Raw genomic sequence first — 54594 nt, 5'->3', positions numbered from 1 at the left:
CATTGCGGTTCCATTTGTCGGCCACTAGGCTGGCGACGCGCAGATAAAGGGGTTCGGAAGACTCCAGTTCCAGCGCCTGCAAGTCGGAGCCGCCCTTGTTCGAAGTGCGACACAGGATGATGACGCCTTTTTCTTCCCAGGACAGATAGGGCTCGATCGAATCGAAGCCCAGATAGGGGCTGACGGTGACGGCATCGGCGCCGAAGCGCTCGAAGGCCTCGCGCGCATACTGCTCGGCGGTCGAGCCGATGTCTCCGCGCTTGGCATCGAGCACCAGGGGCAGCTGCGGATAGCGTTCGCCCACATAGCGGCACAGTGCTTCCAGCTGTTCTTCGGCGCCCTGGGCCGCGAAGTAGGCGATCTGCGGCTTGATGCCGCATACATAGGGTGCGGTGGCGTCGATCACGCCGCGGCAGAATTCATAGATGGCGTCGGGGCGCCCATGCAGTTCGGCCGGAAAGCGCACGGGGTCCGGGTCCAGCCCCACCATCAGGAGGGAGTTGGCGTGCTTCCAGGCGGCATCGAGTTTTTGGGTGAAAGTGGTCATCGGAATAATATCGGTGGCAAGAGTATGCGTGAATAAGGTCAGGGCGCCGGCGATCCGAAGCCCGTCAATACGGCGATCCAGACGATGGCGGCGCCGATGATGGCCAGCATCACGGCGGCGCTGCCCAGGTCCTTGGCGCGTCCTATGAGGGGATGCCGCTCCAGCGTGACGCTGTCGGCGATGGCCTCCAGCGCCGAGTTCAGCAGTTCGACGATCAGCACGAAGAACAAGGTGGCGATCAGCAGAAGCTGCTCGGCCAATGTGTTGCCCACCCAGATGGCAACGGGTATCAGCACGACGCACAGCAGCAGCTCCTGGCGAAAGGCGGCTTCGTGCTTGAGCGCGGCTCCAAGTCCCTGCATGGAATAACGCAGCGCGTTGATGAGGCGGGCTGGCCCGCCGCGGCTTTTATACGGTGATTTGTGTTGCGTCATGACGCCCTTCGGGTTGAGGCGAACTGCCGGGACAGGAGCATTGTAATAAGAAAGAGGAAACGCACCGTTGCGCCGGGGAGCGGGCGCAAAAAATGCCCCCACGCTGCGCAGGCTCATGCCTGCTTGCTATCCACCTCGCGGCCTGCATGCCGCTCGGATTCGCCAGGCGCATAACAGTCCGCAGGGACTGTTATGCGTCCGGGCTCATCCCCCAAGGGGGCGTTTTTGCCGGGGGCGCCCAGCCTTGGGGCGGCCCGGCGGCAAAAAAAGCCCTCGATGAAGCGGGGGCTCCGGCACGCCGATATCCGCAGCCGGGCTTGTCAAGAAGGAGAGGGCAAGGGGGACGGCCAGCCAAGCGGACGGACCCAGGATGCGGGCGGCGGGCGCGAATCAGGCGGGCATGCGGATGACGGGCTTGATGCTCCGTCCCGCCTGCATGTCGCTCAGCGCCGCGTTGATGTCCGCCAGATCATAGAAGCTCAGCAGCCGGTCGAAGGGGAAGCGCCCTTGTCGATACAGATCGATCAAGAGCGGAATGAACAGGTCGGGCCGGCTGTCGCCCTGATGAATGCCGCGCACCGAGCGCCCGCCCAGAACGAGTTCGAGAATATTCGCGCTGAGGTCCGCCCCGCGGGCCGTGTTGATCAGCCCGCAAACGCCCAGCGGCGCCAGATTCGACGTGGCCTGCCGGATGACATCGAGGTTGCCGGTCGTATCCAGAGCGAAGTTCACGCCCTGGGGAACGATGGAGCGCAAGCTGGAAAAGACCTCTTCCCGGGCGGCATCGATCACATGGGTGGCGCCCAGTTCGGCGGCCAGCTTCAGGCGGGCGGCATTGGTGTCGACGGCCACCACTGTGGCGGCGCCGGCTACATTCGCCGCCATGACCGCCGCCAGCCCGACGGCCCCGGTTCCAAAGACGGCCAGCGTGTGGCCCGGAGCCACGCGCAGCGAATTGATCACCGCGCCGGCGCCCGTCTGGAAGCCGCAACCCAGCGGGCCCAATATTTCCAGCGGCAGGTCCTTGTCCACGAGGACCGCATTGCGTTCATGGCAGACGGCATGGGTGGCAAAGGACGATTGGCCAAAGAAATGGCTGTGTATGGCCTCCTGGCCCTTGCCGAGCGCGGTGCTGCCGTCCAGGCGCTTGCCCGCGAAATTGTATTGGCCCAGATGCCGGCAGTAGGCCACCTCGCCGCGAACGCAGCTATGGCAGGCTCCGCAGGTATCGAAGCTCATGACGACATGATCGCCGGGCTTGACCTTGCCGACGTCCTTGCCGGCATCGAGGACGACGCCGGCCCCTTCGTGACCCAGGACGATGGGGCGCGGAACGCGGGAGGCGGAGTCGCGCATTCCGATGTCCGTGTGGCAGATTCCGGAGGCTACCACGCGCACCAGGACTTCGTCGTCGCGCAACGAGCCCAGTTCCAGGGTTTCAAGCGACAGGGGCTGGCCTGCGGTCCGGGACAGGGCGGCTTTTATCTTCATGGCGTGGCGGCTGGGTCAGCGGGTTTCGAAGTAGAAATGCTTGGTCTGCATGAAGTCGTTCAGGCCTTCGATGCCGTGCAGCTTGCCATAGCCGCTGTCTCCGTAGCCGCCGGTTTCGGCTTCGGCAAAGAGGCGGTTGTGGGCGTTGTGCCAGACGGTGCCGAACTTCAGTTGCGATGCCATCCGCCTGGCCGTCAGGCCGTCCCGGGTCCAGACGCTGGCGGCCAGGCTGTAGCGGGTTGCATTGCTGCGGCGGACGGCCTCTTGTTCGTCGGTGAAGCGCTCGATGATGAGCAGGGGGCCGAACAGTTCTTGCTGGATGAAGGGCGAATCCAGATCCTGCACTTCGATCAGGCTGGGTGAAATGAACGCCCCGTTCTTCAATTCGCCGCCGGGAATATCGCCCTTCAGCAGCACCCGCTCGGATTGCTCGGCTTGCTCCACCAGTGCGGCGATGCGGTCGCGGTTGGCGATATCGATGAGGCAGCCCATGCCGGCCTGCGGGTCGTTGCCGAACCCGGGCCGCAGGTTCTTGAGCGCCTGGACGAGGCGCCGGCTGAACTCGTCATAGACGGACGCTTCGACCAGCACTCTGGCAATAGCCGTGCATTGTTGTCCGGCCATGACCATGCCGCCGGCGACGACGCCCGCCACCGTGGCGTCCATGTCGCAGTCCGCAAATACCACCGCCGGCGCCTTGCCGCCCAGCTCGAGCGACAGGCGCTTGAGAGTCGACGCGGTATTTTGCGCAATCAGTTTCCCGACTCGGGTGGACCCGGTAAAGCTGATCACATCGACATCGGGCGACTCGCACAGATGGCTCGAGACTTCCGTTCCGGACTCGATGACCGAATTGAGGATGCCGGGAGGAACCCGGCTATCGCCGGCGATGCACTCCAACACCATGTTGTTGACGACCGCCGTCTGATGGGCGGGCTTCACGACCACTGAGCAGCCCGCCGCCAGGGCGGGCGCCAAAGAGCGCACCAGCAGCGTAACCGGCGCGTTCCAGGGAAGGATGATGGCCGCAACGCCCGAGGGTTCGCGGTCGAGCGAGGCATAGCAGCCGGGCTCCACCTGCAGGATACGGCCGAACAGGTTGCGGGCCAGGCCGGCGTAATACTTGAGCTCGGAGACGCCCGCCATGATTTCGCCCAGGGCTTCGCGCCGCAGCTTGCCGTTTACCGCGACGATGACGTCGGCGATTTCTTCTTTACGGCGCTCCAGGGCCGAGGCGAAGTCGAGCAGCACTTCGGCGCGTACGCGCGGCGAGCGAGCCCAGGAAGAGTGTTCGAAAGCCTCTCTGGCCGCCGCGATGGCGGCACGTGCTTCGTTTGCCGTTGCATCGCAAAAGCGCGCCGCGAGTTCGGACGTGGCGGGGTTCAATACGTCGCCGATGACGGCCTGTCCGCCGACCGACTCGAGCCAGCGGCCGTTGATATAGTGTTTAGCGGTATTCATTCGATGGGCTTTATTCAAAGTTTCTGCAGATCTTCGACCTTGACTCCGGCGACCTGCTTGTACCGATTCGAGATGTCCATGAGCTCGGACTGCGAAATGACGTCGTCCAGCCGATCGAAGGGCTTGCCGCGAGTCCGGTCATGAACTTCTTTCAGGATGGTGTCCGGGGGCGCGATCCGGTTCATCAGCACGACGTCTCCCGTCGCCTTCACGCGTATGCGATCGTACTCGAGCAGGGCTTTTTCGGTGAGCCCATGCTGCCGCAGTTGGTCCGCAAGGCAACGGCAGTCCAGTATGGCCTGGCCGGCGCCGTTGGAGCCCCTGGGCACCATGGGATGGGCCGCATCGCCCAGCAGGCTGATCCGTCCGAAGCTCCACCTGGGAAGCGGGTCCTGATCCACCATCGGATACTCGAGTATAGTTTGTGTCTGCTCGATCATGCCCGCCACGTCCAGCCATTCGAAGCGCCAGTCCGCGAATGCGGGAAAGAAGTCCTCGAGTCGGCCGCGCCCGTTCCAGTCGCGGTCGGCGGGCTGGGGGGACTCGATTTCGGCTACCCAGTTCACGAGCTGATTGCCTTCGGCGTCGATGTTGTTGCGAACGGGGTAGATCACCATCTTGCCCACCGACAGCCATCCGGCCCGCACCATGCTGGCGCCGGACAGAAACGGCTTCAGCGCAGTCGTTCCGCGCCACATGTTCACGCCGGAGTAGCGGGGCTTGCCTTCGTCGGGATAAAACTGCTTGCGCACGGCCGAGTGGATGCCGTCGCAGCCGATCACGATCGACGAGCGCACGCTCAGTTCAGCGCCATCGGCGGTTTCGAAGTATGCGGTCGTTCCCTCTTCGTCCTGCTCCACCCGGATGCAGCGCCTGTCGAGCTGGACGGCGTCTGCGCCGAGCCGCTGCGCCACGGCGTCAAGCAGGCAGTTCTGCAGATCGCCGCGATGGATCGAGAACTGCGGCCACCCGTATCCCGCTTCCAGGCCCGCCGGTTCCCGGAATACGAACTGCCCGAAGCGGTTGAAGAAGATCGATTCGCGCGTGGTCACCGCGACTTCGGCCAGGGCTTCCTGCATGCCGAGTTCGTCGAGTACGCGCACCGCATGCGGCAGCAGGTTCACGCCGGCCCCAAGAGGCTTTATCTCGGGCACGGCTTCATGGATGCGGCAGGATATGCCCGCCTGATGGAGCGAAAGGGCGAGCGTCAGGCCGCCGATTCCGGCGCCGATGATGAGGACTTCACATTCTTTGGACATAGGCTTCTCGTCGGATTCATGTCGATGGATGTATTAGACCGCCGGTGAATGTATTATTGAAATTTGAATATCCAATGTATTGATAAGCAATGAATATCAATCTGACTTTTCGGCAGCTAAAAGCCTTTCTTCTGGTGGCGCGGCTTGGCAACTTTACCCGCGCCGCCGAGCAGATGCATGTGACGCAAGCCGGCCTGAGCATCATGATGCGAGAGCTGGAAACCCAGCTGGATGTCCGTCTTTTCGATCGCACGACCCGTTTCGTGACCCTGACGCCCGCCGGAGAGCAATTCCTCCCCGTCGCCAAGAGGGTCGTGGACGAACTGGAGGACAGCGCCAACCAGTTGGGCGCCCTCAGCGCCCATACGCGGCGAACTCTGCGCATCGGCGTGACGCCTCTGGTTTCCACGAGCATCCTGCCCCAGGCATGCCAGACGTTCCGGCAATTGCGTCCCGACGTCACGCTCAAGTTCGTCGACACGGATCCCATGCACGTGCAGCAGCTCGTCGAGGCGGGCGAGCTGGATTTCGGCCTGGGCGCTTTCTTCAAGAACGTGACGGGCGTGGAATTGACGCCCTTGTTCGAGTACGAGCTGATGTGGGTCAGCGCGCCGCCCCAGGATTCAACGAAGATACTCTCGCAGCCGCAGCATGGCGGGCGCGCGCCCGTGGCCGCCGGCATGAAAAAAAGCCGGGGCAAGAAGGTCTCATGGGCGGCCATTGCGGACGCGCCGCTGATCAGCTTGCCGCCGGAAAACAAGATCCAGCAGGCCATCGAAGCGCGGCTGGACGAAATAGGGCGGGCGCACGAAGAAAGGCAGACCTTCCGAAATTTTGAAACATTGATCGCCATGGTGGCCGCCGGGATGGGAACGGCCGTGGTGCCGTCGTATGCGCGCACCGCCTGCCTTCGCTACGGGGTGGAAATGGCCCGCTTGACGGAACCCGCCACACCGTTGAGCTTCTACCGCATTACCAAGCGTGGACGAGCCGACCCCGATGCCATGGCCGATTTCACCAAGGTATTCGTGGCCAGCGTCCCGGCGTAAGGCCTTCGATTGATATTCAAAAGTTTTTAGTTGATAAGATATTTAAATTTCCTTTATGGTAGATGAAGTCTTCTAATGGAACGAACGGGGCGCTCGTCCCCTACATTCGATTCCACATTACACGGAGACTTCTTCATGCACATGCGTAAAATTCTCGCGGCCGCTTCGGCGGCTTCTTTGCTCGGGTTCGCGGCGACGGCGGGCGCCGCGGAAACGATCAAGGTCGGCCTGGTCGCGCCGTTCTCGGGGCCTTTCGCGCAGTATGGGGCGCAGATGTACGCCGGCATACAGGCTTATTTCCATCTGAACGGCGACGAAGTCGCGGGCAAGAAAGTCGAGATCATCCGGCGCGATACTGGGGGAGCCGGGCCCGAGATCGCGCGCCGGCTCTCGCAGGAACTGGTCAATCGCGATCAAGTCGACTTCCTGACGGGCTATGGCCTGACGCCCGAGGCATTGGCCTCGGCGCCCATCGCCGAACGTTCCAAGACGCCGCTGATCATCATGAACGCCGCGACGCTGTCGATCGTCGAGAAGTCGCAGTACATTGCCCGCGTGTCGCTCGCCACCGCGCAAGGTTCCGGCGTGATAGGCCACTGGGCCGCCAACGAAGGCATCAAGACGGCCGTCACCCTGGTGGCGGACTACGGCCCGGGGCTGGACGCCGAGGCTGCGTTCAAGAAGACCTACACCCGAGGCGGCGGCGAGATCGTGGAAACCATACGCACTCCCTTGAACAACCCCGACTTCGGCCCCTTCATGCAGAGAATCAGGGACATCAAGCCGGACGCCGTCTTTGTATTCGTCCCCGCGGGCGAGCAAAGCATAGGCTTCATGAAGAACTACCAATCGCGCGGCCTGGCCGAACTGGGAATCAAGGTAATCGGCCCCGGCGACGTGACGGACGACCACGTGCTGCCTTCCATGGGCGACGAAGCCCTTGGCGTGATCACGGCGTTTCATTACTCGGTTGCCCACAAGTCTCCCGAGAACGAAAAGTTCCTCAAGGCTTACGCCGAAGTCAATCCCAATGCGGGCCAGGCGAACTTCATGACGGTGGGCGGCTATGACGGCATGGACGCCATCTTCCAGGTAAGCAAAGCCCTGAACGGAGACATCGACGGCGACAAGGCGATGGAGATACTGAAGGGCATGAAGATAGACAGCCCGCGCGGCCCCTTGCTCATCGATCCCGAGACGCGGGACGTGGTTCATACAGAATACATCCGCCGTGTCGAGCGCGTCGACGGTCAGCTCAAGAACGTCGAGTTCGCCCGTTTTCCAGAGGTCAAGGGCGATGGCGACGTAAGCGGGCAGCCCGAATCGATGTAAGCACGGGTGCAAGACCGCCCCGCACGCCGGGGCCGGGCGGGTGTCCAGGGCCGACGCGCAGCGGAACCCCGGCCTTGGACGGCGCTTGCTACGATGCAAAAAGAAAAAGCCTGGATCCGGCGTAATACCGGATCCAGGCTTTTTGTTGGCTGGCGGCCCCTTGCGGGGCCTTGCCAATCGGATAACGAGGGCTTAGAAGCCGCCCATGCCACCCATGCCGCCCATGCCACCCATGTCGGGCATGGCGGGAGCGGGCTTGTCTTCGACGACTTCGGCCACGGCGGCTTCGGTGGTCAGCAGCAGGGCTGCAACCGAGGCGGCGTTCTGCAGGGCGGTGCGGGTCACCTTGGTGGGATCCAGCACGCCTTGCTCGACCAGGTCGCCGTACTCGCCGGTGGAAGCGTTGTAGCCGTAGTTGTCCTTGCCGCTGGCAACGTTGTTGACCACGACGCTGGGCTCGTCGCCGGCGTTGGCCACGATGGTGCGCAGGGGAGCTTCGACAGCGCGCAGGATCAGCTTGACGCCGGCTTCCTGGTCGATGTTGTCGCCCTTGACCTGGGCAATGGCGGCCTTGGCGCGGATCAGCGCGACGCCGCCGCCGGGAACGATGCCTTCTTCGACGGCAGCGCGGGTGGCGTGCAGGGCGTCTTCAACGCGGGCCTTCTTTTCCTTCATTTCGACTTCGGTCGCCGCGCCGACGCGGATCACGGCAACACCGCCGGCCAGCTTGGCCACGCGCTCTTGCAGTTTTTCGCGGTCGTAGTCGGACGTGGCTTCTTCGATCTGGACGCGGATCTGCTTGACGCGCGCTTCGATCGACTTGCCGTCGCCGGCGCCGTCGATGATGATGGTGTTTTCCTTGCCCACTTCGATGCGCTTGGCCTGGCCCAGCTGCTCGAGGGTGGTGCTTTCGAGCGAGCCGCCGGTTTCTTCCGAGATGACGGTGCCGCCGGTCAGGATGGCGATGTCCTCGAGCATGGCCTTGCGGCGGTCGCCGAAGCCGGGAGCCTTGACGGCCGTGGTCTTGAGGATGCCGCGGATGTTGTTGACGACCAGGGTGGCCAGGGCTTCGCCTTCGACGTCTTCAGCCACGATCAGCAGCGGACGGCTGGACTTGGCCACTTGCTCGAGCACGGGCAGCAGGTCGCGGATGTTGCTGATCTTCTTGTCGTAGATCAGGACGTACGGATCGTCCAGGACGGAAACCTGCTTGTCCTGGTTGTTGATGAAGTAGGGCGAGAGATAGCCGCGGTCGAACTGCATGCCTTCGACGACGTCCAGCTCGTTGTCGAGCGACTTGCCGTCTTCGACGGTGATGACGCCTTCCTTGCCGACCTTGTCCATGGCGTCGGCGATGATCTTGCCGATGGACTCATCGCTGTTGGCCGAGATGGAGCCGACCTGGGCGATTTCCTTGCTGGTGGTGCAGGGACGCGAGATTTTCTTGAGTTCTTCGACGGCGACCGTGACGGCCTTGTCGATGCCGCGCTTGAGGTCCATGGGGTTGATGCCGGCGGCCACGTACTTGAGGCCTTCTTCGACGATGGACTGGGCCAGCACGGTGGCGGTGGTGGTGCCGTCGCCGGCGTTGTCGGAGGTCTTGGAGGCGACTTCCTTGACCAGCTGCGCGCCGATGTTCTCGAACTTGTCCTTCAGTTCGATTTCTTTAGCGACCGACACGCCGTCCTTGGTGACGGTGGGGGCGCCGAAGGAGCGCTCGAGCACGACATTGCGGCCCTTGGGGCCCAGGGTGGTCTTGACGGCATTGGCCAGGGTGTTGACGCCGCGAACGATGCGCGAGCGCGCATCGTCGCCGAATTGTACTTGCTTAGCAGCCATTGTTGATTCCTTGCTAGATTCGTATTCGTTTGCGGATTACTGGATGACGGCGAGGATTTCGTCCTCGCGGATGACGAGAAGTTCTTCGCCATCGACCTTGACGGCCTGGCCGGCATACTTGCCGAACAGGACCTTGTCACCCGCCTTGACGTCGACCGGGGTCACCTTGCCGTCTTCGGCCTTCTTGCCGGGACCCACAGCAATGACTTCGCCCTGATCGGGTTTCTCAGCGGCGCTCTCGGGGATCACGATGCCCGAAGCGGTGGTACGCTCGTTGTCCAGACGTTTGACGATCACGCGATCGTGCAAAGGACGCAGTGCCATGAAGGAACTCCTGTTCAAAAATTGTTAGTGGTAGCGACGGGGGCGGGCTGTTAGCACTCTGTCCCCTCGAGTGCTAATTATAAGGATGGTCTGGAATACTTCAAGAGCAGGGGTGATTTTTGTTACAAATGCGGGATGACGAGGGTCTCATGTCGAACGCCACTGAGGTTTGAACTTCCGCCGCTCAGTTCTGAACTGTTCATTTCTGGGGCAAACCCAGCTATGCTGGCCGCTTTTGGCCAGGGGGAGGCCTTCACACGTCAATATATTTCAGGTGAATGATTGGGTAAGGCCGCCCTTGGCCGTCAAGCGGAGAACGACCTATGCACTTGAAGCCCATTTTTTTGTAGAAGCCTAAGGCTTGAGGGTTCTGCTCATTTACATCGGTCGTCATGTCAGGGTGCAGCGAAAGACCGTGTTGAACTAGTGCAGCGCCAATGCCCTTTCCTCGGCATGCGGGGTCAACGAACAAAGCCTCCATGTGTCCGTTGTCGATGAACATGAATGCCATTGGATAATCATTGCTATCCACCGCGAACCAAAGCGGAACCTTTGGTAGAAAGTCGCAAACCATCTTGTCGATGGCTTGGCGATCATCGGAAGCAAGAAAGAAATGAGTGGCAGCTACCGCGCAACGCCAAATTTCAACAGCACGTTCGCCCTCACCGGGACGAGAGCTTCGAATAGTAGTCATTTCTTGATTGTAATCACTGTGCAGCATAGGTCTGGGCGGTGCGGGCGTTGACCAAGGCTCCGACCATTCTGCTGACCCACACACGCATAGGCGAACAGCTTTTCCAATTCGAGCCGCGAGAGGTGCGAAGAATTCTTGTTGGAGAGTACGAGGTCTGCTATGAAATTCAGGATTCGAACGTCTATGTGCTACGACTGTGGCATACCTGAGAGGATTGCTGAAATTCCTCAGGTCAGCTTGACCTTGCGATAGCTGCCGCGATCCATGTCGACGACTTCGACGCTCAGATGCGCGGTCATTCCTGTCGCAAACGCCGGCATGTGCTCCAGCATGCCGTCGGCAACGCGCTGGCTGAAGTCCTGCTTCGCCTGCTCGCTGCGGCCCGCCAGAATTCGCACCGTAACGTGGATGAACCCGCGCCGGCTGTCCGCCAGTCCGACGCGAAACCAGTCGGCGCGTACGACGCGGGCTTTCAGGTCGGCCTCGTCTTCGACTTCGGGGCTTTCCGCCAACCGGCGCGTGACCGCAGCCAGCATGGCGTCGAAGGGCAGAGCGGGCAGATTGGGGGTGTATTCAACGATGATATGAGGCATTTTGGTGAGGAGGTGTGTTGGATGGTGGCGCCGGCCATGGCGCTGCACAATAATATATAGGGAGATTGCTTTCCGATGCGACAAATACTGCTGATCATCGACGTCCAGAACACCTTTTCACCGCCTGAATGGCTGGTGGAGGGCATACAGAACCTTGCCGGTCGCATGCCGTCGGTCGCCACGCTCGAGGTGCACGACGAAAGCCGGACGCCTTTCATGAGCCAACTGGGCTGGTGCCCGGCGGCGGCCGACCACAGCCTGGTGCAGGCCGATCGGGTGTTCGTGAAGCACGGCTACATTCCTTCCGGCGAGACGATGGCCTATCTGAAGGATTTGAATCCGGACCGCGTCCTGGTGTGCGGCATCCAGACCGACACCTGTGTGCTGGCCGCGGGCTTCGCTCTCTTTGACGCCGGCCTGCGGCCCACGCTGATCACGGATCTGACGGTGGGCTCATCGCTGGACCGGTCGGGCGAACTGGGGGCGAGATTGTGGAAGCATCATTTCGGCCAGCTGGTGTCGAGCAAGGAGGTGCTGACTGCAGGGTAGAACCTTGCCGTTTCAGGCCGGCGGGGTGGTGGTTTGAGCAATCAAGCAAGCATTGCGCTTACGCTGGAAAACAGCATTCCAAGACCAGAGCCCACGAGCAGCAGGCTGACGATGTGTTTCATTGATGCGCCGGACACCGGGGGAGGGCGCGAGGCGCTCAGCGAGGTGACGATCAGCGTTACCGGAATCGCCTCGACGGCAAGGATGAGAGCCAAGCGGCTGAAGTCGCCATATGCAATGACGAGCAACAGTCTCAGAACGGCCCCCACGGCAAAGCAGAAGATGAGCGACTCCTGTATGCGTTCAATCGGCCATGGCTGGCGATAGACTGCATACACCAATGGCGGGCCCGCGGCGGCGAACAGCCCTCCAAGCACGCCTGAAACCAGCCCGATTGCGGCAAAGTAGCCCGAACCCGAAGTGGTCTTGAACGGGCTTGACGTTCGCCATAACAAGACCGCACAGGCCACTATGCTGAAGCCCAGGACGAGCTTGAGCACTTGATACGCGTTGGCAGCGAGAAAAGCGAGCAGCAGCATCCCCAGGAAAGTGCCGACGAGGGTCGTTCCTACCGCCGACATGATTCCGCGTTCGACGCGCGCGGTTCTGCGCCTATAAAAAAACATCAGGGCGTTGACGATGATGAGTACCGTTACTGCATTTGCCGCGTCGGGCAATGGCACCAGGTCGACGAGCCCGACCAGCCCCAGAAGAATCAGCACCAAGGCAAAGCCCGTCACGCTCTGTGCATAAACCGCTATGGCGACGAACACCATGAAAGTTATATGTGTCAGCATTGATTTCTATCTCAGGCGTTCTGTCTCGGTTCCGTCCTGCGGCATGGCGTCCGAAACGAAGATTCGGTGGCGGTGCGCTCCAAAAATAGTCGCCGGTCCGGCATCGACCCAGGCAAAGCGCTTTCAATCGATATCGGCGCAAACCGTCTGAAGCTTCTGCAGAATCCCATACAACCGCACGCGGTCTTCGACGTCCAGCGCCAACAGCAGCCGGGCGTGGCGCTCGCGCGCCAGGGGGATGACCTTGTCGACCACCTTCGCTCCTTTGGCGGTGATGTTGCAGACCAGTGATCGATCGCCGCTTTTCATGGACGCGGTGGACACCAGCCCCTTGGCGGCCAGCTCCTTGACGGTGCGGCTGACCAGGGCCTTGTCGCTGGCCGAGACTTCGGCCAGCTGCTTCAGGGGAATGGACCGGTGGTGCGCCACGGTGGACAGCAGCCGCCATTGCGGCAGCGTCAGGCCGGCGCTGCTGGCGTAGATGCTCGGAAAGCGCTTCAGGTGCGCGGCGATCCGCACGATGGGCACGGAAAGAAAATCTTCGACGGTGAGGTTGGAGCCATCGGGTTCAATGTGCTCCCAGGGGCAGCGGGCGGAAGGTTCGTTCGTCACGGCCAGGATGAAGGTGTGCGGGCCGCGATGGAGCCGGACCCGCATGTTGAAAAAAGACGTAGATCAAGACCAGGGCTGTCTTTCTGGTGCCGACGCGCCCCGGACGCCACACAGGAGTGCGGGGGGCGGCCGGCCGGCGTCGAAGCGCGGGATCTGCGTGCCTTCAATTCTAGCCTCCTCCGTTCCTGTCCTGATGCGTTTTTAGTTGATGCAACGACCGCTATATATCAACGTACTATTTACACCTGTCAAATTGATAAGTCAATAAGGAGTGATGATAATTGATTTGTCAATTTGATCGGCGGACAATGCTACCTAACGTACGAGCATTTTAGGTAGAGGCGTCATGAGTAATTCAGCTGAAGCAAGTGCCGCGGAAAGCATCGCGCAGGACGCGACCTCCACGCATTTCACTTTGGGTACCGAGCTTCCTCAGGTCAATCATCGGGCCAAGGTGCAGGGCCGGGCGATGTATGCGGGCGACATCAAGCTGCCGGGCATGCTGCACGGCGCGATTCTGCGCAGTCCGTACGCGCATGCCCGCATCGTCAGCATCGATACGTCGGCGGCGCGCGCCTTGCCCGGGGTGAAGGCAGTGCTGACCGGCGACGATGCGCCGGCCACGCCCTGGGGCGGCGGTCCCATCAAAGAACGCTACATTCTGGCCAAGGGCGTGGTGCGCTTTGCCGGCGAAGAAGTGGCGGCGGTAGCGGCCGTCACCGAGGACATCGCCCGCGACGCCCTGGATCTGATCCGGGTGGAATATGAAGAACTGCCGGCGCTGCTCACGCCGGACGAGGCGCTGGCGCCGGATGCACCCACCGTGCACCCGGGACGCAAGGACAACATCGGCCACGACATCCAGTTCAACCGGGGCGACGTGGACGCGGCCTTCGCCTCCGCCGACCTGGTGTACGAGGCCACGTACAACACATCGCGCCAGTATCCGGGCTATCTGGAGCCCATGGTATCGGTCGCCTCGCTCGAATCCGACGACCGCCTGCATGTGTGGACGTCCACGCAGACCGTCTTTCTGGCGCGCGCACGCATCGCCAAGGCGCTGGAGCTGCCCATTTCGTCGGTGCGGGTCATCCAGCAGACCACCGGCGGCGGGTTCGGCGGCAAGATCGTGGAAGACGACAACCAGCTCGTGGCCGGCCTGCTGGCGCTGCGCACGCGCCGCCCGGTGCGCCTGCTCAACAACCGCCTGGAAGACTTTCTGTCCTGTTGCACCAGCGTGCCCGAGCGCATCACGCTCAAGCTGGGCATGACCCGCGAGGGCATCATCGTGGCCAAGGACGTGCGCATCGTGGCCGACTGCGGCGCCTACTCCGGCCTGGCCGGCGAGGTCATGCACGTGTCCGCCATGCGCAGCGACAATATGTTCCGCAACATGAACGTGCGCTGCCACGCTGTGCTGGCCTATACCCATACGCCTCCGCACGGGGCATTCCGCGGCTTTGGCGGATCGCAGATGCTGTTCGCGCTGAACAGCCATATCGACACCATGGCCCGTGAATTGGGGCTGGACCCCGCCGCCATCCACGAGCGCAACGCCATCGGCGCGGGCGAGACTTCGGTGCATGGCTGGAAGATCCAGAGCACGGGCTTCAAGCAGTGCCTGGCCGGAGCCACCGAGGCGATCGGCTGGGCCGGCAAGCGGGCGGCGCCGCGCGGCACCGGCGTGCGGCGCAAGGGCGTCGGCATGGCGGCCGCCATGCACGTCTGCGGCAACCGCACCATGGGCAACTGGGACGGCTCCACGGTGGTGCTGCGTCTCAATGAAGACGGCGGCATCACGGCCTACAACGGCGAATGCGACATGGGGCAGGGCGCAATGACCATGATCACCCAGATCATCGCCAATGAATTCAAGCTGCCTTTGTCGCAGGTGCGCCTGCTGCCGCCGGACACCGACAGCGCACCCTATGCGCTGGGCTCGTTCGCCTCGCGGGTGACGATGTCCGCCGGCAATGCGGCCATCTGCGCCAGCCGGGCCGCCCACGCCAAGCTGTTCGCCCTGGCGGCCGACCTGCTCGGCGCCTCGGCCGACGATATGGAAATAATCGACGGCGGCGCGGTGCGCGTCCGGGGCGGCGGGAAAAGCCTGACCCTGGCCGAACTGGCCCGCCAGCACGTCTGGCGCCATGGCGGCGAAGTCCTGCAGGTCAGCGAAACCTGGGACCCCCAAACCGAAGAGCCCGATCACGACCTATACGGCAATTGCGCGCCCACTCATTCGTTTTCCGCCCAGGCCATCGAAGTGGAGGTGGACACCGAGACCGGTCAGGTCACCGTGCTGGACAGCTATCTTGCCGACGACCTGGGCCGGGCCCTGAACCTGAATGCCGTGCATGGGCAGGCCAATGGCGGCTGCGTCCAGGCGATAGGCTGGGCCCTGTACGAAGACCTGCAGGTCGAGGACGGACGCATCGTCAATGGCAATTTCGCCGACTACACGATGGCCACGGCCGAGTCGGTGCCCATGCTGCGCGGCGGCTTCATCGAATCCATGGACCCCGTCGGTCCTTATGGCGCGAAGGCGTCCAGCGAAACTCCCATCCTCATGGCGGCGCCGGCCATTGCCAACGCGGTGTTTGATGCCGTGGGCGTGCGCATCCGCGACCTGCCGATCACGCCCGAGAAGATATTGGCGGGCCTGAGGGCGGCCAAGCAACAAGATTCAGTCGAGAAAGAACAGGAGGCGACCGTCCATGCGTGACTTCCATTACCTGGAGCCGACGTCCGTCGAAGAGGCCAGCCGCATGCTGGCCGAACTCGAGGACGAAGAGCCGCGGGTCAGCGCCGGCGGCACGGCGCTGATTCTCACCATGCGCCAACGGATGCTGCGCCCCACCCATCTGGTGTCGCTGGCAAAGGTCGATCGCTTGCGAGGCATCGAATTCGACGAGCAGTCGGGCCTGCGCATCGGCGCGCTGTCGCGCCATGCCGATATCGCCCGCTCGCCGCTGGTGCGCCGGCACTTTCCGGTGCTGGCCAGCATGGCCGAGCGGGTGGCCAATCCGCAGGTGCGCAACCAGGGCACCATCGGCGGCAATCTTTGCTACGGCGACCCATCCACCGACCCTCCGGCCTGCCTGCTGGCGCTGGATGCCACCGTGGTCCTGGGCAGCACGCGCGGCGAGCGCGCCATGTCTCTCGAGGAGTTCATCGTGGACTATTTTGAAACCGCGCTCGAGCCCGACGAGATCCTGGTAGAAATACGCGTGCCGCCCCTGGCCGCGGGTACGGACGGGGTCTACAGCCGCTTTCTGCGCACGGCGGCAGAGCATCGCCCGCTGGTCAGCGTCGCCCTGGTGGCGCGCCGAGACGGGGCGTCGTGCCATGAAGCGCGCCTAGCCGTGGGCGCATCGACGCCCATGCCCATGCGGCTGCGGCGCGCCGAGGCATTTCTTCAGGGCAAGCAGGTGTCCGCCGCCGTCGCCGCCCAGGTGGCGGATATCGTGGCCCAGGACATCGAACCGATATCCGACTCGCGCGGCAGCGCTGAATTCCGGCGCGACATGGTGCGCGCCGTGGCCCGCCGCACGGTTTGCGAGTTGTTTGAGCTTTCCATCGATCAAGGAGTGCCTGCATGAGCACGCATCGTATCCATTGCACGGTGAACGGCGAGGCGCACAGCCTCGACGTACCCACTGGCCGCATGCTTTCAGATTTCCTGCGCGACGACCTGCATCTGACCGGAACCAAGCGCGGGTGCGAAACGGGAGTGTGCGGCGCCTGTTCGATATTGATCGACGGCGAGGTGATCAAGTCCTGCCTGATGCTGGCCGCGCAGGTGGACGGCCGCGAGATCACGACGATCGAAGGCCTGTCGAGCGGCGACGCGCTTCATCCCCTGCAGGAAAGCTTCATGGAGTGCGGCGGGCTGCAATGCGGCTATTGCACGCCCGGCATGATCATGGCCTCGTGCGACCTGCTCAAGAACAATCCGAACCCCAGCATCGAAGAAGTGCAGCGCGGCCTGTCGGGCAATCTGTGCCGCTGCACCGGCTATACACAAATCGTTGAATCCGTTCTGCATGCCGCAGAAGAAATGAATCATGGAAATTGAAAAGACGCTGGCAGTTTCAGCCCCGCGCGAACGCGTATGGGCCTTGTTGATGGACCCCCGCGTCATGACCGGCGCCGTGCCGGGCATGCAGTCCATCGACGTCATCAGCCCCACGGAATACGTGGCCCTGATGAAGGTGAAGATCTCCTTTCTCAGCGCCAAGTTCAAGCTGCACACCCACATCGTCGAGCAGCGCGAACCCGAGTATCTGCGCGTCGAGGGCACGGGAGAAGACGCTTCGGTGGCCAGCTCGCTCAAGCAGACGAGCGAAATATTCCTGTCCGAGACGCCCCAGGGGGGCACCGAACTGAAGATCAAGGTCAATGTCGACCTGCTGGGTCGACTGGGCACTTTCGGCCTGTCGGTCATGAAGACCAAGGCCGACCGCATGTGGGACGAGTTCGGCAAGAACCTGGCGGCACGCCTCGAGGGCAAACCCGAGGAGGCCGCAACGAGCCAGGCGCAGGCCGGCGGGCAAACGGCCGAGCCGCAGACGGCCGGCGCGGCGCGGCGCAAGGTCTCGGGCGAAGCGGCCCGCAGCTTGCAAAGCCCTGCCATGCCGCCCGTCGACGGTGTGACGGCCGGCGCATCGGCAGTCCAGGGCGGCGAAAGGCTGGCGGAAGAAGAACCCAGAGGGTGGTTCTCGCGCCTGCTCGGAAACAGCCGGCCGACGGTTGGCCGCACGTCCGCAAGCGCGGCCGCGGTCATTCGCGTCGAAGTGCGGCAGATCGATAGAACGGTGGCCGTCGAGTGGCCCGTCGAAGCGGCGGGACAGTGCCAGGAGTGGCTGCGCGATCTGCTGGCGGGCCGGGGCGGGAGCGTTTGACGTAGGAGGGTGGACGCACATTGCTGGCCATCGGGCCGCGCGTCGCATCCGCATGTAAAGAAGAAGGTCCATGCATCTCACATTTCGGAGAAGAGGAGATAACAATGTTTCAACACATCAATAGAACAAAAGCCGCGCGATTCGTCGCCCATGCACTCGCCGCCAGTGTCCTGGGCATCGGCGCCGCGGCGCACGCGGCCGACATCAAGGTCGGCGTCATACTGCCCCTGTCGGGCCCCGTGGCCGCCCAGGGCTTGAGCACGGTCGAGGGCATCAAGGCGGGCGCCCAGTATCAGAACTCGGTCAACGGGCATCAGCTCAAGATCATTCAACTGGACGACGCCTCGAACCCCTCCATGACCACCCGCAATGCGCGCAAGCTGGTCAGCCAGGACAATGTCGATGTCCTGATCGGCACCAGCAGCGTTCCGGGCGCGATGGCGCTTGCAACGGTGTCCCGCGAAGAAAAGACCCCGCTGGTCTCCTTCACCCCGATCGAGCTGAAGGATGACGCGGCGGCGTGGGCGGTCACGACCACGCAGTCCGGCGACACCATGGTCTCGGCCGTGGTCGACGAAATGAAGCGCAACGGCGTCAAGACGGTCGGCTACATCGGCTTTGCGGACGCCTGGGGCGACGTCGCCTATGCGGCGCTGCAGAAGCACGCCAAGGAGGCCGGCATCGAGGTCGTCGCCAACGAGCGTTATGCGCGCGCCGACAATTCGGTGGCCGCCCAGGTGCTCAAGGTGATGGCCGCCAAGCCCGACGCCGTTCTGGGCGGAGGCGCGGGCACCCCCGGCGCCTTGCCTTATATCGGGCTGCACGAGCGTGGCTACAAGGGCGCCATCTACGGCACCCATGCCATTCTCAGCCCTGAGTTCGTCAAGCTGGTCGGCGAGGCGGGCGAAGGCCTGCTCGTGCCGACGGGCCCGGCCCTGGTCGGCAGCCAGCTTCCCGCCGACAACCCCAGCAAGGCGATCATCGACGAATACAGCAAAGCCTACAAGGCCGCTCACGGCGAAGATCCTTACGACGTGTTCTCGGCCTATGCTTTCGACGCATGGCTGGTGGTCGTGGAAGCGGCCAAGCGCGTGCCCGCCGACATCCAGCCCGGCACGCCCGAATACCGCACGGCTTTGCGCGATGCCATCAAGTCGACCGCCAAGCTGGCCGGAACCGAAGGGGTGTTCAGCTACGCGCCCGACACTGCCTACGGAGTCGACAAGAGCTCCGTGGTCATCGTCAAGCTCGAAAAAGGCCATTGGACGCTGCAGCCCTGATGCGGGTCAGGCGCGCAGCGCCCGGCTTTACAAGCAAAGGATTGTCCATGCCCGGCATCGGGCAATCCGACCCACCTTAACCCTCTGATCGCTCCCGGATGGATTCAACAATTGCAATGATATTGCTGGCCGATGGCTTGGCCTGGTCGGCAATCTATCTGATCATCGGGCTCGGGCTCGTGCTGATCTTCTCGGTCACGCGGGTCATCTTCGTGCCGTTCGGCAGCATCGCCGTGTTTTCGGCCCTGAGCCTGGGCGCCATGGAAACGGGGCAGTTGCCCGCCATGATCAACCTCATCGGAGTGTTCGTCGCGGTCGCGCTGATCATGGAGCTCATGAGCATCGCGCGCCAGCGGGCATGGAGCCGCGCGCCGCGCGCCTTGCTCTGCTGGCTGGTCATGCCGCTACTGCCCTGCCTTCTGGCCGCCTGGGCCACCGGCCAGGACTCCGAAGCCTTGAAGGTCGTGGCCGCCATACTGCTGGCCGTGCCGCTGGGACCGCTCATCGAGCGCGTCGCCCTGCGGCCGGTGGCCCACGCTTCGGTCCTTGCGCTGCTCATCGTCTCCCTGGTCCTGGACCTGATACTGGCGGGCCTGGGTCTGCTCTGGTTCGGCCCCGAAGGCCTGCGCACCAAGGCCGCCCTGAACGGCTCCATCGCCGTGTCGTCGAACCTGGTCATCAATTACCAGACCCTGCTTACCATCGCGGTCGCGCTGGCGCTGGCCTTGCTGTTCTATGTCGGCCTGCAGCGCACGCGCATGGGCAAGGTGCTGCATGCCACGGCGTCCAATCCCACCGGGGCGCGGCTGGTCGGCATCCGGCCGGCCTTCACGGCCACCATCGCGCACAGTATCGCCGCGCTCCTGGCGGGCATCGTGGGCGTGCTGGTCTCGCCCGTGGCGACCATCTACTACGACAGTGGGCTCATCCTCACGCTCAAGGCTTTTGTCGCGGCCATCATCGGCGGCCTGGTCAGCTATCCCTTGACGGCGCTGGGCGCGCTGCTGGTCGGCGTAGCCGAAAGCTACGCATCGTTCTGGAACAGCGGCTTGAAGGATGCCATCGTGTTCGGCCTGCTGATCCCGATTCTGGTGATCCGTTCGGGCCTCGTCGTTCACCATGAAGAAGAGAGTGAAGAATGAAGCAACGCGTCTGGACATTCGCGATGCCGCTGCTGCTGTTGCTGCTGATTTTCATCGTGCCGCAGATTCTGGGCAGTTTTCACATCGCCCTGCTCAACGACATCGGCATCGCCGCACTGGTGGTCATAGGCTTGATTCTCGTATCGGGCATAGGCGGCGCCCTGTCTTTCGGACAGGCGGCCTTTGTGGGCATCGCCGCCTACACCACCGCCTGGCTCAGCACGGCCCAGGCGCTGTCTCCGTGGGCGGGCCTGCTGCTGGGACTGGTGCTGACCTGTGGCAGCGCCTGGCTGATCGGCGGCATCACCATGCGGCTCGGCGGGCATTATCTTGCGCTGAGCACGATCGCCTGGGGCCTGGCGGTGCCGCTCGTATTCGCCAATACCCACGCGCTGGGCAGCCACTCCGGCATCGACGGCATACCGCCCATCCAGCTGGGGCCCTGGACGCTCGATCATTCGCGCACGGTCTTCATCCTGATCTGGCTGGTGGTACTGGGCGGCGCATGGTTCGCCTACAACCTGCTCGGGTCGCGCGTAGGACGCACCATCAGGGCCCTGCGCGGCGGCAAGGTCTTGATGGCCAGCTTTGGCAGCGATGCGTTTCGCCTGCGCTTGACGCTGTTCGTCCTCGCCTCCGCATACGCCACGCTTGCCGGCTGGCTGTATGCGCACACCAATCGCTTCGTCAGCCACACGCCGTTCTCCCTGCATGCCAGCATCGATTATGTGTTCATGATGGTGGTCGGCGGCATGGCGCAGCTGGGCAGTGCGCTGCTGGGCTCCGCGCTGTACATCGGCCTGAACAATCTCCTGCAGGACCTGCTGCCGCTCTTTACGAACCGCGGCGCGCAAGTCAATTCGCTGGTCTTCGCGCTGCTGTTCCTGCTGATACTCGAACGCATGCCCGGCGGCATAGGCAGGCCGCTTTCGCGCCTGTGGGCGCGGCTGCGTCCGCGCGCCAAGGCGCCGGTCCTGCCGGTTCCTTCTTCCCAGCTCGCGCATCGCAGCATGCCCGAGCGCGGCAGGCAGATACTAAGCGTGCAGAACGCCACCAAGCGCTTTGGCGGCCTGGTGGCGGTCAACGGCGTGAGCTTCGATCTGCGCGCCGGCGAAATCGTCGGCCTGATCGGTCCGAACGGGGCGGGCAAGTCCACGATGTTCAATCTGTTGACGGGCACCCTGCCTCTTACGGAGGGCACGGTGCGCTTCATGGACGAACCGACGTCCGGGCTGACGCAGCGCGAGATCGCCTTGCGGGGCGTGGCGCGCACCTTCCAGCACGTCAAGCTGCGGCCCGCGATGACGGTTCTTGAAAACGTTGCGCTCGGCGCCCATGCCCGGGGCCATTGCGGCCTGTGGCGAGGCGGGCTGAGCATGGACCGCGAAGAAGAAGCGCGCATCATGGCCGAAGCAATGCGCCAGTTGAGGCGCGTGGGCCTGGCCGACCAGGCCTACGAGCAGGCGGGAAGCCTGGCGCTGGGCACCCAGCGCCTCGTCGAAATCGCGCGAGCGCTGGCCTCGGACCCCGTCCTCATCATGCTGGACGAACCGGCCGCCGGCCTGCGCCTGCTCGAGAAACAGGCCTTGGCGGGCCTGCTCGATACCTTGAGATCCGAAGGAGTGACTGTGCTGATCGTGGAGCACGACATGGAGTTCGTCATGAACCTGGTCGACCGTCTGGTGGTGATGAATTTCGGCAGCAGGATTTCCGAGGGGCGGCCGGAAGAGGTCCGGGCCGATCCCCAGGTCCAGGCCGCTTATCTCGGGAGCGATGCATGAGCGCCTTGCTGGAAGTCAACGATCTGCATGTGGCCTACGGCCAGGTCGAAGCGGTGCGGGGCGTGTCGTTTTCATTGCAGACCGGCCATATCAGTTCGGTCATAGGCCCCAACGGCGCCGGCAAGACGACCTTGCTGGCCACCCTGATGGGCCTGCTGCCGGCCGCGCGGGGCGAGGTTCGCTTCGATGGTGTCGATGTCAGCAGCCTGGACGTCGAAACACGGCTGGACATGGGGCTTTGCCTCGTGCCCGAACAGCGCGAGCTGTTCGGCGACATGTCCGTGCTGGACAACCTGGTGCTTGGCGGCTATGTCAGGCGGCTTTCCAGCGCCGAACTGCGCCGGCGCCTGGACGAGGCCTATGCGCGCTTTCCGCGCCTGGCCGAAAGGCGCAATCAGCGCGCCGACACGCTCTCCGGAGGCGAGCGGCAGATGCTGGCCCTGAGCCGCGCGATGATGAGCCGTCCCCGTCTGCTGATGCTGGACGAGCCCAGCCTGGGCCTGGCGCCCTTGATCGTGCAGGAGATCCTGACCGAGATCGGGCAGTTGCGCCACGATGGCCTGTCGGTCCTGCTGGTCGAGCAGAATGCCCGGGCGGCCTTGAAGGTTTCCTCCGAAGGTCACGTGCTGGAAGGCGGACGCATCACGCTGGGCGGCCCCGCGGAACAGCTGATCAACGACGCGCGGGTGCGCCAGGCCTATCTCGGCGGCGCCTGACGGCATCCTGTTGATGCTACACTCGGTGGCACTTGGCCGGTCGGGCCGGCAACGCTGCAAGCGTTGCGTCGGCCGGCTCAAGGCCGGCAAGCCGCCGGCATAGCGCGGGCTTTCACGCAAAACAATCAAAAAGGGGGGCATTCATGCTTTATATCTACAATGTTCTCGCCGCCATACTCATCGGCACCGCCATCGGCGCGGTGCTTGGGCAGCGCAACAGTCTGGCTCGTATCACCTGCCTTGTCGCCGTGGTTCTGGGCGCCGTCACGTTTTTCATCGATTCCTGGATACCTCTGGCGATCGGCACTGCGGTCTTCCTGGTCGGCCAGGGCGTGCAGCGCAACGCCTCTTCGGCGCGGGCCTGACGTCCAGGCGTGGCTTGACTGCTGAAACCGCATAACGAAACCGGCGCCTGAACCGCAAGGGTCAGGCGCCGGTTTTACCATGCCGTTCCGGTTCAGGACTGTATAGCCGACCGTTTCACCGTGATGCAGCCGGCGACGCGCCGCGCGCGGTCGCGGGCCGCGTCGATGTTTTCATCGTAGGCCACGGCCACGCCCATGCGCCGCTTGACGAAGCTTTCGGGCTTGCCGAACAGGCGGACCTCGGACTGGGGAATGCGCAGCGCCTCGTCCACGCCTTCGAAGACCACGCCGCGGGCGTCGACACCGCCGTAGATCACGGCGCTGGCGCCGGGGCTGCGCAGCTGGGTATCCACGGGCAAGCCCAGAATGGCCCGCGCGTGCAGTTCGAATTCACTTTGCCACTGGCTGATCATGGTGACCAGGCCGGTGTCATGGGGACGCGGGCTGACCTCGCTGAACCATACCTGGTCGCCCTTGACGAACAGCTCGACGCCGAACACGCCCAGGCCGCCCAGGTCGTCGGTGACCTTGCGGGCGACTTCCTCGGCGCGGCGCAGGGCGAGCTCCGCCATGGGCTGGGGCTGCCAGCTTTCGACGTAGTCGCCGGCTTCCTGCCTGTGGCCGATGGGCTCGCAAAAATGCGTCCTGACGGCGCCGTCCTCGTCCAGGGCCCGCACCGTCAACAGGGTGATCTCGTAGTCGAAATCGACGAAGCCCTCGACGATGATTCGGCCATGGCTGACCCGGCCGCCCGACATGGCGTAGTTCCATGCGCCTTCGATGTCTTCCTCGCTGTCGATGCGGCTTTGTCCCTTGCCCGAACTGCTCATGACCGGTTTGACGATGCAGGGGTAGCCTATTCCCTCGTCGATCGCGCGGCGCAATTCGTCGAGCGAATCGCAGAAGCGGTAGGGGCTGGTCGGCAGCCCCAGCGACTCGGCCGCCAGGCGGCGGATGCCCTCGCGGTCCATGGTCAGGCGGGCGGCTCGCGCCGTGGGAATGACGCGAACCTGGCCGGCGGCCTCGAGCTCTTCCAGCGCCGGTGTGGCGATGGCCTCGATCTCCGGAACCACGAGGTGGGGCTTGCACGATTGGATCAGCGCCTTGAGCTGCTCGGGGTCGCTCATGTCTATCGTATGGGCATGGTGCGCAAGCTGCTGGCCGGGCGAGTCCGGATAGCGGTCGACGGCGATGGTCTCGACGCCCAAGCGCTGCAGCGCGATCAACACTTCTTTGCCCAGTTCGCCGGAGCCGAGCAGCATGACGCGGGTGGCGGAGGGAGAGAGAGGAGTGCCCAGAGTCGTCATAAGGCTTCTTTGCAGTCGATGGAAAACGGGAATTGTACGACGAAGGACAAGGAGGGCAGGCCGCTTCGGGCGTGATCGGAAGCTTGAAGCACGGTACAAAACTCTATATAATGAGAATTATTCTCATTATTGTGTAGGGGTGATCTATGTCGTTGCAATGGTCATTGATCCCGTTATTCTTTTTAGCCGCCGCGATGGCGGCATGGGCGCGCTGGCCCAATACCCAATCCCCGCTGGCCTGCTGGCTGTTCGCGGGCGTGTTCTTCGGTTTGGGGGTGTCGGGACTGAGCGTCGGCATGGAGCCCGCCGCTGCGCTGGGAACCGGGATTCTATATATGCTGATCGGGCTGCCGCTGGCTTCGGTGGCGCTGGCGTTATGGGGCTTGCGCAGCAGCGCCGCGCCCGGCGAACAGGCGCCGTTTATGGCTTCGGGGCAGGCATGCGCCCGATAAAAGCTTAACGCAAGCTTAAAGAATAGCTAATTAATAATTATAATCGTTTAGAATTTAGCCTTTCACAAAACGGCGCCTGTCCGCCAACCAGGAGAGTAGTCTGATGCGTAGCATGTTGTTCGGGGCATTTCTGGCCCTGTCCTTGGGTTCCGCCCACGCGGCCGTCGACAAGGCCGAAGTCGTCAAAACCTATGCGGACTTGGCGCAGGCCGAATACGAAGACGCTCTGCAGGCGGCCAAGCGCCTCCAAGGCGCGGTCCAGGCATTGGTCGCTACGCCCAGCGCGGAAACCCTGCAGGCAGCGCGGCACGCCTGGCTGGACGCCCGGGTGCCCTATCAGCAGACCGAAGCCTTTCGCTTCGGCAATCCCATCGTCGATGCATGGGAAGGCCGGGTCAACGCTTGGCCCCTCGACGAAGGCATGATCGACTACGTCGACGCTTCTTACGGTACAGAGTCCGACGCCAACGCGTATTACGTTGTCAACGTCATCGCCAACGATTCCATCAGCGTGGGCGGCAAGGCGGTGGATACCAGCGTCATCAGCGCCGAATTGCTCGGCGAGGTGCTGCACGAGGCCGACGGCAACGAGGCCAATGTGGCCACCGGCTACCACGCCATCGAATTCCTGCTGTGGGGACAGGACCTCAACGGCACGGGCCCCGCGCCCGCCGACCGCCAGGGCACTCCGCAAGAGCGCCATGCAGGCGATCGCCCGCATACCGATTTCGATCCTGCCCATTGCACGGGCGGACATTGCGAGCGGCGCGCCACCTATCTCACTGTCGTGACCCAGATGCTGGTGGACGACCTGCAGGAAATGGCCGACAGCTGGAAGGCCGACGGCGCCGCGCGCTCCGACGTGCAAGCCGACCCGCAACAAGGCCTGGCCGCCATGCTGACCGGCCTGGGCAGCCTCTCGTATGGCGAATTGGCCGGCGAACGCATGAAGCTGGGCCTGATGCTGCACGACCCCGAAGAAGAACACGACTGCTTTTCGGACAACACCCACAATTCGCACTATTACAACCAGGTCGGCATGATGAATGTCTACCAGGGACGTTACAAGCGTACGGACGGCTCCACCGTCGAAGGCGTCAGCCTGTCGCAGCTCGTGGCCGAGAAGGACGCCGCGCTGGACAAGGAAGTGCTGGCGCGCATGCAGGACACCTACGATGCCATGCTGGCCATGAAGCAGCGCGCCGAAAAAGTCGAAACCTACGACCAGATGATCGCCCAGGGCAATGCCGAGGGCAACGCGGTGGTGCAGGCCGCCATCGATGCGCTCATCGCCCAGACGCGCAGTTTCGAACGGGTCATTGCGGTGCTCGAACTGGGCGAAATCGACATCGAAGGATCCGACAGCCTCGACAGCCCCGAAGCGGTTTTCCAGTAGGGCCGCGATGATTGCTTCGTTCCAAAGGGGCCGCCTAGCCGGCCCCTTGCCCTTGGCCATCGGCGTCTTGATGCTGGCCGCCGCGATGCCGGCGCAAGCATCCGGCCCGCTTTCGCATCGTGGCGACCTGACGCCCGAGGACCGCGCGCGCGTGGCGGCGATCACGCAGCCGGCCGCCGACTTCAGCGCGCCCGAGCCGTTCGAGGTGATGCAGGGCGGGGCGGGCACGGTCAACAAGCACATCAACGCCGACATCTATTCGCATCCGGCGGCCAACCTCAGCTTCGAAGGAAGGCAGGAATTCCTGGTCGGCAACGGCTTGTTCCGCAAGGATTGGGTGTCGTCGCCTTCCTCCACCCAGGCCTCCGATGGGCTGGGGCCTTTGTTCAATGCGCGGTCCTGCCAGGCCTGTCATGTCAAGGACGGGCGCGGCACGGTGCCCGGCTTCGAGCAATTGGGCCAGCGCGATGCGGTGGCCCTGCTGGCGCGCCTGTCGCGCCCCGCCAGCGTGGACGAAGTGCGCGAACGCATCGAGCACGGCGAGATACCGTGGATGCCCGACCCGGTCTATGGCAATCAGCTTCAGCCCTTTGCCGTGGCGGGCGTGCCCGCCGAAGGCCAGCTGCTGATCGAGTACCGCGAGATACCGGTCGAGCTCAACGGCGGAGAGACGGCGGTGTTGATGGAGCCGACCTATCGCGTGCAGAACCTGAACTACGGTCCTTTGCATCCCGAGACGACGCTTTCGCCGCGTCTGGCGCCCCCCATGCTGGGTCTGGGCCTGCTCGAAGCCATACACGAAGAAGACATCCTGGCCAACGCGGCCAGAGCGAAGCCCGACGGCATCGCCGGCAAGCCCAACTGGGTCTGGACAGAAGACGGAAAGCGGGTATTGGGCCGCTTCAGCTGGAAGGCGGGCCAGCCCGACGTGCGCCACCAGGCGTCCACGGCGTTCTCGAACGACATGGGCCTGTCCACGCCTTTGTTTCCCGATCACCATGGCGATTGCACCGAAGCGCAGCAGGACTGCCTGGCCATGCCCCACGGCGCGCAAGAGCACCTGGGCGAGCATGAGGTGCCGGAGCGGCTGGCCGATTTCGTCACCTTCTATTCCGAGAACCTGGCCTTGCCGCAGCGGCGCGACGTGGACGACCAGCGCGTACTGGCGGGCAAGAAGCTGTTCTACGACTCGCAATGCGTGGCCTGCCACGTGCCCAAGTACGTTACGCGGCGCGACGCCGCCCGGCCCGAGCACCGCTTCCAGCTGATCTGGCCGTATACCGATCTGCTGCTGCACGATATGGGACCCGGCCTGGCCGATGGGCAGGTCGAAGGCGAGGCCGGCGGCAGCGAATGGCGCACGCCGCCGCTGTGGGGCATCGGGCTCACCAAAACGGTCAATCCCGATGCCACCTGGCTGCACGACGGGCGGGCGCGCAGCCTGCTCGAGGCGGTCCTGTGGCATGGCGGCGAGGCGCAGGCCGCTCGCGACCGCGTGGTGGCGATGACTCCCGAAGAGCGGGAGAATCTGCTGCGCTTCCTGGAATCTTTGTAGGAATACACATGATGAAACAATGGATGGCGACGGCGTTGCTGGCCCTGGCCTCGGCCGTTCCCGGTGCGGCCGGCGCCCAGGCGCAATCCGAGCCGGCTTCAGGGCTTGGGGCCCGACTGGCTCAAGGCTATATCGCGCCGGCGATGCGCGAGTTCCACCACGCCGCCAGCCATATGCGCGAGGCGCTGCAAAAAGCCTGCGGCGAACCGCAGGCCAATTTCGACGACGCGGCGGCCGCTTTCCGGCACCTGGTGGCGGCCTGGTCGGGCATCGAGTTCCTGCGTTTCGGCCCGCTGGTCGAGGCCAACCGTTTCGAGCGCATTTATTTCTGGCCCGATCCGCGCGGCATCACCACGAGACAAGTGCAGGGATTGCTGGCCAAGCCGACAAGCGAGATGCCGGATGCACAGGCTTTGTCCAAGCATAGTGTGGCGCTGCAGGGTTTGCCCGCCTTGGAGTACGTGCTTTATCGCGATAAGGGCCTGCTGGCCGAGAAGGGCAGCGATCGGGATGTGGCCTGCGCCTACGCCGCGGCGGTGGCGGGAAACCTCGAGCATGTCGGCGGCGAGCTGCACCAGCTTTGGAGCGCCGATGGGGAATTCGCGCGATGGTTTTCCACCCCCGGTCCCGACAACCCCCTGTATCGCAATCCGCAAGAGGTCGCAGCCGAAGTCGTCAAGGCCTTGTCCACGGGCCTGCAGTTCCAGGTCGACGTCAAGCTCGCTCCTTCGCTCGGCTCCGACGCCGAGAAGGCCAGCCCGCGCAAAGCGCCTTTCTGGCGCAGCGACCTTGCCACCCCTTCACTCGAGGCGGCCGCACGGAGCATGCTCGCTTTCTACCGGGCGGGCGGCTATCGCTATCCCGGCGCCGACTGGATAGATCAGAACGTGCAGGGCGAACTGCAACGCGCCGCCGATCATCTGGCCGGCCTGAAAGGCGACACCGAAAAGCTGTGGACGGATGAAGATGGCCATCGCGGATTGACGCTCGTGAAGCTGTTGCTGAACAACGCCAAAGATCTCATCGACCAACACGTGGCGCCCGCCTTGGGCGTAAGGATAGGCTTCAATGCGCTCGATGGGGATTGACCGGCGCCGTTTCCTGGCGCTGCTCGCGGCAGGGGCCTTGCCCCTGGGCGGGCCGGCCATGGCGCGCGACGCCGGCCCGCCGCTGTATCTGGCGGCGCGCAAGCGCAACAGGCGATACGAGGCCGTCGTCTTCGATGCCGCGGGAAACGACCGCCATATCGTGGCGCTGCCCGATCGCGGCCATAGCTTTGCCATCGACGCCCGGCGCGGCCGCGCCGTCGCCTTCGGGCGCCAGCCGGGCTTTTTTGCGGTGGCCTTCGACTTGCAGGGGCGAAGCCCGCCGCGCGAGCTCGATCTCGCCGAAGGGCGGCATTTCTTCGGCCATGGGGTCTATACGCCGGACGGCGGCCTGATGTTCGCGACCGAGAACGATTACGAGGCGGGACGCGGCGTGCTGGGCATCTACGATGCTTCGGATGCTGGAGGCTACAAGCGGTTGGGCGAATTCTCCACCGGCGGCGTCGGCCCGCACGAAGCCGTGCTCATGCGCGACGGACGCACGCTTTGCGTGGCCAATGGCGGCATTCTCACCCATCCGGACTACGGCAAGCTCGAACTCAATCTCGACACCATGAAGCCCTCGCTTGCCTATGTGGACGCACGCAGCGGCCAATTGCTCGAGCAGGCCTTTCTGCCCCGGGAACTGCATCGGCTCTCCTTGCGGCATATGGCGCTGGACGCTGGGGGCGCGGTGTGGGTGGGCTGCCAGTACATGGGGGCGGCGGGAGATCGGCCGGCGCTGGTGGCCCGCCACCGGCGCGGCGAAGCGATACAGCTGTTTTCGGGGCCGCAAGAGGTCTTGCGCGATATGCGCAACTACGTGGGCTCGGTGGCGGCCGATGCATCGGGCCGCATCATCGCGACGTCCAGCCCGGTGGGCAATTGCGTCGTGTTCTGGGATGCGGCTTCGGGCCGCTTCCTTGGACGCACCGCGCTGGACGATGGCTGCGGGGTTGCGCCGGCGGCATCCGACGGCTTTTTGCTGAGCAGCGGGCTGGGGGCCCTGGCCGGTGTCGATCCAGCCGCGTCGGCAAGCGGGGCATCGCCCTCTGTCGCCAACACTGTCGACCTGCGCTTCGTTCTGCCTGAAGAGGCGGACAGGGCCTGGGACAACCACATGCGCAGGGTCTGAAGGCGCGGGCATTCGGCTGCCTTGTGGCGGGTCGCCAAAGGCATTACCATGGTTCAACCCCCAACGACTTCAAGGAGCGAACCATGAGCAATCACGTCTACAAGCAGATCGAACTCACCGGCTCGTCGCCCACCAGCATCGAAGACGCGGTCTCCACGGCCATCGCCAAGGCAAGCGAAACCGTGCGCCACATCCAGTGGTTCAATGTGGTCGAAACCAGGGGCCACGTGGTCGATGGCAAAGTCGCGCACTGGCAGGTCACGATCAAAGTCGGTTTCACCATGGAGTAGGCTTTCCCGGCATGACGCAGGCATTCCGTCCGGCCAACGAGGTTACGGCCACGACGCTGGACGATTACAACCGCAACGCCGCGGCTTTTCGCGCGGGCACGCAAGACCACGACGTTCGCCAGAACATCGACGCCTTGTTGCGCCACATCCATGCCGAACCCCCTTTTCGCATTCTCGATTTCGGCTGCGGGCCGGGCCGCGATCTGGCCGCCTTCGCGCGGCTCGGGCATCGGCCGGTGGGGCTGGACGGCTCGCAAGAGTTCGTTGCGATGGCGCGCGAGGCCACCGGGTGCGAAGTCTGGCACCAGGACTTCCTGACGCTTGAACTGCCCGACGCCCATTTCGACGGCGTGTTCGCCAACGCCTCGCTGTTCCACGTGCCCAGCGCCGAACTACCGCGCGTCCTGGCTCAATTGAACGCCTGCCTGAAACCGGCGGGCGTGCTGTTCAGCTCCAATCCGCGGGGCGCCAACCAAGAGGGCTGGAACGGCGCCCGCTACGGCGTCTACCACGACCTGGAGTCCTGGCGCGGCCTGCTCGGGCAGGCCGGTTTCATCGAACTCGAGCATTACTATCGGCCGGCGGGCCTGCCCCGCGAACGGCAGCCCTGGCTGGCCAGTGTGTGGCGCAAGGACGCCGAAGCGCGCCTGCCCTAGACGCTGTTTTGGGGCGTTTTTCACGCATTGCACCAACGCAAGGCATGACGCACTGTCCCAGGGCTTGTCGGGCTGCCCGCGGCGGACATGGCGCGAACGGGCGTCTTGCCGCGGGGTTCGGCGGCACGCAATGGGAACGGCCCCGTGTCCGTGCATTGCGCTTTCCCCACAGCTGCGCTGCCGCGGCCGCTTCGCAAAATAAAATTGGCATGCATGTTGCGTAAGGAGTGATGGGTACAACCCTTTCACTCTACAAGGAGCATGCAAGATGAAAGCCACTTCCATCAAGGCGGCCGTTGCGCTGGGCCTGGCTGCCTGCGTCGCGTCGTCCGGCCAGGCCGCCGAGGCCGAGATGTCGGACTTCACGTTCGAGGCCAATGTATCGCTGGCCAGCCAGTATCGCTACCGCGGCCTGATGCAGACCAACAACAAGCCCGCCGTTCAGGGTGGCTTCGGTCTGACGCATTCCAGCGGCTTCTACGTCGGCAACTGGAATTCCACCATCAGCTGGCTGGGCGACTCCGACCCCGACGTCTCGGCGCCGGTGGAGATGGATTTCTTCGCCGGGTATGCGGGTCCTTTGTGGGGCGATGTCACGATCGACACGGGCGTGCTCCAGTACTATTATCCGGGCGACTATCCGGGCGGCTATACCCGTCCGCACACGACAGAGCTGTTTCTTGGACTGGGCTATGGACCGCTCACGTTCAAGTATTCGCACGCCCTCACCAATCTGTTCGGCGTTCCCGACAGCAAGAACAGCCAATACTATGAGTTGAACGCCAGCATTCCCACGGGCGTGTGGGACCTGAACCTCGATGGCCATGTGGGCTACCAGCGCGTGCGCAATCTCGATGACGGCTCGTATACGGACTGGTCGCTGGGCCTCAGCAAATCGTGGGGAGGCTTCAGCGCGGCCCTGGTCTACGTCGACACCAATGCCGACCGGGACGTCTATACCAACAGCAGCGGTCGCTATACCGGCAGGGCTGCAGCCATGCTGACGCTGACGCAGTCGTTCTAGGTCAGAGGCGGGCGGCGGCGTCCTGGCGGCTGGGCGTGCAATCGGCCTGGGTGACGTAGCTGCCGGCCGGCACGTCCTGCGTCAGCCAGACGTTGCCGCCGATGACGCAGCCTTTGCCCAGGGTGACGCGTCCCAGTATGGTGGCGCCGGCATAGATGACCACGTCGTCTTCGACGATGGGATGGCGCGGCAGCCCCTTTTGCAGCGAGCCGTTCTCGTCGGTGGGAAAACGCTTGGCGCCCAGGGTGACCGCCTGGTAGATGCGCACGCGCTCGCCGATGATGGTGGTTTCGCCGATGACCACGCCCGTGCCGTGGTCGATGAAGAAGCTGGCGCCGATCTGCGCGCCGGGGTGGATGTCGATGCCCGTCTGGCCGTGGGCCAGTTCGGACGCCACCCTGGCCAACAGGGGCAGGCCCTGCCTGTACAGCTGATGCGCGATGCGGTGGTAGATCATGGCTTCCATGCCGGGATAGCACAGCAGCACCTCGTCGACCGTGCGCGCGGCGGGGTCGCCGTGGTAGGCGGCCAGGGCGTCGCTGTCCAGCAGGCTGCGTATGCGGGGCAGCGATGTGGCCAGGTTGCGTATGGCCTCGCTGGCGCGCGTCTGGATGGCGAAGTCGCCGATGTCCTCGTCGTGCCGCGCCAGATAGCGCAGTTCCAGGCGCGCCTGGTTCAGCAGCGAGTGCAGGGCCGATTCGAGCGTATAGCCGACGTAGTAGTCTTCGCTTTCGTGGCGCAGGTCGGTAGGCCCCAGGCGCATCGGAAACAGAGCGCCCTTCAGGTCGTTCATGGCCTGGGCCACCGCTTCGCGCGATGGAAACTCGCGCCCGTCGGGTTCGCGCGGACGCCTTTGCGAATCGCGCCAGTCCTGGCGAATGGCATGAAGAGACTTGACGATGGGATCGATGTCGAAGACGGCCATGGAAACGCTGCTCGATGAAGATGACGGAACAACTTTAAATGTTACCACCCAATCGTCCGTTCTCTACGTGGAATAGAGGGTCAGGACCGCCCATGCCCAAGGCACGGCGCCTCAGAACTCGTCCCACTCCTCGGCGGCGGCGCTCGTAGCCGCCGACAGGCGGCGGGCGGGCGCCGGCGCCGGGTCCGGATCCAGTTCGGGGACGGCAATATCATCGGCTTGCTGGCCCAGATTGAATACGCTGACGACGTCCACCAACTGGCGCGCCTGATCGCGCAAGCTGTCGGCCGCCGCGGCGGACTGCTCGACCAATGCGGCGTTCTGCTGCGTGACGTCGCTCAACTGGGCGACTGCGTCGTTGATCTGGTTCAGGCCGGAAGTCTGCTCGACCGTTGCGGCGCTGATCTCGTTGATCAGATCGGTGACGCGCTTGACCTGGGCGACGATGTCGGACATGGCCGCCCCGGCCGCATCGACCATTCGGCTGCCGGCATCCACCTTCTGCGCGCTGTCGTCGATGAGCAGCTTGACGTCCTTGGCGGCCGAGGCGCATTTCTGCGCCAGGCTGCGCACTTCGCTGGCGACGACGGCGAATCCGCGCCCCTGTTCGCCGGCGCGGGCGGCTTCGACCGCGGCGTTCAAGGCCAGGATATTGGTCTGGAAGGCAATGGTGTCGATGACCCCGATAATGTCCACTACCTTCTGCGACGAGGCGTTGATTTCGCTCATGGTCGACACCACGCCGTTCACCACTTCGCCCCCCTTGGTGGCCGAGACGCTGGCCGCGGCGGCCATGCCGGCCGCCTGCTGGGCGACGTCGGCATTGTTCTTCACGGTGCTGGAAAGCTCCTCCATGGCGGCGGCGGTTTCGGTGAGGTTGGCGGCCTGTTCCTCGGTGCGCTGCGACAGATCGGCGTTCCCGACGGCGATCTGGCCGGAGCCGGTTGCGATATGGTCGCTGCTGCCGCGCACGGCGGCCACCACTTTGCGCAGCGATTCCTGCATGCGGCTCATCGCCGACACGATGCTGCCGTCCTTGGCCCGGCGGGTATCGATATGGCTGGTGAGGTCGCCTTGAGCGATGGCGCTGGCTATGCGCGCGACGTCGCGCGGCTCGCCTCCCAGCTGGCGGGTCAGCCAGCGGGTGATGAGCCAGCCCAGCAGAATGGCGAGCAGGGCGCCGCCCAGCGTCAGGGCGAGCATGCTGTAGAGGGTGCTGCGGTAGATGTCCGCTATTTCCTTGGCATATTCCTGGGCGATGTTCTGTTTCTCCAGGGTAAGCAGGCTGACCAGGATTTCGGCGGTGTCGCCCAGCGAGCGGATCTCATTGAAGAGCCGTTCGGTGACGATCTCCTGGCTGGGCAGATCGGCGCGGTTCTGCGTGATCAATGATTTGACGGCCTTTTCATATGCCGCGACCGCGTCGAGGGCGTCCTTGATCGATTTCTGAGCCCGTTCCGAATCGAACATGCTTTCGAGCTTCTTCAGTTCGAAGGTCAGCGAGTCGAAACGCGATTCCATGGCGTAGTATTCGGCCACGTGCACGTCGGCGTCGGGCGCCAGCAGCGTGCTGCGCAGGGCGCGGCCGGCTGCGACGATGTGCAGGTTGGCCTCGGCGGCCGACACCACGCCCAGCAGCTCGCGTTCGTACATGCGATGGGCCATCTCGTTCATGCGTTGGGTCGAAAGAATGCCCAAGGCCCCGATGACGGCCGCGATCGCCGCCACGATGAGGAATCCGCCGACCAGTCGAAACCTGACTGTCGTGCTGCTGATCCAACGCATAGTCGCTCCGTTTCATATTTGTACTTGGAAACGTAGTTAACGGCGCGCAAGGGAACGAATTTAGTTCGAGGTAAACTCAAGGCCAAATCGTTCAACCACCTGGAGTCAACATGAAACATGCATTTGCCGTCGGATTGGCTTTGTTCGGCGCGGTGGCCGCGGGCCCGTCCTTCGCTCATGCGCACGGCGACCATCAAGGCCATGCGCAAGGCGACCATGCCGCACATGCCCATGCAGGCCACGGCGCGCAGGCCATGCCTTCGCCCGACGCCATGGCCGCCATGCCGGTTTCGGCCTCGGTCGCCGTCAGCGATTGCTGGATCCGCCTTTTGCCCTCGCCGGCTCCTTCGGCCGGATACTTCATCGCGGCGAACAAGGGCGCCGAAACAGCCACCCTCGCCGGGGCCGCCTCGGCAAGCTACGGGCACGTCATGCTGCACCAGACCACCCATACCGACGGCATGAGCCGCATGTCGCACGTGCAGGGCGTCGAGATACCCGCTGGGCAAAAGCTGGAGTTCAAGCCGGGTGGCTATCACATCATGCTCGAGAAGCCTTCCGGGGAGATCAAGGTGGGCGATACGGTGCCCATGCAGTTCCTTCTCGCGTCCGGCGAAAAGGCCCAGGCCGACTGCGAAGTCAAGCCCGCCAATACGCTCGCAAAATAGTCAGGGCTGCGCGTGGGCGCGAAGCACGAAACGCTCCACGCGGGCGTTGAAGGCACGGGCGTTGCCCAGGTTCATGCCGTGCGACGCCATGGGAATGACGTCGCGCTCGGCCTGCGTCAGCACCGCCTGAAGCGAGTCCATGGCGCGCGCAAAGCGCGGCGGGCTGTGTTCGCCGCCCAGCAGCAGGACCGGGCATCGCAGCGGCTGGATGCGCGAGGTTTCAAAAACGGCTCCCTGCTCGGCCGCCTGAGAGAACAGGGTGGCCGCGTTGTCGCGCACCATTTCCTTGAACCAGCCCGTCATCCGGCGCCATGTATCGGCGCCGTTGACCGTGTCGATGAAGCCCTCCAGCGCGCCTTCGACGTCGCCCATGGCCAGGCGGTCCACTGCCTGCCTCTGGAATGCCATGGCAGCGGCGGACGGCACGGTTTGCAGGCCCGGATCGGCAAGAATCAACGACGCGATTCTGCCGGGCGTCCGCGCGGCAAGCTCCAGGGCCACACGTGCGCCGCGTGAATGGCCCAGCAGGTGGACGGGCCGGCCCGCCACCGCGTCGATGAGCTGCTCCAGGTCGGCCGCATGCTGGACGAGGTTGAACGTAGGGTCGGCCTGTTCGAAAGCATGGGGCCAGTAGCCCCGCAAGCTGGGCGCGATGACGCGAAAGTGCCGGCCAAGCGCCGGGATCTGCCAGCGCCAATAGCGCAGGTCGCATAGCGAGCCGTGGACCAGCAGCAAGACCGGACCGTCACCGGACTCCACATAGCTGAGAGGACTGCCGCAGGCATCGATGGACCGCAAGGCGCCGTGGGTAAGGGGTTCGAGCATGGGATATGAAGCGGGAGGCTCCCGTTTCGGCTTCAGACGGCCGAGCGGAATGCGCAATGCGGCGCGAACCGTATTTCGGCCCCGCGCCGCTCAGCCTGTGTTCGGTGTTATTGCAGCAGTTCCAGCCGATTCTTGGCGGTGTCGGCGGCCGAGCTTTGCGGATAGTCGCGCACGATCTGCTGCAGGCTGCTTTTGGCGCCGGCCATGTCGTTGAGCTCTATTTTGCTGGCTGCGACGATGAGCAGGGCGTCGGGGGCCCGGGGGTCGTTGGGCGCTTCTTGGGCCAGCCGCTGCAGCTGGGTGATGGAGCCCTTGAAATCCTTGGTCGCGTACTGGCTGCTTCCGAGATAGAACTTGGCTTCGGAGCCCAGTTGGCTGTTGGGGTAGTCGCTGAGGAAGCCCGTGAGGCCTTGCGCGGCCTCTTTGTACTTGCCGCTGCGGAACAGCCCCATGGCGTTGTCGAATGCCGCCTGCTCTTGCGGGTTGCTGACCTGGATCGAGCTGCCGCCGGATTGATCCTGGCTGGCGCGTTTGTTGATGTCGAGCTCGAAACGCATGCGCTCCAGCTGGCCGCGCATGTCGGCGAGTTCGTGCTGCATGGTCTCGATCTGGTCGGCGAGCAGGAAGCGCGCCTGCTGGTTCTGTTCGTGCATCTGCCGCACCTGCTGGCGCAGTTCGAGTATGGCCCGGCGAGCCTCATCATCGGCGAAGGCATGGGCGGGCAGCATGAAGACCGTCGAGAACGTGACGGCGGTGGCCAATAGCAGGTGACGGGGCATGGAAACGAATCTGCGCATCGGGAAGCTCCGGCGCCGCGGCAATGCGGCAAGCTGACAATAATGTGTTGGAGTAAACAAAACGCCGCGGCGGAAAGCCGCCGCGGCGCTGCAGTGACTCAAGACCGTAGATTAACGCTGATAGACGATGTCTGCACGCCGGTTTTCAGCATAATCGGCTTCGGTGTTGCCGTTCGCCTTGGGGCGCTCTTTACCGAAGCTGATGGTTTCGATCTGGTCGGTGCGGACGCCCATCAGGGTCATCATGCGGGCGACGGCGTCGGAGCGGCGCTGGCCCAGAGCCAGGTTGTATTCCGCGCCGCCGCGGGCGTCGGTGTTGCCCTCGATGACGATGCGCTGCTGGCCGTTGTTGGACAGGTAGGACGAATGCATTTCGACCACGTTGCGATACTGGTCAGGAACCACGTAGCTGTCGAACTCGAAGTAAACCGAGCGCTGCTGCGCCAGGGGGCTTTGGGGATTGAAGGGGTCCATGACCTGGCCTGTGGAGGTGCCGGCACCCGTGCCGGCACCGCTGCCGGACTGGGATTCGTCCAGAGGCACAGAGCTGCAAGCTGCCAGGGAGGCGGCAAATGCGGCAATGCTGAGGCTTTTTACGATGCGCGATCTCATTTGAGTTCCTTTTAGAAAGAGTCACGAAAAACTAGTTGGTAAATGGTCCCCAGGTGGGTTCGCGTACCTTGCCGTCCAGGGTCGACAGCGTCTGACGCACCCGACCATCTGTGGATACTACGGCCAGGACGCTACGTCCACCTTGTATGGAACTATATAGGATTTGCATTCCGTTTGGCGCGAAACTGGGCGACTCGTCATCGGGACCATCCGTCAGTAGCTGTTCAGCGCCGGTGCCCATGTTTTGCAGGCCGATACGAAATGCGCCATCCCTTCTTGTAACGTACACCAGTTCTTTTGCATCTGGCGAGAGGGCCGGTGAAATGTTGTAACTGCCGTTGAAGGTGATGCGGCTTGCGTTGCCGCCCGAGACGGGCACGCGGTAGATTTGCGGGCTGCCGCTGCGGTCGCTGGTGAAGACCAGCCCGCTGCCGTCGGGCGTATAGAAGGGCTCGGTATCGATGAGCGGCGAGCGCATCACGCGGCGCAGGCCCGAGCCATCGGCGTTGATGGTGTAGATCTGGGCGATTCCGTCGCGCGACAGCGTGATGGCAAGCTGCTGTCCGTCGGGAGACCAGGCCGGCGCACTGTTATTGCCCTTGAAGTTGGCGATGGGGAAGCGTTCTCCGGTGGAAAGCGTTTGAACGTACACCACGGGCTTGCCCGATTCGAAGCTGACGTAGGCAAGCTTGGAGCCGTCGGGCGACCAGGCCGGCGAGATGATGGAATGCTTGGAACGCAGCATGACCTGGGGGTTCTGGCCGTCGGCATCTGCAATTTGTAACTCGTGCGTGTTGTTTTTCTGCACGACATAGGCGAGGCGGGTGGAGAAGACGCCGCGCACACCGGTGATTTTTTCGTAGATGCGGTCCGCGATCTGGTGGGCAATGCGGCGCAGTTCTTTTTCGGAGCCGTTGAACGCTACGCCGTCCATCTGGCTTTTGTGGATGACGTTGGCAAGGCGGTAGCTGACCGTGTACTGGCCGCCCGCCTGAGAGACCGAACCGTAGGCGATGTAGTCGGCGCCCCGGCCGTGCCAGCTTTCGTGGTCGACCGTGCTTTCGGCGTCCAGCGCTGTTCCTGTGGCGTTGATCAGGCGGAACTGGCCCGAGCGGGTCAGGTCGGCCCGGATGACTTCGCTGATGAGCTGGCCCTTGGGGTCGCCCGAGAAGTCGGCGATGGCGATGGGATACTGGGTGGCCCCAACGCCGGAGATGTCGACGCGAAGCTGCGCATGGGCCGTGCCGGCGGCGAACATGCCGAGCGCAAGCAGCAGCAGGCCGAACAGGCAAGCCCGCCATGAGCGATGCATGGTCTTGATTGCGGGGATGACGGTGGTCATGTCGGCTTATCTCCTATTGGTCATACATCAGGTAGTTCCCGTCGACATACGAGGGATACTTGCCCGTGGGCGGTTTGGGGAAGGGATTGCAGCCCCGGATCCCCGATTCGACGGCGCGGTCGAAGGCGGGAATGCCGGACGAGCGCAATATGCGGACCCCGGTCACGTGTCCACTGCTGTCCAGATTGGCTCTATATTGTACTGTCGGGTTGCCGCCGCTGCGAGGCGGAGTGGGGTAGACGACGCCATCCCGGATGCATTTGCGCACCAGGGCGGCGTAGCCCGAATCCGTGCCTCCGCCGCCGGACTGATTGCGGTCGGCGGTGCCTCCGGAGATGCCCGCGGCGCCCAGGGCGTCGCCCCGCATCGCCGCGCGTATGGCGTCGCGCTTGGCCTGTTCTTCCTTCGCCTTTTTCTCGGCGGCTGCCTTCTTGGCGGCGGCCGCTTTCTCGGCAGCGGCTTTCTCGGCCGCGGCCTTTTCAGCGGCAGCTTTCTCCGCGGCCGCCTTCTTTTCGGCGGCGGCCTTCGCAGCGGCCGCTTTTTCAGCCGCGGCCTTCTCGGCAGCGGCTTTTTCAGCGGCCGCCTTTTCGGCGGCGGCTTTCTCGGCAGCCTTCTTCTCGGCGGCGGCCTTTTCAGCCGCGGCTTTCTCAGCGGCCGCTTTCTCTGCAGCGGCTTTTTCTGCGGCGGCTTTTTCAGCGGCGGCTTTCTGCGCCGCGGCCTTCTCGGCGGCCGCCTTCTCTGCAGCGGCTTTCTCTGCCGCGGCTTTTTCAGCCGCCGCTTTTTCCGCTGCGGCCTTCTGTTCGGCGATGCGGCGCTCTTCCTCTTCGCGTTTTCTCTTTTCTTCGCGAGCCTTTTCGAGCGCGATGTCGGGATCGACCTCGGGAGGAGGCGGAGGTTCGGCTTGCGGCGGTTTGGGCGCGGGAGGCGGTTCCGGTTGCGGCTGTGGTTCGGGCTGAGGCGCAGGCTGCGGTTCGGGCTCTGGCCGGGGTTCGGGCGGCTGCTCCTGGGGCTGGGACTGCTCGGGCGTATCGGGCTGGTCTTCCGGCTCGGCCGCCGCCAGTGTGTCGCCTTCGGCCCAGAGCTCGATCTGCACCGGGTTGGGATTGCTGGGCGAGGTCGTCAGGAAGCCGACCAGCATGACGGCCGCGATCGCGGCGTGAGCGACCAGCGCATAGGCCAGGCCACGCCGCTCGTCTTCCTGCTCGGGCGTGCGTGCCGGTCGCTGGGCCGAGCGATGGGGATGCTTCCCGGAGCCGGCCCTTGGCTTCGGAGGAAAGGGTTGCGTCATCGTTTCTGGTCGTCGGGGGCGGCGCTCTGGTCGACCAGCAAGCCCAGCCGGGTGATGCCGTTGGAGCGCAATTGATCCATGGCCTTCATGACGGTTTCATAGGGAACCTTGCCATCGGCCGCAAGCACGACCGGCGTCTCGGGCGTGATGCGCGACTGGAGTTCGCTGACCAGCTGTTCGGGCGCGATCTTCTGGAACTCTTCGCCGGCGCGGCGCGTGCGCACCGACATGGACCCGTCTTGTTCGATCTGAACCTCGACCGGCTCGACCGGCACCTCGCTGGCCTGGCCGACCGTGGGCAGGTCGATGAGTCCCGGCGTGATCATGGGCGCCGTGACCATGAAGATCACGAGCAGCACGAGCATGACGTCGATGTAGGGCACGACGTTGATCTCGTTCTTCAAGCGGCGGCCCGAGCGGCCGGTAGTGCCACGTATGGAAGGCATCAGCGCACCTGGCGTTGCAAGATGTTCAGGAATTCATCGATGAAGCTGTCGAAACGGATGGACAGCCGATCGATTTCGTTCGTGTAGCGGTTGTAGGCGACCACGGCCGGGATCGCCGCGAACAGGCCGATGGCCGTGGCGATCAGCGCCTCGGCGATACCCGGCGCCACGGCGGCCAGGGTGGCCTGCTGCATGCTCGATAGACCGATGAAGGCGTGCATGATTCCCCAGACGGTGCCCAGCAGGCCGATGTAGGGGCTGACCGATCCGGCGGACGCGAGGAAGTTCAGATGCGATTCGAGGCTGTCCATCTCACGCTGATAGGTGGCGCGCATGGCGCGGCGCGGGCCGTCGAGCATGGCTTCGCCCGAGCCGGTCGCGCTGCGGCGCGCCTTCAGGAATTCAGTCATGCCCGCGTCGAAGATGCGGGCCAGGGCGCCGTGCTCGGCGCGGCGTCCGGCGATGGACTGCTGCAGCACCGTCAGGTCTCCACCGGCCCAGAAGTCGTCCTCGAAGCGGCGGGTCTGCGCGTGGGCGCGCTTGAGCGCCGCCCGCTTGGCAAAGATGTACGCCCATGAAAGGACGGAGATGACCACCAGAATCAGCATCACCAGCTGTACGGGGAAGCTGGCGTCTATCAATAAGGAGAGCAACGACATGTCGCTGGTGGGGGCTTGCATGGTTAGTCCTGGACCTTTTGGAGTAGGGTTCTGAGGGATGGTGGAAGACCGGCCGGCCGGAAGGTGCGCGTGTCCACGCAGCATACTTCCACCGTGCTTTCGCACAGGGTTTCACCACGTGTGCTTGCAACCTGGGCAAAGTCGATCGAGGCCCGGCCGAGCCGGGTAATGCGGCTGTGGATGGTCAGCAGGTCGTCGAAGCGCGCCGGCTTGACGTATTGCAGTTGAGCGCTTTTGACCACGAACATGCGTTGGTCGCGCGCGGCAAGTTCGCTTTGGTTCACACCCAGACGGCGCAGCCACTCGGTACGGCCTCTTTCGAAAAACTTGAGATAGTTGGCGTAGAACACGACGCCCGCAGCATCGGTGTCTTCGTAATATACGCGAATATCCAGGGTGGACAAGGAACCGGGTGTTTCTGTTGACATGGGTTCGTTAGGCAGTGTGACAGGGCCGGCGGCGCGGCCGGCCCGTCGCGGAATGTCGATTCGTAGCGCTTGGGGCGAGTTGGATCATGCCAGCGATTTTAATCGTTCCAGTACGCAAGAAAGCGCGGTGTCAGCCGGTATTTTTTCTGTCTGACCCGTGCTTCGTTGCTGGAGTTCCACAATTCCCTCGTTCAGGCCGCGTTCGCCGATCGTCACACGCAAAGGTACGCCGATGAGCTCCCAGTCGGCGAACATGACGCCGGGCCGGGCGTCGCGGTCATCGAGGATCACGTCCACCCCTTGTTCCAGCAGCTGCGCGTACAGCGTTTCGGCCGAGTTGCGCACTGTTTCACTTTTGCCCCAGCCCATGGGGCAGACGACGACCTCGAACGGCGCGATGGCGCGGGGCCAGATAATGCCTTTGTCATCGTGATTCTGTTCGATCGCGGCCGCGGAGATGCGGCTGATGCCGATGCCGTAGCAGCCCATTTGCAGCATGGCGGGCTTGCCGTCGGTATCCAGATACGTGGCGTCGAGCGCCTTGGAGTATTTGTCGCCAAGAAAGAAGATGTGCCCCACCTCGATGCCTCGTTGTATGGCCAGGCGCCCGCCCCGGGGGTCGGGGTCGCCGTCCACCACATTGCGCAGGTCGGCCACGGCGGGCTCGGCCAGGTCGCGGCCCCAATTGACGCCCGTAAGGTGGAAGCCCTCTTCGTTGGCGCCGCAGATGAAGTCGCTCATGTTGGCCACTGTGCCGTCCGCGACGACATGCACCGGCTGGGCCGTCTTGACGGGCCCCAGATAGCCGGGCGCGCAGCCGAAGGCCGCCCGGATCTCGTCCTCGGTGGCAAAGCGGTAGCCCTGGTCCAGCCCGGGCAGCTTGCCGACCTTGATCTCGTTGAGCTCGTGGTCGCCGCGCACCAGCAGCAGCCAGATCCGGCTCTGGCCGGGCGCATCCGGGTCTTCGGCGGCCAGTACGATGGACTTGACGGTGCGGTCCAGCGGCACGCCAAGCTGCTCGGCCACGAGTTCGCACTTGGGCGCTTCGGGGGTGGCCTTTTTTTGCAGTTCCTGGCTTGGCTCCGCGCGTCGCTCGATCAGGCATGGCGCGTCGGCCAATTCGATATTGGCGGCGTACTGGGTATCCGGGTTATAGACGATGAGATCCTCGCCCGTGTCGGCGATGACCTGGAATTCATGGCTGCGCGAGCCGCCGATGGAGCCGGTGTCGGCCGCCACGGCGCGGAACTCCAGGCCCAGGCGCTGGAAGATGCTGGTGTAGGCGGCATACATGGCATCGTAGCTGGCCTGCGCGCTCGCCTCGTCGCGGTCGAAGGAATAGGCGTCCTTCATGGTGAACTCGCGTCCGCGCATCAGGCCGAAGCGCGGGCGGCGCTCGTCGCGGAACTTGGTTTGGATGTGATAGAAGTTGCGCGGCAGCTGGCGCCAGCTGTGAATCTCGTTGCGCACGATGTCGGTGACGACCTCTTCGGACGTGGGCTGCAGCACGAAGTCGCGACCGTGCCTGTCCTTGATGCGCAGCAGCTCGGGGCCGTATTGCTCCCAACGGCCCGACTCCATCCATAGTTCGGCCGGCTGCACCACCGGCATCAGCATTTCGATCGCGCCGGCCGCATCCATTTCCTGGCGCACGATGTTCTCGATCTTGCGCAGCACCTTCAACCCCATCGGCATATAGGTATATATGCCGCCCGCCACCTTGCGGATCATGCCGGCCCGCGTCATCAGCTGGTGACTGGCGACTTCCGCCTCGGAAGGGGCTTCCTTGAGGGTGTTGATGTGATATTTGGATGCGCGCATGGTGTGGATCTCTGCAGATACGTATAATCGGAAGTAATTGTATTAAATCTATTGGGGTGGCCTATGCTAGACCGTGAAGGCTACCGTCCCAATGTCGGCATTATCCTCGTAAACAACAAGAACGAGGTGTTCTGGGGCAAACGCATCCGCGAACATGCGTGGCAGTTTCCCCAAGGTGGCATCAAATACGGCGAAAGCCCGGTACAGGCCATGTACCGCGAGCTCCACGAAGAAGTGGGCCTGTTGCCCGAGCATGTGCGCATTCTGGGACGTACACGGGATTGGCTGCGTTATAACGTGCCGAGCGATTTCATCCGGCGCGATTCTCGCGGCATCTACAAAGGGCAGAAGCAGATCTGGTTCCTGCTTCGGATGATAGGGCGCGACTCAGACGTCAGTTTGCGTGCGACTCGCCATCCCGAATTCGACGCCTGGCGCTGGAGCCATTACTGGGTGCCGCTCGATGCCGTCATCGAATTCAAGCGCGAAGTCTATACCCAGGCGCTCAACGAGTTGGCGGGCATTCTTTTCAGGCGCGGCAACGAAACCCGCTACCTGCGCCAGCGCGGGCATGCGCAGCGCGGCGGGGCCGAAAAAGGGCAGGGCGATGCCAAGCAGCTTGCCCGGCCCCAGGCCGAACGCTTCGCCTCGGGCGTCGACGCGCGCGAAGCCATGCCCGCCAGAAGGGTTCGCCCGGCGGGCTGAGCGCCGCCGGCTTATCCGGCTTTTTGCTGCAGGCGGGCGATCAGGCTGGAGGTGTCCCAGCGGTTGCCGCCCATTTGCTGCACGTCGCCATAAAACTGATCCACCAGCGCCGTGACGGGCAGCCGCGCGCCGTTGCGGCCGGCCTCGTCGAGCACCAGCCTAAGATCCTTGCGCATCCAGTCCACGGCAAAGCCGAAGTCGAACCGGCCTTCTATCATCGTCGTTCCGCGGTTGTCGAGCTGCCAGCTTTGCGCGGCCCCCTTGCCGATGACCTTGACGACCTCGTTCATGTCCAGGCCGGCGGTCTGGCCGAAGGCGATCGCCTCGGCCAGACCTTGCACCAGTCCGGCGATGCAGATCTGGTTGACCATCTTGCACAGCTGTCCCGAGCCGGGGCCGCCGAGCAGCGTAACGGCCTGGGCGAAAGCGCGCAGCACGGGCTCCGCCCGCGCGAAGGCCCCCGGGTCGCCGCCGCACATGACGGTCAGTACGCCGTTCTGGGCGCCCGCCTGTCCACCCGACACGGGGGCGTCGATGAAGCCGACGCCGCGCTCGCCCGCCGATTGGTGAAGCTCTCGGGCCACCTGGGCCGAGGCCGTGGTGTGGTCGACGAACAGGCTGCCTTGGTCCATGGCCTGCAAGGCGCCCTCGGGTCCGAGCACGACGCTGCGCAGGTCGTCGTCATTGCCCACGCAAGCCAGCACGATATGCGCGCCGCGTGCGGCGTCGCGCGGCGTCGGAGCCGACCGCCCACCGAATTCCTGCACCCATTTCTGCGCCTTGGATTCAGTACGGTTGTAGACCGTGACGCGGTGTCCCGCCCGGGCCAGGTGCCCGGCCATCGGATAGCCCATCACGCCCAGCCCCAGAAAGGCGACGTCCAGGGGGGTGGCGTCCGGATATTGTTTTTCGGCTATCGATGTCATGGCTTGTCCCGTGAGAATTCAGTCGTTCTCGGCGAAGGTTTCTGCGCGTTTCTTACGAATGACCGGCAAAGCCACGATAATAACCAATGCCACGGCCAGGAGCAGCAGCGTCAGGGACAGCGGGCGTGTGACGAAAGTACTGTAGTCGCCGCGCGAAAGCAGCAGCGCACGCCGGAAGTTCTCTTCCATCATGGGCCCCAGCACCAGGCCCAGAAGCAGCGGCGCGCCTTCGCAGCGCAGCTTCATCCATACATAGCCGACCAACCCGAAAACGGCCAGCATCCAGATGTCGAATACGTTGTAGTTGAGCGAATAGACGCCGATGGTGCAGAACACCAGTATCGCGGGAAACAGGATGCGGTAGGGTACTTTCAGCAGTTTGATCCACAGCCCGACCAGGGGCAGGTTGAGAATGACCAGCATCAGGTTGCCTATCCACATCGATACGATCAGCCCCCAGAACAGGTCGGGGTGAGAGCTCATCACGCGCGGGCCGGGCTGGATGTTGTGTATGGTCATGGCGCCCAGCATCAGGGCGGTGACGGCGTTGCCGGGGATGCCGAGCGTCAGCAACGGTATGAAAGAGGTTTGCGCCGCGGCGTTGTTGGCGGATTCGGGCCCTGCCAGGCCGGCCGGGTGCCCTTCTCCGAAGCGCTCGGGCGTGCTCGACATTTTTTTTTCGAGCGTATACGAGGCGAACGACGACAGTATGGCGCCTCCGCCCGGCAGGACGCCCAGGGCCGCGCCCATGGCCGTTCCGCGCACGCAGGCGGGCCAGGCCTCTTTGAATTCCTGCTTGTTGGGATACAGGGTGCCCACCTTGCTGGTGACTTCCGCGCGCTTGTCCTTCAGTTCGAGATTGGCCAGGATTTCCGCCAATCCGAATACGCCCATGGCCACCACTGCAAAATCGATGCCGTCCTGCAGTTCGGGTATGCCGAACTCGAAGCGCGCCACGCCGGAGTTCACGTCGGTGCCTATCATGCCCAGCAGCAGGCCCAGCAGAATCATGCATATGGCTTTGGGCAGCGAGCCCGAGGCAAGCACCACCGCGCCGACCAGGCCCAGCACCATCAACGAGAAATACTCGGCCGCGCCGAACTTGAAGGCGAGCTCGGCCAGCGGCGGCGCGAAGCCGGCCAGCACCACGGTGGCCACGCATCCGGCGAAGAACGAGCCCAGCGCGGCGATGGACAGGGCCGCGCCCGCCCGGCCCTTGCGAGCCATTTTGTGTCCATCCAGCACGGTGACCACCGACGAGGTTTCGCCGGGCAGGGCGACCAGTATGGCGGTCGTCGAGCCGCCATACTGCGCGCCGTAGTAGATGCCGGCCAGCATGATCAGCCCGGCCACGGGCGGCAGCACATAGGTGATGGGCAGCAGCATGGCGATGGTCGGCAGGGGGCCGATGCCGGGCAGCACGCCTATCAGGGTGCCCAGAAGGCAGCCCAGCAGGCAGTAGATCAGGTTCTCAAGGGTCAGGGCCACCGAAAACCCCAGCATCAAGTGTTCAAAGAGTTCCATGAGGACTATTACGCAAGATGAGGGAAGAACAGGCTCTTACTGGCCGAACATGGGCGGCCAGAGGGGAAAGATCAGACCGAGCGCCTTGATGAAGGCCAGCCATACGAAGGCCGCCAGGCCGATGCCGGTGAGCGCCGCCACCCGCCAGTCGAAAAGATGGCTGGCCATGCTGCTGAGCACGACCAGCACGAAGACGGTAAGAAAAATGCCCAGGACGTTGAGCAGCGCCCCTGCCAGGGCGACCGAGCCGATGAGGATGGCGACGGTTTTCCAGTCGGCGGGGTCGAGCCTGCTGATGGGCGCGTGGGTGGAAAGCGAACGCAGGGCGATGGAGGCGCCCAACAGCGTCAGGCAGGCTCCGAGCCAGAAAGGGAAGTAGCCCGGCCCCATGTCGCGCGCCGTGCCCATGTCGTATTTGAGCGCGCCCAGGCACGCGAAGGCGCCGATGAGGGCGAACATGACGCCCGCCCCGAAATCCTGCTTGTTTCTGACTTGCATGTCTGCCGCGTCTCCCGCCAAGCGAAGGTGCTGCATGGTAATCGACATGATGCCTGATGAAAACCCTGATTTCCCCTTGTTCGAGGGTTTTCCCTCTTATCCACTTTCCAGCTTGAGCCAGGATGGTTTACGATAACGCCCATGTTGCAAGATCTCGATTCCCTCTCGGCCCGTATTGGGCAACTGGTGCAGCTGGTCCAGCGGATGCAGTCCGACCGCGCGTCGCTGCAGGCCCGCGTCACCAGCCTCGAACAAGAGCGCAATGCTTTGCGCGACCAGCTCTCGCGCCAGCAATCCGCGCAGCAAGAGGCGATCGAACAGGTCCGCGATCATGCAGGCCAGATGGACGCCTTGCGCAAACAGGCTGAAGCCGCCGAGGCGCAGCTGCGCGACGAAGCCGCGCGCTACCGCGCCGACTACGAGGCCGCCAGGCAAGGCTTGCAGGCCAGCCAGGACGAGTCCGGTCGCCTGCGCACCGCGGCCCTTGCGGCCCAACAGCGCATCGACGCCGTATTGATGCGTCTGCCCGGCGCGCCCCAGGAGTAACCGCATGGAACGAATCGATGTCTCCATCCTTGGCCGCGATTATTCGCTGGCCTGCGCAGCATCCGAAAAACAGGCTCTGCTCGAAGCCGTGCATCTTGTCGACCAGCGCATGTTGCGCGTCAAAGGGTCTGGTAAAATTTCAAGCAACGAACGAATCGCGGTCATGGCCGCCATTCAGATCGCAGCCGAATTGCTGGCCATGCGCGCGCCCGACGGGCCGTTGGGCGACGTGGCCGTCGGCGATTTCAAGCGTAAAATCGACGACATGAACCACATGATCGATCAGGCTCTGGGCCAAGGCGGCGCCAGGGCCGCAACCTAAGACATTCGGGGCGTCGGCCATGCGGCGCGGCGCCCTGCGGTTTGTCCCTGCAGTGTTCGAGATTTGACCATACATTCCTTGAACCAATGCTTAGGCATACAGGTTGCCGGATTGACAAGTAGGAGTGAACGCCTTAATTGGTGATCCCGAAGCTTGGCTGATGGCGACCACCGTGAACCCTCGGTTCCGGGATGCCGGTCTATACGGCACAGGCGGGGCATTTTTCGAAAAGCTCGTCCTTCGCGACGGGCTTTTTTTTGCCGCCGGGCCGCCCCAAGGCTCGGCGCCCCGGCAAAAAACGCCCCCTTGGGGGGCAGCAAGCAGGCGCCAGCCTGCGCGGCGTGGGGGCATTTTTTTGCCGGTCCGGAAATGTTATCGTTGCGCAGATCCACCACGAGGTAGACATCATGAAGGCCGAGTCGTCGCAGGCGCAGGACATTCCGCATATCCAGGGGTTCCAACTGGATGACTTCTTCGAAGTCATGCCGATGTCATTATGGCTCGAGGATTACAGCGGCTTGTACCGCCTGTTCGAACAGTGGCGGTCCCAAGGGGTCGACGATATCGAGGCCTGGCTGGCCGAAGACCACGAACGCGTGCGGCAGTGCGCCAGCGCGATCCGCATCCAGCGCGTCAATGGCCAGACACTCGGCCTGTATGGCGCCGACACGGCCGCTACGCTGATGGCCCGGCTCAGTGAAATCATGCGCGACGACACGCTGGACGGGCTGGCCTCCGAGATGGCGCAGCTATGGAACAGCGGCGACAGCTTTCGCAGCACGTCGGTGAACTACACGCTGAACGGCCAGCGCATGGACATCGTCCTGAGAGGCGTGGTGCTGCCCGATCGCGAGCAGCGCTGGGACCAGGTGCTGGTGGCCGTCGAAGACATCACCGAATTGCAGCAGTCGCGTCGCAGCGCGCTCGTCAACGAGCGCATGGCGCGCGAACTCTTCCAGCAGGCGCCGGTCTCTCTTTGGGTCGAGGACTTCAGCCGCATAAAGAGTCTGCTCGAGGAAGTCCGCGAACAGGGCATCGTCGATTTTCGCACCTTCCTCGACGTGCATCCCGAATTCGTCGAGCGCTGCATGTCCGAAATCCGCGTGCTGGACGTCAACGGATATACCGTGCAGATGTACAAGGCGAAGAGCCGCGACGATCTGATCACGCGCTTGAACGAGGTTTTCGATGACGAGATGGCGGCGTCGTTTTCAGAGCAGCTGATCGATTTATGGGACGGGAAGCTGTTCCAGCAACGCGAAGTGCGCAATCGCACGCTGGCGGGCGATGTCCTGCACATCCATTTGCAGTTTTCGGTGTTTGCCGGCCATGAAGAGGACTGGGACCTAGTATTGCTGGCGCTGACCGACATCACCGCGCGCAAGAAAGCCGAAGCCTACCTCGAATACCTGGGCCAGCACGATGTGCTCACCCAGCTCAAGAACCGCTCTTTCTATGTCGAGGAGCTGGCCCGCCTGGGCCGCAAGCGCATCGAACCCGTCTCCTTCATCGCCCTGGACCTCAACAACCTCAAAGTGACCAACGATACGCAAGGACATGCCGCCGGCGACGGCCTGCTGCGCCGCATGGGCGAGGTGTTGAACAAGGTCATCGATCGTCCCGCGTCGGCGGCGCGCATCGGCGGAGACGAGTTCATGGTCCTGCTGCCCGGCATGTCCGAGACCGATGCCGAGGTCGTCCTGGCGGACATCCGCCGGTTGATAGACCTGAACAACCAGTTCTACGGCGGCACGCCTCTGAGCGTGTCGGTCGGCATTGCGACGGCGGCCGGGCGCGACGACTTCGAGCGCGCCTTGCGTGCCGCCGACCTTGCCATGTATCGCGACAAGCGTGAACATCACTCATACAGCCGGGTCGACGATGCCAGAGCCAGCTAGTCCTGCAGAGCCCTCGGGCGGGCCGTTCGACATGCGACCGGCTCGGCATGCATTCGCAGGCCGGCATGATATTTCCAACCCCCATCAGGAGGTCATATGTATTGGTTGCAGCAGAAACGTATTTGGTTGTCGGGCTTGGCGGCGGGCCTGGCCATGGTGCTGACCGTGCCAGTCCACGCGCACGAGGAAGGCGACCGCGAAGCGCGCCGCAAGGCATGGCCGCAGGCCACGCTCGAAGCGCAGGCCTTCAAGGAAGTGTCGCAAGACACCGTCACCATCACGCTCGCCAAAGAGGTCAGCGACCCGTCCCAAGAGGCGGTGGTCAAAGCCTTGTCCGATGCTTTGGACTCGGTCATGAAAGACGCCAAGGCCGAGGGCAAGGTTCAGGCGCGCAGCGGCGACTACCGCGTATGGCCGCATAACGACGACGAGGGCGCCATCACCAACTGGAGGGGGCGCGCCGAAATCGTGCTCAAGTCCACCGACTTTGCGGCGGCCTCGGCCCTGGCGGCCAAGTTGAGCGATCGCATGCCGATTTCCGGCATGGGTTTTTCGGTCGCACCCGAAACCCGCGTCAAACACGAACAGGATCTGCTCGCCGAAGCCGCCAAAGCCTTCCAGGACCGGGCCCAGGCGCTCGCCACGGCCTTCGGCTATGAGTCTTATTCGATAAAAAGCGTCAATCTGGGCGGCATGGGCGTGCCTTACCAGCCGGCTCCACGCATGATGGCCATGGCCGCTTCGGCTGACGAGTCCGCGCGTGTGCCTCTCGAGCCAGGCACGGAAAGGGTGGCCGTTACGATGCAAGGGTCGATTTTCTTGCGCTCCAAAGAAAAATGACGGCGCCGGCGGCGATCATGGGCAGCGAAAGCAGCTGGCCCATCGACAGGCCGCCGGCCAGCAAGCCCAGAAATGCGTCCGGCTCGCGGGTGTATTCAACCAGAAAGCGCAGCGCGCCGTAGCCCATCAGAAACACCGCGCTAACCTGGCCCAGCGGCCGGGGCTTGTTCGAGAACCACCACACCAGGGCGAACAGCAGCAGGCCCTCGAGGCCGAGCTCGTAAAGCTGTGAGGGATGCCGGGCCAGATTGTCGCCGCTTTGCGGAAACACCATTCCCCAGGGCATCGAGGTGGCGCGGCCCCACAGTTCGCCATTGATGAAATTGCCCAGGCGGCCCGCCGCCAGGCCGAGCGGAATCAGGGGCGCAAGGAAATCGCTGATGGCCAGCAGAGGCTTGCCCTTTCTGCGGGCAAACAGAAACAGCACCGTAAGGACGCCCAGCAAACCGCCATGGAAGGACATGCCGCCCTGCCAGACATAGAGCAGTTCGATCGGGTTGGCAAGGTACTCGGCCGGTTTGTAGAACAGCGCATAGCCCAGTCTGCCGCCTACCACCACGCCCAGGACGCAGTAAAAGATCAGGTCTTCGAGATCGCGCAGAGTCAGGTCGGTCTTGCCCGCCTTGATGCGCCACCTGCCCAGGAGCCATACCAGGCCGAAGCCCACCAGGTACATCAGGCCATACCAATGCACGGCGACGGGGCCAAGCTGCAGGGCGACGGGATCGAATTGCGGATGGACTAGCATAGGCTTGGGTGGGTCGGGTCAAATATCGTCGATAATACAGGAAGAGTGTGATCGGCAAGCAAGGCGCATTCACCTTCCTTTCCCTTGCGAAGGCGGCAGGGCGCCATGCTGTTCCCGGTCTTGGTTTAGCCGCGTGCAACGCGGTTTGCATGTCCGCATGCCGGCGCGATGCCGGAGGCGGGCTTTTGAATCGGACAAGGTTGTACATCTATGTCGGTGCGTTTTGCTTTTTCGCTGGGTGCGATGCTGATGCTGGGAGCTGCGGCCGGGGTCCCGGCTTCGGCCGAGACGGTCGGTCTGGGGCTGGCTCAGGCCAATAACTGCATGTCCTGTCATCGCGTCGAGCGTAAAGTGGTGGGGCCGGCTTTTTCGGCCATTGCCGAGCGTTTTGCCGGCAACGCCGACGCTGCGGACTATCTTGCTCAAAGCATCGTCAACGGCAGCCGGGGGCGCTGGGGGCCGGTTCCCATGCCGCGGCAGGCTCATGTCAGCCCCAAGGATGCGCGCGCGCTGGCGCAATGGATACTGTCTTTGGACGAGCCCGAGCTCCAGCTCGAATAGCCATGCCGGCGCGGCCATGGCGGCCGCCCGGTCCGCGCGCCTGTCGCCACTGTTCACAAGAGGAAGGCCATGAATCAATCGCAGGACTCCAATGTAGAAACCGCCGTCCTGGGCGGCGGGTGTTTTTGGTGCACCGAAGGCGTGCTGCAGTCATTGCGGGGAGTGCTCGAAGTGACGCCCGGCTATAGCGGGGGCCACGTGGACAACCCCAGCTACGAGCAGGTTTGCGGCAAGGACACAGGCCATATTGAAGTGGTGCGCGTGCGTTTCGACCCGTCCATCATTGACTTCGCCACGCTGTTGAAGGTGTTTTTCGCCACCCACGACCCCACCACGGTCGATCGCCAGGGCGCCGATGTGGGGCCGCAATATGCCTCGGCAATATTTTGCCAATCCGAAGAGCAGAAGGCCGTGGCCCGCGACGTGATTGCTCAGGTCGAGGCTGCGCTGGATACCCGGGTGGTCACCAAGGTGCTTGACGCCGCCCCATTCTGGCCGGCCGAGGCCTACCACCATGATTACTATGCGCGCAATCCGCAGCAGGGCTATTGCCAGTTCGTGATCGCGCCCAAGATGGCCAAGCTGCGCAAGGACTTCGCCGGCATGCTCGCCTGACAGGCTGCTGGCGAAAGCGCGCGCCGCTAGCCGGCGCCGGGCGCCTTGAGTACGCCGCGCCTCATCTGATCCAGTTCGATGGATTCGAACAGCGCCTTGAAGTTGCCCTCGCCGAAGCCATCGTTGCCCTTGCGCTGGATGATCTCGAAAAAGATCGGCCCGATCTGGTTTTCGGTGAAGATTTGCAGCAGCAGGCCGCCGTCGGGGGCGCCATCGAGCAGGATGCGGTTGCCGCGCAGGCGCTCTACGTTCTCGCCGTGCCCCGGCAGCCGTCCATCGAGCAGCTCGTAATAGGTGTCGGGGGTGTCCAGGAAATGGACGCCATTGGCTCGCAATTGCTCGACGGTGGCGTGGATGTCTTCGGTGGACAGGGCGATGTGCTGTATGCCCTCGCCCTTGTAGGTGTCGAGATATTCTTGGATCTGGCCTTTTTCTTCGGTGCCTTCTTCGTTGATGGGAATGCGGATGCCGCCGCAGGGTGACGTCATGGCGCGCGACTTGACGCCCGTGACCTTGCCCTCGATGTCGAAGTAGCGTATTTCGCGGAAATTGAACAGGCGCTCGTAGAACTCGGCCCATTCGTTCATGCGGCCCTTGTGCACGTTGTGCGTAAGGTGATCGATGGCGCGCAGGCCCGCGCCCCGGTGATGGATGTCGGCGTCGGCCGTTGCGGGGTCGATGGCTTCGAAGTCGACGTCGTAGATGCTGATGTCGCCAATGCCGCCGTGGCCGTTCTTGCCGGCCCAGCGGTCGACCAGGTAGATGAGGGAATCGCCCACTCCCTTGATGGCCGGTATGTTGAGCTCCATGGGGCCGCTGCCCGAATCGATGCCCCAGGCGCCCAGGTCGAGCGCGCGGTGGTAGGCTTGGGCGGCATTGTCCACCCGGAAGGCGATGGCACACACCGACGGCCCATGCAGGCGGGCGAAGCGCTGGGCGAAGGAATGCGGCTCGGCATTGACGATGAAGTTGATGCCGCCCTGTCGATAAAGCGTGACGTCTTTATGGCGGTGGCGCGCGATGGCCTTGAAGCCCAGCGCCTCGAAGACCTTGCCCAGCGCTTTCGGATCGGGCGCGGCGTACTCGACGAATTCGAATCCTGCGGTGCCCATGGGGTTGTCCCAAGGCTTGAATGAGGTGTCCATGCGGGCTCTCCGGTTGGAGGTTGGAGGACGGCCTGAAGGATACGGTGTTTACCTTGGCCGGGCCGGTGTCGACCGAACTATCATCGCCGATGAGGCGCATCGCGTCTATCGTGTGATGTACGCATAGCCGGCATCAAAAAATATTTCATTGCGATGAAAAAAATATTTCCTGTATCCGATCAAGGGGTTAAGGGCGGCGGGGGCGGTTTTGGGGTGGGCAGGCGGGTGGAAGGGGCGGATTTGCAGTTGCACGGGCTAAAAATGCTTGCTATAGTTACGTTCTTTCGCAGCCACCTGCATCAGGGTTAACCCCAAGGGGTAGTTTGATTCAGGAACGTGATTCAGGAAAGTGATTTTCGGGCCGCGACGCCGCAAGGCGGTTTTAAAAGCGGGGTGTGTTGTTGGCGCCTTGGGTTTTAAAGCCGACGAGAGCGGGGCAGGGCGCGTTGGTGAAGACGGTAGCGGTGCTAGACCAGAAGGTCCCACACAAAACCGGTTCACTTGACAAGCTAAAAAAACTGCTTCATAATCTCGTTTCTTTGCAGTAACGCAGTACTTGCTCTTTAACAACGAAACAACCGAT

The 54594-nt window shown here is 63.6% G+C and carries 58 protein-coding genes and 1 other RNA gene (1 of these 59 only partly in view); 30 read left to right on the top strand and 29 right to left on the bottom strand.

Features of this window, described 5'->3' with window-relative positions:
* From pyrF to CSC67_RS00270, 5 genes are all read right to left on the bottom strand, one after another.
* On the bottom strand, nt 1–547 hold the 5' portion of the coding sequence (pyrF, locus tag CSC67_RS00290) for an orotidine-5'-phosphate decarboxylase (RefSeq protein ID WP_118992526.1). The gene continues 281 nt to the left of window position 1, outside the view; the window shows 547 of its 828 coding nt (coding positions 1–547); it begins with the start codon at nt 545–547; its stop codon lies beyond the left edge, outside the window.
* Between the two features lie 38 nt (nt 548–585).
* A complete protein-coding gene (locus CSC67_RS00285) occupies nt 586–981 on the bottom strand; it encodes a diacylglycerol kinase (RefSeq protein WP_118993144.1) in 396 nt (131 codons plus the stop codon).
* A gap of 390 nt (nt 982–1371) precedes the next feature.
* Nucleotides 1372–2472 carry an NAD(P)-dependent alcohol dehydrogenase gene (locus tag CSC67_RS00280; RefSeq protein ID WP_118992525.1) on the bottom strand — a complete coding sequence of 367 codons (1101 nt, stop codon included), beginning with the start codon at nt 2470–2472 and terminating at the stop codon, nt 1372–1374.
* Nucleotides 2473–2487: 15 nt separating this feature from the next.
* Nucleotides 2488–3933 (bottom strand): aldehyde dehydrogenase family protein, encoded by a 1446-nt coding sequence (locus CSC67_RS00275; protein ID WP_118992524.1) that lies wholly within the window; start codon nt 3931–3933, stop codon nt 2488–2490.
* Between the two features lie 14 nt (nt 3934–3947).
* Nucleotides 3948–5192 carry a flavin-dependent oxidoreductase gene (locus CSC67_RS00270; RefSeq protein WP_118992523.1) on the bottom strand — a complete coding sequence of 415 codons (1245 nt, stop codon included), beginning with the start codon at nt 5190–5192 and terminating at the stop codon, nt 3948–3950.
* A gap of 89 nt (nt 5193–5281) precedes the next feature.
* Between CSC67_RS00270 and CSC67_RS00265 the strand changes: the two genes are divergently transcribed.
* Together CSC67_RS00265 and CSC67_RS00260 are read left to right on the top strand one after the other, a co-directional pair.
* Entirely contained in the window at nt 5282–6241 is a 960-nt protein-coding gene (locus tag CSC67_RS00265; RefSeq protein ID WP_245220075.1) for a LysR family transcriptional regulator, read from the top strand.
* Between the two features lie 135 nt (nt 6242–6376).
* Nucleotides 6377–7573: an ABC transporter substrate-binding protein gene (locus CSC67_RS00260; protein ID WP_118992522.1), complete on the top strand. Its 1197-nt coding sequence runs from the start codon at nt 6377–6379 to the stop codon at nt 7571–7573.
* Between the two features lie 192 nt (nt 7574–7765).
* On the opposite strand, the gene groL is transcribed toward CSC67_RS00260, so the two are convergent.
* From groL to CSC67_RS00245, 3 genes are all read right to left on the bottom strand, one after another.
* A complete protein-coding gene (gene groL / locus CSC67_RS00255) occupies nt 7766–9412 on the bottom strand; it encodes a chaperonin GroEL (protein WP_118992521.1) in 1647 nt (548 codons plus the stop codon).
* A gap of 36 nt (nt 9413–9448) precedes the next feature.
* Nucleotides 9449–9736 carry a co-chaperone GroES gene (locus tag CSC67_RS00250; RefSeq protein WP_017522627.1) on the bottom strand — a complete coding sequence of 96 codons (288 nt, stop codon included), beginning with the start codon at nt 9734–9736 and terminating at the stop codon, nt 9449–9451.
* Nucleotides 9737–9989: 253 nt separating this feature from the next.
* Nucleotides 9990–10430: an acetyltransferase gene (locus tag CSC67_RS00245; RefSeq protein WP_118993142.1), complete on the bottom strand. Its 441-nt coding sequence runs from the start codon at nt 10428–10430 to the stop codon at nt 9990–9992.
* A gap of 38 nt (nt 10431–10468) precedes the next feature.
* Between CSC67_RS00245 and CSC67_RS00240 the strand changes: the two genes are divergently transcribed.
* On the top strand, nt 10469–10639 hold the full coding sequence (locus CSC67_RS00240; protein WP_118992520.1) for a type II toxin-antitoxin system RelE/ParE family toxin: 171 nt from the start codon (nt 10469–10471) through the stop codon (nt 10637–10639).
* Nucleotides 10640–10657: 18 nt separating this feature from the next.
* On the opposite strand, the gene CSC67_RS00235 is transcribed toward CSC67_RS00240, so the two are convergent.
* On the bottom strand, nt 10658–11023 hold the full coding sequence (locus tag CSC67_RS00235) for a 5-carboxymethyl-2-hydroxymuconate Delta-isomerase (RefSeq protein WP_118992519.1): 366 nt from the start codon (nt 11021–11023) through the stop codon (nt 10658–10660).
* Nucleotides 11024–11098: 75 nt separating this feature from the next.
* On the opposite strand from CSC67_RS00235, the gene CSC67_RS00230 reads away from it, so the two are divergent.
* Complete coding sequence (locus tag CSC67_RS00230; RefSeq protein ID WP_118992518.1) at nt 11099–11572, top strand: cysteine hydrolase family protein; 474 nt, start codon at nt 11099–11101, stop codon at nt 11570–11572.
* Between the two features lie 41 nt (nt 11573–11613).
* On the opposite strand, the gene CSC67_RS00225 is transcribed toward CSC67_RS00230, so the two are convergent.
* Both CSC67_RS00225 and CSC67_RS00220 read right to left on the bottom strand, forming a co-directional pair.
* The gene (locus tag CSC67_RS00225; protein ID WP_245220074.1) at nt 11614–12348 is read right to left on the bottom strand and encodes a TSUP family transporter; all 735 of its coding nucleotides are present in this window, start codon (nt 12346–12348) and stop codon (nt 11614–11616) included.
* 144 nt (nt 12349–12492) lie between these two features.
* A complete protein-coding gene (locus tag CSC67_RS00220) occupies nt 12493–13026 on the bottom strand; it encodes a MarR family winged helix-turn-helix transcriptional regulator (RefSeq protein WP_118992516.1) in 534 nt (177 codons plus the stop codon).
* 301 nt (nt 13027–13327) lie between these two features.
* Here CSC67_RS00220 and CSC67_RS00215 point away from each other — a divergent pair, with 301 nt between their 5' ends.
* The 9 genes from CSC67_RS00215 (at nt 13328) to CSC67_RS00175 (ending at nt 23166) form a co-directional block, all read left to right on the top strand.
* Nucleotides 13328–15703 (top strand): xanthine dehydrogenase family protein molybdopterin-binding subunit, encoded by a 2376-nt coding sequence (locus CSC67_RS00215; protein WP_118992515.1) that lies wholly within the window; start codon nt 13328–13330, stop codon nt 15701–15703.
* A complete protein-coding gene (locus CSC67_RS00210) occupies nt 15696–16580 on the top strand; it encodes an FAD binding domain-containing protein (RefSeq protein ID WP_118992514.1) in 885 nt (294 codons plus the stop codon). The genes CSC67_RS00215 and CSC67_RS00210 overlap by 8 nt, the downstream gene beginning before the upstream one ends.
* Nucleotides 16577–17056 (top strand): (2Fe-2S)-binding protein, encoded by a 480-nt coding sequence (locus CSC67_RS00205; RefSeq protein WP_118992513.1) that lies wholly within the window; start codon nt 16577–16579, stop codon nt 17054–17056. The genes CSC67_RS00210 and CSC67_RS00205 overlap by 4 nt, the downstream gene beginning before the upstream one ends.
* On the top strand, nt 17046–17882 hold the full coding sequence (locus CSC67_RS00200) for an SRPBCC family protein (protein ID WP_118992512.1): 837 nt from the start codon (nt 17046–17048) through the stop codon (nt 17880–17882). The genes CSC67_RS00205 and CSC67_RS00200 overlap by 11 nt, the downstream gene beginning before the upstream one ends.
* Before the next feature lie 104 nt (nt 17883–17986).
* Nucleotides 17987–19162 (top strand): ABC transporter substrate-binding protein, encoded by a 1176-nt coding sequence (locus tag CSC67_RS00195; RefSeq protein WP_118992511.1) that lies wholly within the window; start codon nt 17987–17989, stop codon nt 19160–19162.
* 116 nt (nt 19163–19278) lie between these two features.
* A complete protein-coding gene (locus CSC67_RS00190; RefSeq protein ID WP_245220073.1) occupies nt 19279–20304 on the top strand; it encodes a branched-chain amino acid ABC transporter permease in 1026 nt (341 codons plus the stop codon).
* Complete coding sequence (locus CSC67_RS00185; protein ID WP_118992509.1) at nt 20301–22085, top strand: branched-chain amino acid ABC transporter ATP-binding protein/permease; 1785 nt, start codon at nt 20301–20303, stop codon at nt 22083–22085. Before CSC67_RS00190 ends, CSC67_RS00185 begins: the two co-directional genes overlap by 4 nt.
* On the top strand, nt 22082–22801 hold the full coding sequence (locus CSC67_RS00180) for an ABC transporter ATP-binding protein (protein WP_118992508.1): 720 nt from the start codon (nt 22082–22084) through the stop codon (nt 22799–22801). The genes CSC67_RS00185 and CSC67_RS00180 overlap by 4 nt, the downstream gene beginning before the upstream one ends.
* 143 nt (nt 22802–22944) lie before the next feature.
* The gene (locus tag CSC67_RS00175) at nt 22945–23166 is read left to right on the top strand and encodes a hypothetical protein (protein WP_118992507.1); all 222 of its coding nucleotides are present in this window, start codon (nt 22945–22947) and stop codon (nt 23164–23166) included.
* A gap of 92 nt (nt 23167–23258) precedes the next feature.
* On the opposite strand, the gene purT is transcribed toward CSC67_RS00175, so the two are convergent.
* Nucleotides 23259–24473 (bottom strand): formate-dependent phosphoribosylglycinamide formyltransferase, encoded by a 1215-nt coding sequence (gene purT, locus CSC67_RS00170; protein WP_118992506.1) that lies wholly within the window; start codon nt 24471–24473, stop codon nt 23259–23261.
* Between the two features lie 194 nt (nt 24474–24667).
* Between purT and CSC67_RS00165 the strand changes: the two genes are divergently transcribed.
* The 8 genes from CSC67_RS00165 to CSC67_RS00130 all read left to right on the top strand — a co-directional run bounded on the left by CSC67_RS00165 (nt 24668) and on the right by CSC67_RS00130 (nt 32066).
* A complete protein-coding gene (locus tag CSC67_RS00165) occupies nt 24668–24925 on the top strand; it encodes a hypothetical protein (RefSeq protein ID WP_118992505.1) in 258 nt (85 codons plus the stop codon).
* Nucleotides 24926–25028: 103 nt separating this feature from the next.
* The gene (locus tag CSC67_RS00160) at nt 25029–26321 is read left to right on the top strand and encodes an imelysin family protein (protein WP_118992504.1); all 1293 of its coding nucleotides are present in this window, start codon (nt 25029–25031) and stop codon (nt 26319–26321) included.
* 85 nt (nt 26322–26406) lie between these two features.
* Entirely contained in the window at nt 26407–27876 is a 1470-nt protein-coding gene (locus CSC67_RS00155) for a di-heme oxidoreductase family protein (RefSeq protein WP_245220108.1), read from the top strand.
* A gap of 8 nt (nt 27877–27884) precedes the next feature.
* Nucleotides 27885–28964, top strand: a complete 1080-nt coding sequence (locus tag CSC67_RS00150) for an imelysin family protein (protein ID WP_118992502.1) — start codon at nt 27885–27887, stop codon at nt 28962–28964.
* A complete protein-coding gene (locus CSC67_RS00145) occupies nt 28945–30096 on the top strand; it encodes a DUF1513 domain-containing protein (protein WP_245220072.1) in 1152 nt (383 codons plus the stop codon). Before CSC67_RS00150 ends, CSC67_RS00145 begins: the two co-directional genes overlap by 20 nt.
* Before the next feature lie 83 nt (nt 30097–30179).
* On the top strand, nt 30180–30386 hold the full coding sequence (locus tag CSC67_RS00140; protein WP_118992501.1) for a dodecin: 207 nt from the start codon (nt 30180–30182) through the stop codon (nt 30384–30386).
* 11 nt (nt 30387–30397) lie between these two features.
* The gene (locus tag CSC67_RS00135) at nt 30398–31042 is read left to right on the top strand and encodes a class I SAM-dependent methyltransferase (protein ID WP_118992500.1); all 645 of its coding nucleotides are present in this window, start codon (nt 30398–30400) and stop codon (nt 31040–31042) included.
* Between the two features lie 268 nt (nt 31043–31310).
* Complete coding sequence (locus tag CSC67_RS00130) at nt 31311–32066, top strand: TorF family putative porin (RefSeq protein ID WP_118992499.1); 756 nt, start codon at nt 31311–31313, stop codon at nt 32064–32066.
* 1 nt (nt 32067) lies between these two features.
* On the opposite strand, the gene epsC is transcribed toward CSC67_RS00130, so the two are convergent.
* Together epsC and CSC67_RS00120 are read right to left on the bottom strand one after the other, a co-directional pair.
* Entirely contained in the window at nt 32068–32991 is a 924-nt protein-coding gene (gene epsC / locus CSC67_RS00125; RefSeq protein ID WP_118992498.1) for a serine O-acetyltransferase EpsC, read from the bottom strand.
* A gap of 111 nt (nt 32992–33102) precedes the next feature.
* Nucleotides 33103–34776, bottom strand: a complete 1674-nt coding sequence (locus CSC67_RS00120) for a methyl-accepting chemotaxis protein (RefSeq protein WP_118992497.1) — start codon at nt 34774–34776, stop codon at nt 33103–33105.
* A gap of 110 nt (nt 34777–34886) precedes the next feature.
* Between CSC67_RS00120 and CSC67_RS00115 the strand changes: the two genes are divergently transcribed.
* Entirely contained in the window at nt 34887–35444 is a 558-nt protein-coding gene (locus tag CSC67_RS00115) for a copper chaperone PCu(A)C (protein WP_118992496.1), read from the top strand.
* Here the strand turns inward: CSC67_RS00115 and CSC67_RS00110 are convergent, their stop codons facing one another.
* The 9 genes from CSC67_RS00110 to CSC67_RS00070 form a co-directional block, all read right to left on the bottom strand.
* A complete protein-coding gene (locus CSC67_RS00110; RefSeq protein ID WP_118992495.1) occupies nt 35445–36269 on the bottom strand; it encodes an alpha/beta fold hydrolase in 825 nt (274 codons plus the stop codon).
* A gap of 107 nt (nt 36270–36376) precedes the next feature.
* Nucleotides 36377–37048, bottom strand: a complete 672-nt coding sequence (ybgF, locus tag CSC67_RS00105) for a tol-pal system protein YbgF (protein WP_425337621.1) — start codon at nt 37046–37048, stop codon at nt 36377–36379.
* A 129-nt stretch (nt 37049–37177) separates the two neighbouring features.
* Nucleotides 37178–37678: a peptidoglycan-associated lipoprotein Pal gene (gene pal / locus CSC67_RS00100; protein WP_118992493.1), complete on the bottom strand. Its 501-nt coding sequence runs from the start codon at nt 37676–37678 to the stop codon at nt 37178–37180.
* A gap of 31 nt (nt 37679–37709) precedes the next feature.
* A complete protein-coding gene (gene tolB / locus CSC67_RS00095; RefSeq protein ID WP_425337620.1) occupies nt 37710–38990 on the bottom strand; it encodes a Tol-Pal system beta propeller repeat protein TolB in 1281 nt (426 codons plus the stop codon).
* Between the two features lie 43 nt (nt 38991–39033).
* Complete coding sequence (gene tolA / locus CSC67_RS00090; protein WP_118992491.1) at nt 39034–40308, bottom strand: cell envelope integrity protein TolA; 1275 nt, start codon at nt 40306–40308, stop codon at nt 39034–39036.
* Nucleotides 40305–40754: a protein TolR gene (gene tolR / locus CSC67_RS00085; protein WP_118992490.1), complete on the bottom strand. Its 450-nt coding sequence runs from the start codon at nt 40752–40754 to the stop codon at nt 40305–40307. The genes tolA and tolR overlap by 4 nt, the downstream gene beginning before the upstream one ends.
* Nucleotides 40754–41434, bottom strand: coding sequence for a protein TolQ (tolQ, locus tag CSC67_RS00080; protein WP_118992489.1), 681 nt, complete (start codon nt 41432–41434; stop codon nt 40754–40756). The genes tolR and tolQ overlap by 1 nt, the downstream gene beginning before the upstream one ends.
* 2 nt (nt 41435–41436) lie before the next feature.
* Complete coding sequence (gene ybgC, locus CSC67_RS00075) at nt 41437–41862, bottom strand: tol-pal system-associated acyl-CoA thioesterase (RefSeq protein WP_118992488.1); 426 nt, start codon at nt 41860–41862, stop codon at nt 41437–41439.
* An 84-nt stretch (nt 41863–41946) separates the two neighbouring features.
* Nucleotides 41947–43683 (bottom strand): proline--tRNA ligase, encoded by a 1737-nt coding sequence (locus CSC67_RS00070; RefSeq protein WP_118992487.1) that lies wholly within the window; start codon nt 43681–43683, stop codon nt 41947–41949.
* A gap of 63 nt (nt 43684–43746) precedes the next feature.
* On the opposite strand from CSC67_RS00070, the gene CSC67_RS00065 reads away from it, so the two are divergent.
* A complete protein-coding gene (locus CSC67_RS00065; protein ID WP_118992486.1) occupies nt 43747–44388 on the top strand; it encodes an RNA pyrophosphohydrolase in 642 nt (213 codons plus the stop codon).
* Between the two features lie 11 nt (nt 44389–44399).
* Here CSC67_RS00065 and CSC67_RS00060 read toward each other — a convergent pair whose 3' ends face one another.
* From CSC67_RS00060 to CSC67_RS00050, 3 genes are read right to left on the bottom strand one after another with little or no spacing between them, the layout of a single operon-like run.
* Nucleotides 44400–45314, bottom strand: coding sequence for an NAD(P)-dependent oxidoreductase (locus tag CSC67_RS00060; RefSeq protein ID WP_118992485.1), 915 nt, complete (start codon nt 45312–45314; stop codon nt 44400–44402).
* 18 nt (nt 45315–45332) lie between these two features.
* On the bottom strand, nt 45333–46838 hold the full coding sequence (locus CSC67_RS00055) for a tripartite tricarboxylate transporter permease (RefSeq protein ID WP_118992484.1): 1506 nt from the start codon (nt 46836–46838) through the stop codon (nt 45333–45335).
* A 36-nt stretch (nt 46839–46874) separates the two neighbouring features.
* On the bottom strand, nt 46875–47336 hold the full coding sequence (locus CSC67_RS00050) for a tripartite tricarboxylate transporter TctB family protein (protein ID WP_167752695.1): 462 nt from the start codon (nt 47334–47336) through the stop codon (nt 46875–46877).
* Between the two features lie 141 nt (nt 47337–47477).
* On the opposite strand from CSC67_RS00050, the gene CSC67_RS00045 reads away from it, so the two are divergent.
* From CSC67_RS00045 to CSC67_RS00025, 5 genes are all read left to right on the top strand, one after another.
* The gene (locus tag CSC67_RS00045) at nt 47478–47882 is read left to right on the top strand and encodes a hypothetical protein (RefSeq protein ID WP_118992483.1); all 405 of its coding nucleotides are present in this window, start codon (nt 47478–47480) and stop codon (nt 47880–47882) included.
* Nucleotides 47883–47886: 4 nt separating this feature from the next.
* Nucleotides 47887–48204, top strand: a complete 318-nt coding sequence (locus tag CSC67_RS00040) for a cell division protein ZapA (RefSeq protein WP_118992482.1) — start codon at nt 47887–47889, stop codon at nt 48202–48204.
* A 41-nt stretch (nt 48205–48245) separates the two neighbouring features.
* Nucleotides 48246–48427: non-coding RNA, 6S RNA (gene ssrS, locus CSC67_RS00035), on the top strand.
* A gap of 184 nt (nt 48428–48611) precedes the next feature.
* Nucleotides 48612–50102: a sensor domain-containing diguanylate cyclase gene (locus tag CSC67_RS00030; protein WP_118992481.1), complete on the top strand. Its 1491-nt coding sequence runs from the start codon at nt 48612–48614 to the stop codon at nt 50100–50102.
* A 96-nt stretch (nt 50103–50198) separates the two neighbouring features.
* The gene (locus tag CSC67_RS00025; protein WP_118992480.1) at nt 50199–50942 is read left to right on the top strand and encodes an SIMPL domain-containing protein; all 744 of its coding nucleotides are present in this window, start codon (nt 50199–50201) and stop codon (nt 50940–50942) included.
* On the opposite strand, the gene lgt is transcribed toward CSC67_RS00025, so the two are convergent.
* Nucleotides 50899–51690 carry a prolipoprotein diacylglyceryl transferase gene (gene lgt, locus CSC67_RS00020; RefSeq protein WP_118992479.1) on the bottom strand — a complete coding sequence of 264 codons (792 nt, stop codon included), beginning with the start codon at nt 51688–51690 and terminating at the stop codon, nt 50899–50901. The two genes, CSC67_RS00025 and lgt, sit on opposite strands and share 44 nt — an antisense overlap.
* Before the next feature lie 210 nt (nt 51691–51900).
* On the opposite strand from lgt, the gene CSC67_RS00015 reads away from it, so the two are divergent.
* Nucleotides 51901–52251, top strand: a complete 351-nt coding sequence (locus tag CSC67_RS00015) for a c-type cytochrome (protein ID WP_209304242.1) — start codon at nt 51901–51903, stop codon at nt 52249–52251.
* A 69-nt stretch (nt 52252–52320) separates the two neighbouring features.
* Nucleotides 52321–52866, top strand: coding sequence for a peptide-methionine (S)-S-oxide reductase MsrA (gene msrA, locus CSC67_RS00010; RefSeq protein WP_118992478.1), 546 nt, complete (start codon nt 52321–52323; stop codon nt 52864–52866).
* A gap of 26 nt (nt 52867–52892) precedes the next feature.
* On the opposite strand, the gene hppD is transcribed toward msrA, so the two are convergent.
* Nucleotides 52893–54011 carry a 4-hydroxyphenylpyruvate dioxygenase gene (gene hppD, locus CSC67_RS00005; RefSeq protein WP_118992477.1) on the bottom strand — a complete coding sequence of 373 codons (1119 nt, stop codon included), beginning with the start codon at nt 54009–54011 and terminating at the stop codon, nt 52893–52895.
* A gap of 255 nt (nt 54012–54266) precedes the next feature.
* A partial coding sequence (locus CSC67_RS21420; RefSeq protein ID WP_209304241.1) for a hypothetical protein occupies nt 54267–54594 on the bottom strand: 328 nt, incomplete at its 5' end.

The organism is Pusillimonas caeni (genome assembly GCF_003545815.1).
GTDB classification, from domain to species: domain Bacteria; phylum Pseudomonadota; class Gammaproteobacteria; order Burkholderiales; family Burkholderiaceae_B; genus Pusillimonas; species Pusillimonas caeni.
Note: the sequence above shows the minus strand (reverse complement) of the source record. Positions and strands in the feature narration are given on the sequence as shown.

Bases quoted from the DNA above. Each gene is read 5' to 3' on its own strand.
- CSC67_RS00285 (WP_118993144.1), bottom strand. From the start codon at position 981: ATGACGCAACACAAATCACCGTATAAAAGCCGCGGCGGGCCAGCCCGC.
- CSC67_RS00280 (WP_118992525.1), bottom strand. From the start codon at position 2,472: ATGAAGATAAAAGCCGCCCTGTCCCGGACCGCAGGCCAGCCCCTGTCG.
- CSC67_RS00275 (WP_118992524.1), bottom strand. From the start codon at position 3,933: ATGAATACCGCTAAACACTATATCAACGGCCGCTGGCTCGAGTCGGTC.
- CSC67_RS00270 (WP_118992523.1), bottom strand. From the start codon at position 5,192: ATGTCCAAAGAATGTGAAGTCCTCATCATCGGCGCCGGAATCGGCGGC.
- CSC67_RS00265 (WP_245220075.1), top strand. From the start codon at position 5,282: ATGAATATCAATCTGACTTTTCGGCAGCTAAAAGCCTTTCTTCTGGTG.
- CSC67_RS00260 (WP_118992522.1), top strand. From the start codon at position 6,377: ATGCACATGCGTAAAATTCTCGCGGCCGCTTCGGCGGCTTCTTTGCTC.
- groL (WP_118992521.1), bottom strand. From the start codon at position 9,412: ATGGCTGCTAAGCAAGTACAATTCGGCGACGATGCGCGCTCGCGCATC.
- CSC67_RS00250 (WP_017522627.1), bottom strand. From the start codon at position 9,736: ATGGCACTGCGTCCTTTGCACGATCGCGTGATCGTCAAACGTCTGGAC.
- CSC67_RS00245 (WP_118993142.1), bottom strand. From the start codon at position 10,430: ATGACTACTATTCGAAGCTCTCGTCCCGGTGAGGGCGAACGTGCTGTT.
- CSC67_RS00235 (WP_118992519.1), bottom strand. From the start codon at position 11,023: ATGCCTCATATCATCGTTGAATACACCCCCAATCTGCCCGCTCTGCCC.
- CSC67_RS00230 (WP_118992518.1), top strand. From the start codon at position 11,099: ATGCGACAAATACTGCTGATCATCGACGTCCAGAACACCTTTTCACCG.
- CSC67_RS00225 (WP_245220074.1), bottom strand. From the start codon at position 12,348: ATGGTGTTCGTCGCCATAGCGGTTTATGCACAGAGCGTGACGGGCTTT.
- CSC67_RS00220 (WP_118992516.1), bottom strand. From the start codon at position 13,026: ATGCGGGTCCGGCTCCATCGCGGCCCGCACACCTTCATCCTGGCCGTG.
- CSC67_RS00215 (WP_118992515.1), top strand. From the start codon at position 13,328: ATGAGTAATTCAGCTGAAGCAAGTGCCGCGGAAAGCATCGCGCAGGAC.
- CSC67_RS00210 (WP_118992514.1), top strand. From the start codon at position 15,696: ATGCGTGACTTCCATTACCTGGAGCCGACGTCCGTCGAAGAGGCCAGC.
- CSC67_RS00205 (WP_118992513.1), top strand. From the start codon at position 16,577: ATGAGCACGCATCGTATCCATTGCACGGTGAACGGCGAGGCGCACAGC.
- CSC67_RS00200 (WP_118992512.1), top strand. From the start codon at position 17,046: ATGGAAATTGAAAAGACGCTGGCAGTTTCAGCCCCGCGCGAACGCGTA.
- CSC67_RS00195 (WP_118992511.1), top strand. From the start codon at position 17,987: ATGTTTCAACACATCAATAGAACAAAAGCCGCGCGATTCGTCGCCCAT.
- CSC67_RS00190 (WP_245220073.1), top strand. From the start codon at position 19,279: ATGATATTGCTGGCCGATGGCTTGGCCTGGTCGGCAATCTATCTGATC.
- CSC67_RS00185 (WP_118992509.1), top strand. From the start codon at position 20,301: ATGAAGCAACGCGTCTGGACATTCGCGATGCCGCTGCTGCTGTTGCTG.
- CSC67_RS00180 (WP_118992508.1), top strand. From the start codon at position 22,082: ATGAGCGCCTTGCTGGAAGTCAACGATCTGCATGTGGCCTACGGCCAG.
- CSC67_RS00175 (WP_118992507.1), top strand. From the start codon at position 22,945: ATGCTTTATATCTACAATGTTCTCGCCGCCATACTCATCGGCACCGCC.
- purT (WP_118992506.1), bottom strand. From the start codon at position 24,473: ATGACGACTCTGGGCACTCCTCTCTCTCCCTCCGCCACCCGCGTCATG.
- CSC67_RS00165 (WP_118992505.1), top strand. From the start codon at position 24,668: ATGGCGGCATGGGCGCGCTGGCCCAATACCCAATCCCCGCTGGCCTGC.
- CSC67_RS00160 (WP_118992504.1), top strand. From the start codon at position 25,029: ATGCGTAGCATGTTGTTCGGGGCATTTCTGGCCCTGTCCTTGGGTTCC.
- CSC67_RS00155 (WP_245220108.1), top strand. From the start codon at position 26,407: ATGCCGGCGCAAGCATCCGGCCCGCTTTCGCATCGTGGCGACCTGACG.
- CSC67_RS00150 (WP_118992502.1), top strand. From the start codon at position 27,885: ATGATGAAACAATGGATGGCGACGGCGTTGCTGGCCCTGGCCTCGGCC.
- CSC67_RS00145 (WP_245220072.1), top strand. From the start codon at position 28,945: ATGCGCTCGATGGGGATTGACCGGCGCCGTTTCCTGGCGCTGCTCGCG.
- CSC67_RS00140 (WP_118992501.1), top strand. From the start codon at position 30,180: ATGAGCAATCACGTCTACAAGCAGATCGAACTCACCGGCTCGTCGCCC.
- CSC67_RS00135 (WP_118992500.1), top strand. From the start codon at position 30,398: ATGACGCAGGCATTCCGTCCGGCCAACGAGGTTACGGCCACGACGCTG.
- CSC67_RS00130 (WP_118992499.1), top strand. From the start codon at position 31,311: ATGAAAGCCACTTCCATCAAGGCGGCCGTTGCGCTGGGCCTGGCTGCC.
- epsC (WP_118992498.1), bottom strand. From the start codon at position 32,991: ATGGCCGTCTTCGACATCGATCCCATCGTCAAGTCTCTTCATGCCATT.
- CSC67_RS00120 (WP_118992497.1), bottom strand. From the start codon at position 34,776: ATGCGTTGGATCAGCAGCACGACAGTCAGGTTTCGACTGGTCGGCGGA.
- CSC67_RS00115 (WP_118992496.1), top strand. From the start codon at position 34,887: ATGAAACATGCATTTGCCGTCGGATTGGCTTTGTTCGGCGCGGTGGCC.
- CSC67_RS00110 (WP_118992495.1), bottom strand. From the start codon at position 36,269: ATGCTCGAACCCCTTACCCACGGCGCCTTGCGGTCCATCGATGCCTGC.
- ybgF (WP_425337621.1), bottom strand. From the start codon at position 37,048: ATGCCCCGTCACCTGCTATTGGCCACCGCCGTCACGTTCTCGACGGTC.
- pal (WP_118992493.1), bottom strand. From the start codon at position 37,678: ATGAGATCGCGCATCGTAAAAAGCCTCAGCATTGCCGCATTTGCCGCC.
- tolB (WP_425337620.1), bottom strand. From the start codon at position 38,990: ATGCATCGCTCATGGCGGGCTTGCCTGTTCGGCCTGCTGCTGCTTGCG.
- tolA (WP_118992491.1), bottom strand. From the start codon at position 40,308: ATGACGCAACCCTTTCCTCCGAAGCCAAGGGCCGGCTCCGGGAAGCAT.
- tolR (WP_118992490.1), bottom strand. From the start codon at position 40,754: ATGCCTTCCATACGTGGCACTACCGGCCGCTCGGGCCGCCGCTTGAAG.
- tolQ (WP_118992489.1), bottom strand. From the start codon at position 41,434: ATGCAAGCCCCCACCAGCGACATGTCGTTGCTCTCCTTATTGATAGAC.
- ybgC (WP_118992488.1), bottom strand. From the start codon at position 41,862: ATGTCAACAGAAACACCCGGTTCCTTGTCCACCCTGGATATTCGCGTA.
- CSC67_RS00070 (WP_118992487.1), bottom strand. From the start codon at position 43,683: ATGCGCGCATCCAAATATCACATCAACACCCTCAAGGAAGCCCCTTCC.
- CSC67_RS00065 (WP_118992486.1), top strand. From the start codon at position 43,747: ATGCTAGACCGTGAAGGCTACCGTCCCAATGTCGGCATTATCCTCGTA.
- CSC67_RS00060 (WP_118992485.1), bottom strand. From the start codon at position 45,314: ATGACATCGATAGCCGAAAAACAATATCCGGACGCCACCCCCCTGGAC.
- CSC67_RS00055 (WP_118992484.1), bottom strand. From the start codon at position 46,838: ATGGAACTCTTTGAACACTTGATGCTGGGGTTTTCGGTGGCCCTGACC.
- CSC67_RS00050 (WP_167752695.1), bottom strand. From the start codon at position 47,336: ATGCAAGTCAGAAACAAGCAGGATTTCGGGGCGGGCGTCATGTTCGCC.
- CSC67_RS00045 (WP_118992483.1), top strand. From the start codon at position 47,478: ATGTTGCAAGATCTCGATTCCCTCTCGGCCCGTATTGGGCAACTGGTG.
- CSC67_RS00040 (WP_118992482.1), top strand. From the start codon at position 47,887: ATGGAACGAATCGATGTCTCCATCCTTGGCCGCGATTATTCGCTGGCC.
- CSC67_RS00030 (WP_118992481.1), top strand. From the start codon at position 48,612: ATGAAGGCCGAGTCGTCGCAGGCGCAGGACATTCCGCATATCCAGGGG.
- CSC67_RS00025 (WP_118992480.1), top strand. From the start codon at position 50,199: ATGTATTGGTTGCAGCAGAAACGTATTTGGTTGTCGGGCTTGGCGGCG.
- lgt (WP_118992479.1), bottom strand. From the start codon at position 51,690: ATGCTAGTCCATCCGCAATTCGATCCCGTCGCCCTGCAGCTTGGCCCC.
- CSC67_RS00015 (WP_209304242.1), top strand. From the start codon at position 51,901: ATGTCGGTGCGTTTTGCTTTTTCGCTGGGTGCGATGCTGATGCTGGGA.
- msrA (WP_118992478.1), top strand. From the start codon at position 52,321: ATGAATCAATCGCAGGACTCCAATGTAGAAACCGCCGTCCTGGGCGGC.
- hppD (WP_118992477.1), bottom strand. From the start codon at position 54,011: ATGGACACCTCATTCAAGCCTTGGGACAACCCCATGGGCACCGCAGGA.